The sequence below is a fragment of the Achromobacter mucicolens genome, assembly GCF_902859725.1.
In the GTDB taxonomy this organism is placed as follows: Bacteria; Pseudomonadota; Gammaproteobacteria; order Burkholderiales; family Burkholderiaceae_B; genus Achromobacter; species Achromobacter mucicolens.
This window is the reverse complement of the sequence record NZ_CADIJP010000013.1, coordinates 114,806-171,108: the sequence shown is the minus strand read 5'-3', so window position 1 is coordinate 171,108 and position 56,303 is coordinate 114,806. Positions and strand designations below refer to the sequence as shown.

54 protein-coding genes and 1 tRNA gene (2 of these 55 running past the window's edge) are annotated in these 56,303 nt (G+C 67.4%); 21 read left to right on the top strand and 34 right to left on the bottom strand.

The window, feature by feature from the left end; translation table 11 throughout:
* The 4 genes from HV786_RS18040 to apaG form a co-directional block, all read right to left on the bottom strand.
* On the bottom strand, positions 1–214 hold the beginning of the coding sequence (locus HV786_RS18040; RefSeq protein WP_128827106.1) for a DsbC family protein. The gene continues 575 nt to the left of window position 1, outside the view; 214 of the gene's 789 nt are visible here — the first part of the coding sequence; it begins with the start codon at positions 212–214; the stop codon falls past the left edge of the window.
* A 153-nt stretch (positions 215–367) separates the two neighbouring features.
* Positions 368–1,537: a UbiH/UbiF family hydroxylase gene (locus HV786_RS18035; RefSeq protein WP_175211444.1), complete on the bottom strand. Its 1,170-nt coding sequence runs from the start codon at positions 1,535–1,537 to the stop codon at positions 368–370.
* Positions 1,534–2,841 carry a murein transglycosylase A gene (mltA, locus tag HV786_RS18030; protein ID WP_062840100.1) on the bottom strand — a complete coding sequence of 436 codons (1,308 nt, stop codon included), beginning with the start codon at positions 2,839–2,841 and terminating at the stop codon, positions 1,534–1,536. The genes HV786_RS18035 and mltA overlap by 4 nt, the downstream gene beginning before the upstream one ends.
* A gap of 40 nt (positions 2,842–2,881) precedes the next feature.
* Entirely contained in the window at positions 2,882–3,256 is a 375-nt protein-coding gene (apaG, locus tag HV786_RS18025) for a Co2+/Mg2+ efflux protein ApaG (RefSeq protein ID WP_056319266.1), read from the bottom strand.
* Positions 3,257–3,383: 127 nt separating this feature from the next.
* On the opposite strand from apaG, the gene rpe reads away from it, so the two are divergent.
* From rpe to trpC, 6 genes are all read left to right on the top strand, one after another.
* The gene (gene rpe / locus HV786_RS18020; protein ID WP_056319268.1) at positions 3,384–4,112 is read left to right on the top strand and encodes a ribulose-phosphate 3-epimerase; all 729 of its coding nucleotides are present in this window, start codon (positions 3,384–3,386) and stop codon (positions 4,110–4,112) included.
* Between the two features lie 10 nt (positions 4,113–4,122).
* Positions 4,123–4,830 carry a phosphoglycolate phosphatase gene (locus HV786_RS18015; protein ID WP_128827107.1) on the top strand — a complete coding sequence of 236 codons (708 nt, stop codon included), beginning with the start codon at positions 4,123–4,125 and terminating at the stop codon, positions 4,828–4,830.
* 284 nt (positions 4,831–5,114) lie between these two features.
* A complete protein-coding gene (gene trpE / locus HV786_RS18010) occupies positions 5,115–6,635 on the top strand; it encodes an anthranilate synthase component I (protein ID WP_128827108.1) in 1,521 nt (506 codons plus the stop codon).
* A 56-nt stretch (positions 6,636–6,691) separates the two neighbouring features.
* Positions 6,692–7,258 (top strand): aminodeoxychorismate/anthranilate synthase component II, encoded by a 567-nt coding sequence (locus HV786_RS18005; RefSeq protein WP_062840098.1) that lies wholly within the window; start codon positions 6,692–6,694, stop codon positions 7,256–7,258.
* A 12-nt stretch (positions 7,259–7,270) separates the two neighbouring features.
* Positions 7,271–8,302, top strand: a complete 1,032-nt coding sequence (trpD, locus tag HV786_RS18000; protein ID WP_056319277.1) for an anthranilate phosphoribosyltransferase — start codon at positions 7,271–7,273, stop codon at positions 8,300–8,302.
* A complete protein-coding gene (trpC, locus tag HV786_RS17995; protein WP_128827109.1) occupies positions 8,299–9,087 on the top strand; it encodes an indole-3-glycerol phosphate synthase TrpC in 789 nt (262 codons plus the stop codon). The genes trpD and trpC overlap by 4 nt, the downstream gene beginning before the upstream one ends.
* Positions 9,088–9,107: 20 nt before the next feature.
* Here the strand turns inward: trpC and HV786_RS17990 are convergent, their stop codons facing one another.
* Entirely contained in the window at positions 9,108–11,024 is a 1,917-nt protein-coding gene (locus HV786_RS17990; RefSeq protein ID WP_175211442.1) for a sigma-54-dependent Fis family transcriptional regulator, read from the bottom strand.
* Between the two features lie 207 nt (positions 11,025–11,231).
* Here HV786_RS17990 and adh point away from each other — a divergent pair, with 207 nt between their 5' ends.
* Positions 11,232–12,761 carry an aldehyde dehydrogenase gene (gene adh / locus HV786_RS17985; RefSeq protein ID WP_108696232.1) on the top strand — a complete coding sequence of 510 codons (1,530 nt, stop codon included), beginning with the start codon at positions 11,232–11,234 and terminating at the stop codon, positions 12,759–12,761.
* A 92-nt stretch (positions 12,762–12,853) separates the two neighbouring features.
* Complete coding sequence (locus tag HV786_RS17980; protein WP_128827110.1) at positions 12,854–13,231, top strand: DUF779 domain-containing protein; 378 nt, start codon at positions 12,854–12,856, stop codon at positions 13,229–13,231.
* Here the strand turns inward: HV786_RS17980 and HV786_RS17975 are convergent.
* From HV786_RS17975 to HV786_RS17965, 3 genes are all read right to left on the bottom strand, one after another.
* Positions 13,228–13,401: a hypothetical protein gene (locus tag HV786_RS17975; RefSeq protein ID WP_175211440.1), complete on the bottom strand. Its 174-nt coding sequence runs from the start codon at positions 13,399–13,401 to the stop codon at positions 13,228–13,230. The genes HV786_RS17980 and HV786_RS17975 overlap by 4 nt on opposite strands.
* Before the next feature lie 71 nt (positions 13,402–13,472).
* Entirely contained in the window at positions 13,473–14,123 is a 651-nt protein-coding gene (locus tag HV786_RS17970) for a 2-hydroxychromene-2-carboxylate isomerase (RefSeq protein WP_128827111.1), read from the bottom strand.
* Positions 14,123–14,398 (bottom strand): DUF2917 domain-containing protein, encoded by a 276-nt coding sequence (locus tag HV786_RS17965; RefSeq protein ID WP_056319478.1) that lies wholly within the window; start codon positions 14,396–14,398, stop codon positions 14,123–14,125. The genes HV786_RS17970 and HV786_RS17965 overlap by 1 nt, the downstream gene beginning before the upstream one ends.
* Before the next feature lie 170 nt (positions 14,399–14,568).
* Between HV786_RS17965 and HV786_RS17960 the strand changes: the two genes are divergently transcribed.
* Positions 14,569–15,486 carry a LysR substrate-binding domain-containing protein gene (locus HV786_RS17960; protein ID WP_175211439.1) on the top strand — a complete coding sequence of 306 codons (918 nt, stop codon included), beginning with the start codon at positions 14,569–14,571 and terminating at the stop codon, positions 15,484–15,486.
* 82 nt (positions 15,487–15,568) lie between these two features.
* Here the strand turns inward: HV786_RS17960 and selD are convergent, their stop codons facing one another.
* Positions 15,569–16,630, bottom strand: a complete 1,062-nt coding sequence (selD, locus tag HV786_RS17955) for a selenide, water dikinase SelD (protein WP_128827112.1) — start codon at positions 16,628–16,630, stop codon at positions 15,569–15,571.
* 137 nt (positions 16,631–16,767) lie between these two features.
* Between selD and HV786_RS17950 the strand changes: the two genes are divergently transcribed.
* Positions 16,768–17,877, top strand: coding sequence for a transglutaminase-like domain-containing protein (locus HV786_RS17950; RefSeq protein ID WP_175211437.1), 1,110 nt, complete (start codon positions 16,768–16,770; stop codon positions 17,875–17,877).
* A 26-nt stretch (positions 17,878–17,903) separates the two neighbouring features.
* Positions 17,904–18,443, top strand: coding sequence for a TlpA family protein disulfide reductase (locus tag HV786_RS17945; RefSeq protein ID WP_128827113.1), 540 nt, complete (start codon positions 17,904–17,906; stop codon positions 18,441–18,443).
* A gap of 373 nt (positions 18,444–18,816) precedes the next feature.
* Here the strand turns inward: HV786_RS17945 and HV786_RS17940 are convergent.
* From HV786_RS17940 to fdnG, 7 genes are all read right to left on the bottom strand, one after another.
* Positions 18,817–18,912, bottom strand: a tRNA-Sec gene (locus HV786_RS17940).
* 12 nt (positions 18,913–18,924) lie between these two features.
* The gene (gene selB / locus HV786_RS17935; protein ID WP_175211435.1) at positions 18,925–20,889 is read right to left on the bottom strand and encodes a selenocysteine-specific translation elongation factor; all 1,965 of its coding nucleotides are present in this window, start codon (positions 20,887–20,889) and stop codon (positions 18,925–18,927) included.
* Positions 20,886–22,316 carry an L-seryl-tRNA(Sec) selenium transferase gene (gene selA / locus HV786_RS17930; RefSeq protein ID WP_175211433.1) on the bottom strand — a complete coding sequence of 477 codons (1,431 nt, stop codon included), beginning with the start codon at positions 22,314–22,316 and terminating at the stop codon, positions 20,886–20,888. The genes selB and selA overlap by 4 nt, the downstream gene beginning before the upstream one ends.
* Before the next feature lie 24 nt (positions 22,317–22,340).
* Positions 22,341–23,273: a formate dehydrogenase accessory protein FdhE gene (gene fdhE / locus HV786_RS17925; protein ID WP_063953043.1), complete on the bottom strand. Its 933-nt coding sequence runs from the start codon at positions 23,271–23,273 to the stop codon at positions 22,341–22,343.
* Positions 23,274–23,357: 84 nt separating this feature from the next.
* Positions 23,358–23,990, bottom strand: a complete 633-nt coding sequence (locus HV786_RS17920) for a formate dehydrogenase subunit gamma (protein ID WP_062840087.1) — start codon at positions 23,988–23,990, stop codon at positions 23,358–23,360.
* Positions 23,983–24,882: a formate dehydrogenase subunit beta gene (fdxH, locus tag HV786_RS17915; RefSeq protein WP_056319313.1), complete on the bottom strand. Its 900-nt coding sequence runs from the start codon at positions 24,880–24,882 to the stop codon at positions 23,983–23,985. Before fdxH ends, HV786_RS17920 begins: the two co-directional genes overlap by 8 nt.
* Positions 24,883–24,892: 10 nt before the next feature.
* Positions 24,893–27,961 (bottom strand): formate dehydrogenase-N subunit alpha, encoded by a 3,069-nt coding sequence (gene fdnG / locus HV786_RS17910; RefSeq protein ID WP_175211431.1) that lies wholly within the window; start codon positions 27,959–27,961, stop codon positions 24,893–24,895.
* A 233-nt stretch (positions 27,962–28,194) separates the two neighbouring features.
* Between fdnG and HV786_RS17905 the strand changes: the two genes are divergently transcribed.
* Together HV786_RS17905 and HV786_RS17900 are read left to right on the top strand one after the other, a co-directional pair.
* Complete coding sequence (locus tag HV786_RS17905; RefSeq protein WP_175211429.1) at positions 28,195–29,781, top strand: DUF1254 domain-containing protein; 1,587 nt, start codon at positions 28,195–28,197, stop codon at positions 29,779–29,781.
* 77 nt (positions 29,782–29,858) lie between these two features.
* Entirely contained in the window at positions 29,859–30,365 is a 507-nt protein-coding gene (locus HV786_RS17900; protein WP_128828645.1) for an acyl-CoA thioesterase, read from the top strand.
* 82 nt (positions 30,366–30,447) lie between these two features.
* On the opposite strand, the gene HV786_RS17895 is transcribed toward HV786_RS17900, so the two are convergent.
* The 5 genes from HV786_RS17895 to HV786_RS17875 form a co-directional block, all read right to left on the bottom strand.
* The gene (locus HV786_RS17895) at positions 30,448–31,455 is read right to left on the bottom strand and encodes a sterol desaturase family protein (protein WP_128828646.1); all 1,008 of its coding nucleotides are present in this window, start codon (positions 31,453–31,455) and stop codon (positions 30,448–30,450) included.
* Between the two features lie 2 nt (positions 31,456–31,457).
* Positions 31,458–32,258, bottom strand: coding sequence for a polysaccharide deacetylase family protein (locus HV786_RS17890; protein WP_175211427.1), 801 nt, complete (start codon positions 32,256–32,258; stop codon positions 31,458–31,460).
* Positions 32,242–33,222, bottom strand: coding sequence for a YVTN family beta-propeller repeat protein (locus tag HV786_RS17885; RefSeq protein ID WP_175211425.1), 981 nt, complete (start codon positions 33,220–33,222; stop codon positions 32,242–32,244). The genes HV786_RS17890 and HV786_RS17885 overlap by 17 nt, the downstream gene beginning before the upstream one ends.
* 197 nt (positions 33,223–33,419) lie before the next feature.
* A complete protein-coding gene (locus tag HV786_RS17880) occupies positions 33,420–34,268 on the bottom strand; it encodes a DUF2950 family protein (RefSeq protein ID WP_254599492.1) in 849 nt (282 codons plus the stop codon).
* A 23-nt stretch (positions 34,269–34,291) separates the two neighbouring features.
* Positions 34,292–35,773: a DUF3300 domain-containing protein gene (locus HV786_RS17875; protein ID WP_175211421.1), complete on the bottom strand. Its 1,482-nt coding sequence runs from the start codon at positions 35,771–35,773 to the stop codon at positions 34,292–34,294.
* A 229-nt stretch (positions 35,774–36,002) separates the two neighbouring features.
* On the opposite strand from HV786_RS17875, the gene HV786_RS17870 reads away from it, so the two are divergent.
* On the top strand, positions 36,003–36,440 hold the full coding sequence (locus HV786_RS17870) for a universal stress protein (RefSeq protein WP_128827116.1): 438 nt from the start codon (positions 36,003–36,005) through the stop codon (positions 36,438–36,440).
* Between the two features lie 8 nt (positions 36,441–36,448).
* On the opposite strand, the gene HV786_RS17865 is transcribed toward HV786_RS17870, so the two are convergent.
* From HV786_RS17865 to HV786_RS17850, 4 genes are all read right to left on the bottom strand, one after another.
* Positions 36,449–37,453, bottom strand: a complete 1,005-nt coding sequence (locus tag HV786_RS17865) for a 2Fe-2S iron-sulfur cluster-binding protein (RefSeq protein ID WP_128827117.1) — start codon at positions 37,451–37,453, stop codon at positions 36,449–36,451.
* An 11-nt stretch (positions 37,454–37,464) separates the two neighbouring features.
* Complete coding sequence (locus HV786_RS17860; protein ID WP_128827118.1) at positions 37,465–37,944, bottom strand: GlcG/HbpS family heme-binding protein; 480 nt, start codon at positions 37,942–37,944, stop codon at positions 37,465–37,467.
* A gap of 29 nt (positions 37,945–37,973) precedes the next feature.
* The gene (locus HV786_RS17855; protein ID WP_128827119.1) at positions 37,974–39,434 is read right to left on the bottom strand and encodes an aldehyde dehydrogenase family protein; all 1,461 of its coding nucleotides are present in this window, start codon (positions 39,432–39,434) and stop codon (positions 37,974–37,976) included.
* A gap of 168 nt (positions 39,435–39,602) precedes the next feature.
* On the bottom strand, positions 39,603–41,135 hold the full coding sequence (locus tag HV786_RS17850) for a hypothetical protein (RefSeq protein ID WP_175211420.1): 1,533 nt from the start codon (positions 41,133–41,135) through the stop codon (positions 39,603–39,605).
* Between the two features lie 229 nt (positions 41,136–41,364).
* Between HV786_RS17850 and HV786_RS17845 the strand changes: the two genes are divergently transcribed.
* Positions 41,365–42,108: a sulfite exporter TauE/SafE family protein gene (locus tag HV786_RS17845; RefSeq protein WP_128827120.1), complete on the top strand. Its 744-nt coding sequence runs from the start codon at positions 41,365–41,367 to the stop codon at positions 42,106–42,108.
* Between the two features lie 79 nt (positions 42,109–42,187).
* Positions 42,188–42,910, top strand: coding sequence for a GntR family transcriptional regulator (locus HV786_RS17840; protein ID WP_056319346.1), 723 nt, complete (start codon positions 42,188–42,190; stop codon positions 42,908–42,910).
* A gap of 36 nt (positions 42,911–42,946) precedes the next feature.
* Here the strand turns inward: HV786_RS17840 and HV786_RS17835 are convergent, their stop codons facing one another.
* The 4 genes from HV786_RS17835 to HV786_RS17820 all read right to left on the bottom strand — a co-directional run bounded on the left by HV786_RS17835 (position 42,947) and on the right by HV786_RS17820 (position 44,724).
* Positions 42,947–43,291 carry a 2Fe-2S iron-sulfur cluster-binding protein gene (locus tag HV786_RS17835; protein ID WP_128827121.1) on the bottom strand — a complete coding sequence of 115 codons (345 nt, stop codon included), beginning with the start codon at positions 43,289–43,291 and terminating at the stop codon, positions 42,947–42,949.
* 4 nt (positions 43,292–43,295) lie between these two features.
* Positions 43,296–43,631: a ferredoxin gene (locus HV786_RS17830; protein WP_128827122.1), complete on the bottom strand. Its 336-nt coding sequence runs from the start codon at positions 43,629–43,631 to the stop codon at positions 43,296–43,298.
* Positions 43,628–43,927, bottom strand: a complete 300-nt coding sequence (locus HV786_RS17825) for a 2Fe-2S iron-sulfur cluster-binding protein (protein WP_056319481.1) — start codon at positions 43,925–43,927, stop codon at positions 43,628–43,630. Before HV786_RS17825 ends, HV786_RS17830 begins: the two co-directional genes overlap by 4 nt.
* A 65-nt stretch (positions 43,928–43,992) precedes the next feature.
* On the bottom strand, positions 43,993–44,724 hold the full coding sequence (locus tag HV786_RS17820) for an iron-containing redox enzyme family protein (protein WP_128827123.1): 732 nt from the start codon (positions 44,722–44,724) through the stop codon (positions 43,993–43,995).
* A gap of 226 nt (positions 44,725–44,950) precedes the next feature.
* Between HV786_RS17820 and HV786_RS17815 the strand changes: the two genes are divergently transcribed.
* Positions 44,951–45,166 carry a hypothetical protein gene (locus HV786_RS17815; protein WP_063953026.1) on the top strand — a complete coding sequence of 72 codons (216 nt, stop codon included), beginning with the start codon at positions 44,951–44,953 and terminating at the stop codon, positions 45,164–45,166.
* 48 nt (positions 45,167–45,214) lie between these two features.
* Here the strand turns inward: HV786_RS17815 and HV786_RS17810 are convergent, their stop codons facing one another.
* The gene (locus HV786_RS17810) at positions 45,215–45,646 is read right to left on the bottom strand and encodes a ribosomal maturation YjgA family protein (protein WP_062840073.1); all 432 of its coding nucleotides are present in this window, start codon (positions 45,644–45,646) and stop codon (positions 45,215–45,217) included.
* Between the two features lie 152 nt (positions 45,647–45,798).
* Between HV786_RS17810 and HV786_RS17805 the strand changes: the two genes are divergently transcribed.
* On the top strand, positions 45,799–47,490 hold the full coding sequence (locus HV786_RS17805; RefSeq protein WP_128827124.1) for an MFS transporter: 1,692 nt from the start codon (positions 45,799–45,801) through the stop codon (positions 47,488–47,490).
* Between the two features lie 16 nt (positions 47,491–47,506).
* Positions 47,507–49,585, top strand: coding sequence for a site-specific recombinase (locus HV786_RS17800; protein ID WP_175211418.1), 2,079 nt, complete (start codon positions 47,507–47,509; stop codon positions 49,583–49,585).
* A 10-nt stretch (positions 49,586–49,595) separates the two neighbouring features.
* Here HV786_RS17800 and HV786_RS17795 read toward each other — a convergent pair whose 3' ends face one another.
* The 4 genes from HV786_RS17795 to HV786_RS17780 are packed head-to-tail and all read right to left on the bottom strand — an operon-like array spanning position 49,596 to position 54,204.
* Positions 49,596–50,579, bottom strand: a complete 984-nt coding sequence (locus HV786_RS17795; RefSeq protein WP_128827125.1) for a Csu type fimbrial protein — start codon at positions 50,577–50,579, stop codon at positions 49,596–49,598.
* On the bottom strand, positions 50,576–52,921 hold the full coding sequence (locus HV786_RS17790; RefSeq protein ID WP_252869949.1) for a fimbria/pilus outer membrane usher protein: 2,346 nt from the start codon (positions 52,919–52,921) through the stop codon (positions 50,576–50,578). Before HV786_RS17790 ends, HV786_RS17795 begins: the two co-directional genes overlap by 4 nt.
* Before the next feature lie 47 nt (positions 52,922–52,968).
* Entirely contained in the window at positions 52,969–53,688 is a 720-nt protein-coding gene (locus HV786_RS17785; RefSeq protein ID WP_128827126.1) for a fimbrial biogenesis chaperone, read from the bottom strand.
* Positions 53,689–53,700: 12 nt separating this feature from the next.
* Positions 53,701–54,204 (bottom strand): Csu type fimbrial protein, encoded by a 504-nt coding sequence (locus HV786_RS17780; RefSeq protein ID WP_108696286.1) that lies wholly within the window; start codon positions 54,202–54,204, stop codon positions 53,701–53,703.
* A 438-nt stretch (positions 54,205–54,642) separates the two neighbouring features.
* On the opposite strand from HV786_RS17780, the gene HV786_RS17775 reads away from it, so the two are divergent.
* Complete coding sequence (locus tag HV786_RS17775; protein ID WP_175211416.1) at positions 54,643–56,052, top strand: MFS transporter; 1,410 nt, start codon at positions 54,643–54,645, stop codon at positions 56,050–56,052.
* Between the two features lie 181 nt (positions 56,053–56,233).
* A protein-coding gene (locus HV786_RS17770) for a methyl-accepting chemotaxis protein (protein WP_128827127.1) crosses the window boundary here: on the top strand, positions 56,234–56,303 show its beginning. It continues 1,553 nt past the right edge of the window; only the first 70 of its 1,623 coding nucleotides appear in the window; it begins with the start codon at positions 56,234–56,236; its stop codon lies beyond the right edge, outside the window.

Genomic DNA, 56,303 nt, shown 5'->3' with positions numbered 1-56,303 from the left:
CATTCATGCCCGAGAAACGCTGCTGAAAGCGTTCCTTGACGGCGGCCGACTGCGGATCGAGTTCGGTGGTGGAAACGCTTTTCTCGCCCTTGGCCGCCTGTCCCACGGCCTGCGTGGAAACGGACTTTGCGCCCTGCGCTTGGGCCGTGGCGGACAAACCGATGCCCGCGGCGAGGAAACAGGCCGCCAACGTGGCGGGAATGCGGAATTTCATCGGTACTCCTGGTCTTGTCAGTCGTGTGTTTTGCCGGAAAGCGTAACCGATCCGGGCGGGACAGCCGCGGCAGGCGGCGGATGTGCGTATCCCTATCAGACGGCCGCCGGCCGCCGCAGGTTCCGCCCGGCGCCGCCGTCGGGCCTGGCCGGCCTAGTTGGCGGACGCCCCCGCGATCAGGCGGCGCTTGATCAGCGGCGCGCGCTCGACCCAATGCATGCCGGCGTTGCGCAGCCAGACAAGCGGCGTCGCCTTCGATCCGAAAAGCTTGTGCAACCCGTCCGTGGCCAGCCGCATGGCCAGCACCGGCTCGGCGCGCGCCCGCTGGTAGCGGTGCAGCACGCGCAGGTCGCCGGCCTGGCGGTAGGGCTCACGCCCCGCGACGATGCGGGCCAACGCCTCGACATCGCCCAGCCCCAGGTTCAGGCCCTGCCCGGCCAGCGGGTGCAGGCGGTGCGCCGCGTCTCCGGCCAACGCGATGCCGGGCGCCACCATCTGGGCGCGCTCCAGCGTCAGCGGAAAACCGTGCAGCTTGCTGCGGACCTTCAGGCGGCCGAGCCGCCCTTCGGCGGCCTCGGCCAGCAAGGCTTCCAGGCGGGCGGTTTGCGCTTCCTGCGGCAGTTCCAGCAATTGCTGCGCCAATTCGCTGCGCATGGACCAGACCATGGACACCTGCGGACCGTCCGCGGTATCGGGCAGCGGCAGCAGCGCCAGCACGCCGTCGTCGCGGAACCATTGGAACGCGGTGCCCTGGTGCGGCAGTTCGGCGTCCAGATGCACGACGAGTCCGGTGTCGTTGTAGGACTGGGCTTCGTGCTTCAGCCCGGCCGCCTCGCGCAGCGGCGAAGCCGCGCCGTCGGCGCCGACGAAGAGCTCGGCCTGAATGCGCGCGCCGCTTTCGGTGTCGACCGCGCCGTTCTGGTAGCCGGTGCAGCGGTCTTCCAGCCAGGCGATGCCGAACATGCGCACGGCCTGGATCAGGACGCGCTCGATCTCGCCGGATTCGACGATCCAGGCCAGCTGCGGCAGCGCCGCCTGCCAGGCGTTCAGATTCACCTGGCCGTCCGCGTCGCCGTGGATCTCCATGGCCTGCACGGGCATCAGGCGGGACGCGGGCATGGCGTCCCACACACCGATGTCGGCCAGAAAGCGCTGGCTGGCGGGCGAGATGGCGTAGACGCGCGGGTGATAGTGGTTGGGATCGGCCGGCGGCACGGCGGCGCGCGGCGCCAGCACGGCCACGCGCTGGCCGCGGCGGGCCAGCGCCAGGGCGGTGGACAGGCCGACGATGCCGGCCCCGCAAACTACGATCTGATGGCTCATCGTGCGGAGGGCTCCCCGGCCTGTTTGGGCCACAGCAGCCACATCTGGCCGCGTTGCTTCATGCGGCCGGCCTGCTGTCCGGCTTCTTCGCCGTAACCCCAGTAGAAGTCGGCGCGCGCCGCGCCACGGATGGCGGTGCCGGTGTCCTGGGCGAATACCAGGCGCTGCAGGGGCCGGTCCGACGCGGGATAGGTGGTGGACAGGAACAGCGGCGTGCCCAGCGGCACGAAGGTGGCGTCCACCGCCACCGAGCGCCGCGGCGCCAGCGGAATGGCGTAGGCGCCCTTGGGGCCTTGCTCGGGGTCGATCACCGCCTCTTCGCGGAAGAACACCACCGCCGGGTTGGCGTTGAGCATTTCAGGCACGCGCTTGGGATTGCGCTGTGCCCAGGCCCGGATGTTCTGCATCGACGCCTGGTCGGCGGTGAGTTCGCCGCGGTCGATCAGCCAGCGGCCGATGGACACATAGGGCTGGCCGTTGTGGTCGGCATAGGCGACGCGGATGGTCTTGCCGGCATCCGGGCCGTCCGTCAGCTGCACGCGGCCGGAGCCCTGGACCTGCAGGAAGAAGTTGTCCACGGGGTCGTCAACCCACACCACGACGGGCGGGCGGCGGCCGGACGACGATTCGATGGCAGCGCGCGTGTCGTAGGGCACGACGCGCTTGCCGTCGAGCTTGCCGCGCACGCGCTTGCCCGCCAGGTCCGGGTAGACCGACCCCAGGTCGATCGTCAGCAGGTCGGCGGGCACCGCATACAGCGGCCACTGGTAGACGCCGCCCTGGCGGCGCGATCCGCGCACCAGCGGCTCGTAGTAACCCGTCACCGTATTGGTGGCGGGCTTGCCGTCGGCGGCGTTCAGGCGCCAGGGTTGCAGGTAGGTCTGCAGAAAGCGGCGCACGCCTTCGCCGTCGCCGGCAGCGGGCGCGCGGGCCGGATCGATGGCGGCGGCGCAGACCGGCTGCCAGGCGCGCGGCGTGGCGCGCGCGGGCGCGGCCAGGTTGCCGCTGGTGGGCCGCATCAGGCCCTTGCAGTTGCGCAGAAAAAGGGGCCAGAACTGGGTCAGGTCGTCGGCGCTCCAGCCGGGCAGCTCGGACCAGTTGGCCGGTTTGAGCTTGCCGGCCAGCGCGCGCGGCGGGGAATCGGGCAGCGAGGCCAGCGGCGGCACCACGAGCGGGCCGTCGGTCACCGCCGGGACGCGCGCGCCGGGAGTGGCGGGCTGGCCGGATTCAGGGGGGATATCCGAGGGGGTGGAACATGCCGCCAGAAGGACCGACAGCACGGACAGGCTAAGAATGCGCTTCATGAGCAAATGGAAAGACGTGCAACGGATGGCCGGACCATGCTCAGTGCAAGGTGCGCGGCATGGCCAGGACGAATTCGGAGATCGGCACTTCGAACGGGATACCGTTCTCGCCGACGCAGTGGTAGATGCCGCGCATCGTGCCCACCGGCGTGGGCAAGGGACAGCCGCTGGTGTACTCGAAGGTCTCGCCCGGAGCCAGGAGGGGCTGCTGCCCCACGATGCCCAGGCCGCGCACTTCCTGCACGCGCTGGTTGCCGTCGGTGATGATCCAGTGGCGGCTGATCACCTGCGCGGGGTGTTCGCCGGTATTGGTGATGCGGACGGTGTAGGCAAACACGAATTGCTGTTCGCCGGGGTCGGACTGTTCGGGCACGAAGCGCGGAGAGACAGAGACGCTCAGGTCGTAAGGTTTCACAGTCCTTCCCTGTGTGGCTGCACGCGGGCGGCGCAACGTCGGCGCCCACGCTTGAAAGACGGAATTTCAGACGCGCCAGACCGGGGCATACCCGCTGCGGCGCCTCAAACTGCAATAATGGCACATTATGCCCTCCCCGACCCCGAACATCATGTCCAAGCAAACGGCCTGCACCCGCATTACTCCCAGCATCCTGTCGGCTGACTTCGCCCGGCTGGGCGAAGAAGTCCGCAACGTCGTCGCCGCCGGCGCCGACTGGATCCACGTGGACGTGATGGACAACCACTATGTCCCCAACCTGACCATCGGCCCGATGGTCTGTGCGGCCATCCGCCCCCATGTCCAGGTGCCGATCGACGTGCACCTCATGGTCGAACCGGTGGACGCGCTGGTGCCGCAATTTGCCAAGGCCGGCGCCGACTACATCAGCTTTCACCCCGACGCGAGCGCCCACGTGGACCGCACGCTGTCGCTGATCCGCGAAAGCGGCTGCAAGGCGGGCCTGGTCTTCAACCCGGCCACGCCGCTGTCCTACATGGACTACGTGATGGACAAGATCGACCTGGTCCTGATCATGTCGGTGAACCCGGGCTTTGGCGGCCAGAGCTTCATTCCGGCGGCGCTGACCAAGCTGCGCGAGGCCCGCGCCCGCATCGACGCCTGGATGCAGGCCGGCGGCCAGGAGATCGTTCTGCAGGTGGACGGCGGCGTCAAGATCGACAACATCGCCGAGATCCGCGCCGCGGGCGCCGACACCTTCGTGGCGGGCTCGGCCATCTTCGGCAAGCCGGATTACGCCGGCATCATCAAGGCCATGCGCGAGCAGATCGCCATCGGCGAAACCACCGCCGTCTAAGGAAATCGACATGACCGCTTTTCGCGCCGCGCTGCTGGACCTGGACGGCACCCTGCTCGACTCCATTCCCGATCTGGCCTTCGCCGCCAACGCCATGCGCGTCGAACTTGGCATGATCGCACTGCGCGAGGACGTGGTGGCCACGTTCGTCGGCAAGGGCGTGGACAACCTGGTGCGGCGCAGCCTGGCCGGTTCGCTCGATGCCGCCGACCCGTCGCCCGACGAATTCCAGCGCGCCCGCGAGGCCTTCTACCGCCATTACCACCTGGTCAACGGCGAGCGCGCGCAGGTCTACCCGGGCGTGATCGAAGGGCTGAAACTCATGCGCGATCAGGGCCTGAAGCTGGCCGTGGTCACCAACAAGCCCACTGAGTTCACCTTGCCGCTCCTGCAGCGCACGGGGCTGGCGGGCTTTTTCGAGGCCGTGGTGTGCGGCGACACCTGCGAGCGCCGCAAGCCCGACCCCGACCAGATCCACCATGCGTGCGACCTGATGGGTGTGGGTGTGAACGAAGCCGTGACGATCGGCGATTCGATCAACGACGCGCAGGCGGGCCGCAGCGCGGGCACGCAGGTGCTGGTGGTGCCGTACGGCTATAACGAAGGACGTGACGTGCGCGAGTTGGATGTCGATGGTATAGTTGACACGCTTGTTGACGCCGCCCAGTGGGTCGCGCTCTGGAATCAGAACCAGAACGCAGCGAAGGTCTCGGCCTGAACTCCCCGCCTGAAGCGCGTCGCAACCCCAGCACGAATTCACTACCGCGTACTCATACCGAACCGCTAAATGAACGTTTCCATCCAGAACCAAATGCTCGGCGCCTCGTGGCGTTGGTGGCGTTTGTCTTCCGGGTGGCGATGATTCCCTTCCCGGCCCTAGACGCGACCTTGCCGCCTAGCGCCGACACTGTGTAAACAGAGCCCAACCCGGAACCAGTCAACTGGACCGGGTTTTTTGTTGCGTGCCCGGTCCGAAAGCAGACACCGCTTACGAGACCCGACATGACCGAAATCGAATTCAAGGCCCTTGCGGCACAAGGCTACAACCGCATTCCGCTGGTGGCCGAGACCTACGCCGACCTGGACACGCCGCTCGGCATCTACCTGAAGCTGGCGCACTCCGGCCCTCTGGCCGGCCGCATGACCTGCCTGATGGAATCCGTGGTGGGCGGCGAGCGCTTTGGCCGCTATTCGTTCATCGGCCTGCCGGCGCGCACCGTGATCCGCGCCAGCGGCACGCGCACGGAAGTGCTGCACGACGGCAAGGTCGCCGAAACCCACGACGGCGACCCGCTGGCTTTCATCGAGCAATACCAGAGCCGCTTCAAGGTCGCGCTGCGCCCCGGCATGCCGCGCTTTTGCGGCGGCCTGGCCGGTTACTTCGGCTACGACACCGTGCGTCACATCGAGCCCTGCCTGGGCCCCGCGGTCAAGCCGTTTCCGGCGGGCATGGAAGGCGGCACGCCCGACCTGATGCTGATGCACGTGGACGAACTGGTCATCGTCGACAACCTGGCCGGGCGCATCTACCTGATGGTCTACGCCGACCCGAGCCAGCCCGAGGCCTACAGCCGCGCGCAGCAGCGCCTGACCGACCTGCGCGCGCGCCTGCGACGCCCCGTGGAAATTCCGTATAGCCACGCCAGCATGCAGACCGAGGAACGGCGCGATTTCAAGAAAGAGGACTACCTGGCGGCCGTCCTGCGCGCCAAGGAACATATCGCCGCCGGCGACCTGATGCAGGTCCAGATCGGCCAGGTCATCGCCAAGCCCTTCCGCGACTCCCCGCTTTCCCTCTACCGCGCCCTGCGGTCGCTCAACCCCTCCCCCTACATGTACTTCTGGAACTTCGGCGACTTCCAGGTCGTGGGCGCGTCGCCCGAGATCCTGGTGCGCCAGGAGCGCACGGTGGAAAACGGCGAGCCGAAGTCGCAGATCACGATTCGTCCGCTGGCGGGCACGCGCAAGCGCGGCGGCACGCCCGAGGAAGACGCGGCGCTGGCGGCCGAACTGCGCGCCGACCCGAAGGAGATCGCCGAACACGTCATGCTGATCGACCTGGCGCGCAACGACGTGGGCCGCGTCGCGCAGGTGGGGTCGGTGAAGGTCAGCGACACGATGGTGATCGAGCGTTACTCGCACGTGATGCACCTGGTGTCCAACGTGACCGGCACCCTGAACCCCGGCATGAGCAGCATGGACGTGCTGCGCGCCTCGTTCCCGGCCGGCACGCTGACCGGCGCGCCGAAGGTCGAGGCCATGAAGATCATCGACGAACTGGAACCCGTGCGCCGCGGCATCTACGGCGGCGCGGCCGGCTACCTGAGCTATGGCGGCGAGATGGACGTGGCGATTGCCATCCGCACCGGCGTCATCAAGGACGGCACGCTGTACGTGCAGGCCGCCGCCGGCATCGTGGCCGATTCGAATCCCGAAGCCGAATGGGCCGAGACCGAAGCCAAGGCCCGCGCCGTGCTGCGCGCCGCCGAGCAGGTGCAGCACGGCCTGGACGAACCCATCTGAGCCCCCCGGCCGAACCGACACCGCCCGGGCCACCTAACGGCCCCGAGGAGAAAAAAATGCTGTTGATGATCGACAACTACGATTCCTTTACCTACAACCTGGTGCAGTACTTTGGCGAACTGGGGGTGGACGTGCGCGTGGCGCGCAACGACCAGATCACGCTGGAAGAGGTTGCCGCGCTGAACCCCGACCAGATCTGCGTGTCGCCCGGCCCCTGTTCGCCGGCCGAAGCGGGTATCTCGGTGCCGCTGATCCAGGCCTATGCCGGCAAGAAGCCCATTCTGGGCGTATGCCTGGGCCACCAGGCCATCGGCGCGGCCTTCGGCGGCAACATCGTGCGCGCGCAGCAGATCATGCACGGCAAGACGATTCAGCTTTCGCACACGGGCACCGACATCTTCCAGGGTCTGCCGACGCCGTACACTGTCATCCGCTACAACTCGCTGACCATTGACCCGGCCACGCTGCCGGACTGCCTGGCTGTCACCGCCACGGCGCCGGACGGCGACATCATGGGCGTGCGGCACAAGACGCTGCCGCTGTACGGGGTACAGTTCCACCCCGAATCCGTACTGAGCGAGCACGGCCACGCCCTGCTGCGCAATTTCCTGAACCTCGCCTAAGAAGGACGCACCGTGACGATTTCCCCCACCGAAGCGCTGACGCGCTGCATCGAACACCGCGAAATTTTCCACGACGAAATGCTGCACCTGATGCGCATGCTGATGCGCGGCGAGATGTCGCCGCAGATCGCCAGTGCGCTCCTGATGGGCCTGCGCGTCAAGAAGGAAACCATTGGCGAGATCACCGCGGCGGCGCAGGTCATGCGCGAATTCGCCACGCCCGTGGTCACGCCCAATCCGAACGACCTGCTGGACATGTGCGGCACGGGTGGCGACGGCAGCCACACGTTCAACATTTCCACGACCGCGATGTTCGTCGCGGCCGCGGCCGGCGTGCCGATTGCCAAGCACGGCAACCGCAGCGCCTCGTCGTCCAGCGGCAGCGCCGACGTGCTGGAAGCCCTGGGCGCCAACCTGGTGCTGACCCCGGAACAGGTGGCCGAATGCATCCAGCAGACCGGCATCGGTTTCATGTTTGCGCCCGCGCACCACGGCGCAATGAAGAACGTGGCCGCCGTCCGCAAGGAACTGGGCGTGCGCACGATCTTCAACATCCTGGGCCCGCTGACCAACCCGGCCGGCGCCGCCAACCAGCTGATGGGCGTGTTCCACCCCGACCTCGTGGGCATCCAGGTCCGCGTGCTGGAACGCCTGGGCTCGCGTCACGTGCTGGTCGTGCACGGCAAGGACGGCATGGACGAGGCCTCGCTGGGCGGAGCCACGATGGTCGGCGAACTGAAAGATGGCGTGGTCCGTGAATACGAGATCCACCCCGAGGACTACGGGCTATCCATGATGTCCAACCGGAGCATCAAGGTGTCCAATCGCGAGCAGTCGCGCGAGCTTGTCATAGAGGCGCTGGAAAATGTCGAGGGCGCGGCCCGCGACATCGTGGCCCTGAACGCCGGGCTCGCCATCTATGCCGGCAACAAAGCCGATTCCATTCCCGAAGCCTTAGCGCTAGCATTTGAACTAATTTCCACCGGCGCGGCGCGAGCCAAGCTGGAAGAATTCTGCGCATACACCCGGACATTCCAGAAATGAACGATATTCTTGCGAAGATCCTCGCCGTCAAGGCCGAGGAAGTCGCCGCCGCCCGCCAGATGCGCAGCGAAGCCGAAGTCCTGCGCGAAGCGCAGGCGCGCCAGGACGTGCGCGGTTTCGCCCAAGCCATCGAAGACAAGATTTCGCAGGGCAAGGCCGGCGTCATCGCTGAAATCAAGAAAGCCTCGCCCTCCAAGGGCGTCATCCGCGAGGGCTTCGCGCCCGCCGAGATCGCGGCCACCTACGCCGTGCACGGCGCGGCCTGCCTGTCCGTGCTGACGGACGTGCAGTTCTTCCAGGGTTCGCACGACCACCTGCGCCAGGCGCGCGCCGCGTGCGCGCTGCCGGTGCTGCGCAAGGACTTCGTGATCGACCCCTACCAGATCGTCGCCGCGCGCGCGATGGGCGCCGACTGCGTGCTGCTGATCGTGGCCGCGCTCACGCCCGCCCAATTGCGCGACTACGAAACGCTGGCCATCGAACTGGGCATGGACGTGCTGGTCGAAGTGCACGACGCCCAGGAACTGGACGTTGCGCTCACGCTCAAGACGCCGCTCCTGGGCATCAACAACCGCAACCTGCGCACGTTCGAGACCAGCCTGCAGACCACGCTGGACCTCTTGCCGCGCATCCCCGCCGGCAAGCGCGTGGTGACCGAAAGCGGCATCCTCAAGCCGGAAGACGTGAAGCTGATGCGCGAGCACAAGGTCGATGCCTTTTTGGTGGGCGAAGCGTTCATGCGCGCCAAGGACCCGGGCGCCGAGCTGGCGCGTCTGATCGGGTAAAGGCAGGGCGCGGGCAGCGGTTATTTCGGCCGCGCCAATCCCAATGCGGCGGCGCGCCGGTACACCGTGCTGCGGTGCACACCCAGCGCGCGCGCCGCGCGGCTGACGCTGCCGCCGTGCGCCTCGAGCGCGCTGCGGATGGCGGCATCGGTCATGGCGTGCAGGTCGGCGGCCGCACCGGCCGGCGCGGGCGTTGACGTTGCGGCGCCCGGCGCGTGTATCTCCCGCATCGCGACGCTCGCTGCACCGCGCAATTCCGCCGGCAGCATGTCGGCATCCACCCTGCCCGCCGGCCCGGCCAGCACATGCAGGGTGCGCAGCACCGACGCCAGCTGACGGTAATTGCCCGGCCACGAATACGCCGCGAGGACGGCTTCGATGGCGGGGGGCAGCGCCGGACCGGCACCCTGCGCCGCCCACAGGTCGCGCAGCAATTCCAGGCGGTCGGCCCGCGCGCGCAAGGGCTCCAGCGTGACGGTGTATTCGGCGATGCGAAAGTACAGGTCGGGCCGCACCGGGGCGTCCGGTCCTTCATGGGCAAGCGGCCGATGCGTCGCGCACACCAGCGTGAAATCCACCGGGATGGACCGCGCCGCGCCCAAGGGCGAGACCTCGCGCGTCTGCAGCACACGCAACAGGCGCGATTGCAACAGGAGCGGCATGTCGCCGATCTCGTCCAGGAACAGCACGCCGCCGTGCGCCTGCCGCAACAGGCCCTTGCTGCCCTGGCGGCGCGCACCGGTGAAGGCGCCTTCTTCGTAGCCGAAGAGTTCCGATTCGATCAGGCTCTCGGGCAGCGCGGCGCAGTTCACCGCCACGAATGGGCCGGCCGCGCGTTGGCCACGCGCGTGGATTTGCCGCGCGAACACTTCCTTGCCCACCCCGGTTTCGCCCTGCAGCAGAATCGACACGCCCGCGTCCGCCAGGTGCACGGCGCGCGCCAGGGCGCCTAGCGTGGCGGCGTCAAAGCTGGGCGCGGGCGTCCTGGCGGCGGCGCCGGGCGCACGCAGCGCTTGGGTGGCGGGGGGTTGCGGCGGGCGCGTGCGCGGCATGCGCAGGCGCGCGTGATAGACCGCGCCAGTCCGCGTGTGCACGCGGCCCGCGGCATCCGGGCCACGTCCGATATCGCCGTCGAACACGTCCGCGTAGCGGTACACGCCCAGCGCGGTGGCCGCCAGCCCCAGCGCATGCAGCGCACGGCGGTTGGCGCCGACCAGCAGGTCGCCCTGGAATGCGAGCAGCGCCTCGCCGGGCTGACCGAGCCCCGCGAGGTCGGCATGCAGGCGCAGCACCGTGCATTGTTCATAGGCGCCTTCGAACAGCTGATGCTCGATGCGGTCCACCGCCACGCGCACCAGCGCCAGCACATCCGGACGCACCTCGCGGGCCTGGCTGGACAGATCCAGCACGCCCACGGTGCGGCCTTCGCTGTCCGTGATGGGCACGGCCGCGCAGGTCAGGATGCGATTGGGTTCGAAATAGTGTTCCGCGCCATGCACGGCAATGGGACGGCCTTCGACGAGCGCGGTGCCGATGGCGTTGGTGCCGGCGGCGGCCTCGTCCCAGGGCGCGCCCGGCATCAAGGCCACGCGCGAGGCGCGATGCGCAAAGCCCGTGTCGCCGTCCGAGTCCAGCACCAGGCCCTGCGCGTCCGACAGGATGACCAGGTTGCCGCTGCCGCCCGCCTGGCGGCGCAGATAGGCGATAGCGGGTTCGGACATGCGGCGCAGCGCTTCGTTTCTCTGCTGCGCTTCGCGCAGTTCGCCCTGCGTCATGAGTTCGGCGCGGCGCACGCCGCGCATGTCAAAGCCCAGGTCGGCGCAGCGGCGCCAGGAACGCAGGATCGGTTCGGCAACCATGCCGCCCGGCACCGCGCCCTGCTGGTTAAAAAGCAGCCGTGCCTGCGTCAGCGTCTGCCGACGGGAGTAAGAGGCCATGTATGTCTCCTGGGAGCGGCGTTCTGCGACGCCTGTGCTGCGACACCTGTTTCGCGACAACGTCGCAGATTGCGACACTGAAGGCGGAAAAACTACTTTCGCACGCGTGGGGCGGGCTGTCCAGCCGGGATGCCCCGACTGGCATGCGTTTTGCTTGATGCAAGACAGGCAGCCCACTGCCGCCATCCCAACGATACGGAGACAAGCATGGACATCGCGACCCGCGTTACCCCGCAGACCTATGGCACCCGCCTGGACCTCAGGACGCAGTACGACAATTTCATCGACGGCAAATGGCAGTCGCCCGCGGATGGCGAATACTTCGACAACGTCACCCCGGTCACGGGCCAGACGCTGACCCGCCACGCGCGCTCGAAAGAGCGCGACATCGAACTGGCGCTGGATGCCGCGCACCGCGCCGCGCCCAAATGGGGTGCGACCCCGGCCGCCGAGCGCGCCCGCATGCTCATGAAGATCGCGGACGTGATGGAAGCCAATCTGGAACGCCTGGCCACGGCGGAAACCTGGGACAACGGCAAGCCCATCCGCGAGGCCCGCGCGGCCGACATTCCCCTGGCCATCGACCACTTCCGCTACTTTGCCTCGTGCATCCGCAGCCAGGAAGGCGGGCTGTCCGAGATCGATCAAGACACGGTGGCGTACCACTTCAACGAACCGCTGGGCGTGGTCGGACAGATCATCCCGTGGAACTTCCCCATCCTGATGGCCGCATGGAAGCTTGCACCCGCGCTGGCGGCGGGCAATTGCGTGGTGTTGAAACCCGCCGAACAGACGCCGCTGGGCATCCTGCTGCTGATGGAGCTGATCGGCGACATCCTGCCTCCGGGCGTCGTGAACGTGGTGACCGGCTTCGGGCTGGAAGCCGGCAAGCCGCTTGCCTCGAGCAAGCGCATCGCCAAGATCGCCTTCACCGGCGAAACCACCACCGGTCGGCTCATCATGCAGTACGCGTCGCAGAACATCATTCCGGTCACGCTGGAACTGGGCGGCAAGTCGCCCAACATCTTCTTTGCCGACGTGGCCGCGCAGGACGACGACTTCCTGGACAAGGCGATCGAGGGCTTTGTCATGTTCGCGCTGAACCAGGGCGAAGTGTGCACGTGCCCCAGCCGCGCGCTGATCCAGGAATCGCTCTACGACAAGTTCATGGAACGCGCACTGAAACGCGTGGCCGAGATCAAGCAGGGCAACCCGCTGGACGCCGACACCATGATCGGCGCGCAGGCCTCCACCGAACAGCTCGAGAAGATCCTTTCGTACCTGGACATCGGCAAGCAGGAAGGCGCGGACGTGCTGGCCGGGGGCTCGCGGGCGCAGATGCAGGGCGCGCTGGAAAGCGGCTATTACGTGCAGCCCACTGTGTTCAAGGGCCACAACAAGATGCGCGTTTTCCAGGAAGAAATCTTCGGGCCGGTCGTGGCAGTCACCACATTCAAGGACGCGGACGACGCGCTGGCGCTGGCGAACGACACGCTCTATGGCCTGGGCGCCGGCGTGTGGTCGCGCGAGGCCAACACGTGCTACCGCATGGGCCGCGCGATCAAGGCGGGCCGGGTGTGGACAAACTGCTATCACGCCTATCCGGCGCACGCGGCATTTGGCGGCTACAAGCAATCGGGCATCGGACGCGAGAACCACAAGATGATGCTCAACCATTACCAGCAGACGAAGAACCTGCTGGTGAGCTATTCGCCCAAGAAGCTGGGGTTCTTCTGATCCGCCAAGCTTGATTCGCCAACCCCGGGCCGCTTGCCGCGGCCTGTCCTGCGCGCCGGGCCTGCCCCGGCGCGCCTGCAAGGAATCCAGCCATGGCAGAGCACACGCCACGCGTGGTGGCGACCGACGAGGCGCGCCACCTGATCGACACCCTGCGGGCCAAGCACGGCCCGCTGATGTTCCACCAGTCCGGCGGCTGCTGCGACGGCAGCTCGCCCATGTGCTATCCGCAAGGCGAATTCATGGTCGGCGGCTCGGACGTCCTGTTGGGCGACCTGGAAGGCTGCCCGTTCTGGATCGGCGAGGACCAGTTCGCGTACTGGGAGCACACGCAGCTGGTCATCGATGCCGTGCCGGGACGTGGCGGCGCCTTTTCGCTGGACAGCGCCGAGGGCAAGCGCTTTCTGTTGCGGTCACGGCTCTATTCCGATGAAGAGTGGGCGAACATCGGACCGGTGACCAAGGGCTAGCGCAGCTTGCCGCGGCCGCTGCCGCTGGGCAGGGTGTCGTCCTGCACCGCGGCCCGGTCGGCCTGTTTCCACTGAAAGGACACACGCCGGATGCGGGCGGCGCGAAATTGCGTGAACGAGCGGCCGCCCGGCATGGGCGCGCCGCGATAGGCGCTGCTTGCGTTTTTCATTGCTGATGAAGCGTTGACGAGAAATCTTGCGGTACGTGGTTGACGGCGGTGGCGGGCACACAGAGCCCGCACTAGCGAGGCGGCCGCGGCGACCAGGCGCTGGCGGGCGCGGTGCGGCGGGTCCATTCCAGCGCGTCTTCCAGTCGGTCGTTGCCCCAGAACATTTCGCCCTCCACGAAGAACGTGGGCGCCCCGAACAGTCCCAGGTTGCGCGCGCGGTCCACGCGCTTGCGCAGCGCCTCCTTGGCGCCCTCGGTCTTGGCGCGGGCGATGAGCGCGTCGGCATCCAGCGACAGGCCGGTGAGCAGGTCGTGAACCACGTCCTCGGCCTGGATATCCAGGTCGTGCTGGAAGTTCGCCCGGAACACCGCCACGCAGAAATCGCGGCCCCACGGCTCGTCCTCGCCCAAGAGCGCGATGCGCGCGGGCAGCACGCTCATGCGCGGGAACATGCGCGGGCGGTTGTAGACCACGCCGTACTTGTCGGCCAGCCGCGCAATGTCGCGCATCATGTACGCGCCCTTGCCGGGGAACAACCGGAACGGCGTGTCGTTCCAGCCCTGCGCCTGAAAGATCGGCCCCAAGAGGAAGGGGCGCAGATCGACCTGCACGCCCGCTTCCTGGGCCAGCGCGTCGATGCGCTCGATCGCCAGATAGCTGTAGGGGCTGGCGAAATCGAACCACATTTCGATCCGGGGCGTATCGGGCAAGGACGCAGTCATCACAGGAACTCCAGTTGGCCTGCATGGCAAGGCGAAGCGGCGGCACACTGCACCTGCCGCCCCCCCAGGGAAAGTAGCGCGACCTGCGCATCCGGCAGGCCGCTGATGACGACGTCGCGGTCGCTATCCACGGTCAGGGTCTGGCCCGCTTGAAGCACGCTGTCGTCGAAGCGGCGGTATTCGGATATCCACAAGGCGCCGGCGTGACACACGATGCGAACGCCCGAGGCGCGCTTGAGCAGCATAGTCGAGCCGCCGGCCAAACGGAATGACATTCCCGCAGTGCAACATAACTGGATCATGGCGAACCTCCTGGCCGCGGCAGCGGCTATCGCGGCGGGCAACCGCGATTTTGTCCCGGTCACCCAACGTCTGAGTCATATTGGACGCCCCGGCGTACTATTGCTCAAGCGACATTTCCGCCCGATACGCATGAGTTTTACGAATGCCATACCCCTTAGCGAAACTGCCTCCGCTTGATCTCGTGCGCGGCTTCGTCGCCGTTGGCCGGCGCATGAGCATCACGCTCGCCGCCCAAGACCTGCACGTCACGCAGTCGGCCGTCAGCCGCCAGATCCGCGCGCTGGAAGCGCACCTGGGCGTGCCGCTGCTGGTGCGGGGGTTTCGCAGCGTCACCTTCACCGCCGAGGGCGCGCAGCTCTTTCGCATGGCGGACGTCTGGCTGAGCCAGCTGGGCGACCTGACCGAGCAACTGCGCGCGCCCGAGCGGCGCACGCCCGTCACGGTCACCACCACCATCGGCGTGGCCTCGTTGTGGCTGCTGCCCCGGCTGGGCGACTTTCAGGCGGCGCATCCGGACATCGATGTGCGCGTGGCCGCTGACAACCGGCTGATCGATATCGACCGCGAAGCCGTCGACATCGCCATCCGCTACAGCGAGCGCAACACGGTGCCCGACGGCGCCCTGTGGCTCTTTGGGGAATCGGTGGTGCCCGTGGCGCATCCTTCGCTCAAGGCCCGCGAACTGGACGCACGCGAACTGGCGCGCCACGTCCTCCTGGAGTTCGACGATCCCACGCGTCCGTGGCTGCAATGGTCGGAATGGCTGAGCGCGCGCGGGCTGGGGCGCGTGCGCGCCAAGGGCATGCTGCGCTTCAATCAATACGATCAGATCGTGCACGCGGCGCTGGCGGGACACGGCATCGCGCTGGGACGGCTGGCGTTGATCGCGCCCATGCTGGCGGACCGGCGGCTGGAGGTTGTGGGCAGCCCGACGGCCTGCGCCACCGAACACGCCTACTGGCTGGTGCGCAACGCACGCCGCAGCACGCCCGACGCGGACCTCGTCACGCAATGGCTGGTGGAACAGGCAGCCGCGACCGCGCGCGATCTACCAGATTGAAATCACGCGCCGCCAGGGCCGCGCGTTGCAGCAAACCAAGCGGGCGCGGCCGCGCGTGGGAGGCGGCCGCGCGATTCGCCGTTCAGTCCACCACGACCTGCGGTTCGCCAGCGGTCATCTCGCCGATCACGGCAGCCTGATCGAAGCCCTGCTCATGGAAGATCTTGAGCACCGCATCGGCCGCGTCCGGTGCGCACGACACCAGCAGCCCACCCGAGGTCTGCGGATCGGTCAGCAACGCCCGCTGCGTGTCCGAAACCCCTGCCCCCAGACGCACCGATTCGCCATACGAAGCCCAGTTCCGGCCCGAGGCGCCCGTGATCACGCCGTCGGCGGCAAATTCCTGCACGCCCGGCAGCCACGGCAGCGCCGCCAGCCGCACGTGGGCCGTCAGCTTGGCGCCGCGCGCCATCTCCAGCGCATGGCCCAACAACCCAAAACCCGTCACGTCGGTGATCGCATGCACACCGTCCAGCGCGGCGAGCGCCGGGCCGGGGCGATTGAGCCGCGTCGTCGTGTCGATCATCACGCGATAGCCGTCCACGTCGAGCCGGTTTTTCTTCAACGCCGCCGACAGGATGCCCACGCCCAGGCCCTTGCCCAGGATCAGCACATCGCCCGCGCGCGCGTCGGCGTTGCGCTTGATCTTGTCCGGGTGCACCAATCCCATCGCGGCCAGGCCATAGATGGGTTCGACCGAATCGATGCTGTGCCCCCCGGCCACCGGAATGCCAGCATCCGCGCACACCGATTCGCCGCCCTTCAGGATTTCAGCGATGACGCTGTGCGGCAGCACGTTGATCGGCATGCCCACGATCGCCAGCGCCATGATCGGCGTGCCGCCCATCGCGTACACATCCGACAGCGCATTGGTGGCGGCGATGCGGCCAAAGTCGAAGGGATCGTCCACGATCGGCATGAAGAAGTCCGTCGTGGCGATAAGCGCCTGCGCATCGTTCAACCGATACACTGCCGCATCGTCGGCGGTTTCGGTACCCACCAGCAGGTTCGGATAACTGGCCGCGGGACCGAACCGCGCCAGCAGCGCCGACAGCACGCCCGGCGCGATCTTGCAGCCACAGCCGCCGCCATGCGACAACGAGGTCAGGCGCGGCACGTTCGAGGACGCAACATCCTGGGTCATCTCTATCTCCGTGGAAACAATCGAAAAAGGATAGCACCGCCCCCGCGATTGGCCCTATGATCGATCGCATGCAGCAACGGACGGCCGCCCGGCCACGGGCGCACCGATAGCCAATCTTCACCGTGCGTGGGGGCTTCATGGATCGCCGACACTTTCTCCGTTTCTCGGGCGCCGCGTGCGCCACCACTGCCGCCACCGCCGTGCTGCCGCACGCCGCGCGCGCCCAGCAGACTCCGGTCGCCACCGCGTGGCGCACCTACGAACTGACCACCGCCGTCAGCATCACCGACCCCGCCGCCCACACCCGAATCTGGCTGCCCGTGCCCTATGCCACCGACACGTCCTACCAGCGCGGCGTGCAGAACACCTGGCAGGCCAGCGGCGGCGGCGTCGCCACGCTGACCCGCGCGCCCGGCTACGACGTCCAGATGCTCGCCGTCCAATGGCCCGACGCGCAGTCGCCCCGCACCATCACGCTGACCAGCCGCTTCCAGACCCGCAACCGCCGCGTCGACCTGACCCAGCCCCCTCGCGCCGACGCCGCGCGCGAAAATGCAGCCGCGCTGCGCGAATACCTGCAACCGACCGCCCTGCTGCCCACCGACGGCATCGTCAAGACCACCGCCGACCGCATCACCCAGGGCCATCAGGGCGACCTGGCGCGCGCCCGCGCCATCTACGACTGGGTGGTCGAAAACACCTGCCGCACTGCGTCCACGCGCGGCTGCGGCACCGGCGACGTGCGCTACATGCTCACCGCCAACGACCTGAACGGCAAATGCGCCGACATCAACGCGCTCTTCGTCGCGCTGGCCCGCGCCGCCGGCATCCCCGCCCGCGACGCCTACGGCCTGCGCGTGGACAACTCGCAACTCGGCTACAAGAGCCTCGGCAAGGCCGGCGACGTCACCCGCGCCCAGCACTGTCGCGCCGAGTTCTACGCCGCCGGCTACGGCTGGATTCCCGTCGACCCGGCCGACGTGCGCAAGGTCATGCTGGAGGAACCGCCCGGCGAACTCCCGCTTACCGACGCCAAGGTCCGCGCCGCGCGCGTCATGCTGTTCGGGGCATGGGAAATGAACTGGGTGGCCTACAACCACGGCCACGACGTCGTCCTGCCCGGCACCGCGCACGGCCCCATCCCGTTCCTCATGTATCCCAACGGCGAAACCGCCGCCGGACGCCTGGACAGCCTCGATCCCGACAGCTTCAGCTACCGCATCACCGCCAGACCCATCGCCATCTGACCGCCACTTCCTTGCGGGAGTCCGCCTTGATCAGCCGCCGCCGTCTCCTGCAAACCAGCCTGTCGCTGGCGGCCCTGCCCGCCTGGGCCCGCGCCGCCAGTGACTCCGCCTTGAAGACCGCCACCGGTCCCGATTGGGCACCGTGGACCGCCCCCACCCCGCCGCTCGTCCTGCCGGACCTGTCGGGCCGCGAACAGAAGCTCTCTTCCTGGCGCGGCAACGTGGTCATCGTCAGCTTCTGGGCCACCTGGTGCGACCCCTGCCGCGACGAGATTCCCGTCATGTCCACCATGGCCAAACGCCACCGCGAAGAAGGCCTGCGCCTCATCGCCGTCAACGTCGGGGAATCCCCGGCAAAAATCACCGCCTTCCTGAAAAAATGGCCCGTCGCCGGCGCGGTCCTGCACGACCGCAACAGCACAGCCTCCAAAAAATGGGACGCGGCCGGCCTGCCCGCCAACTACCTCGTCGACCGCGGCGGCACGATCCGCTACTGGCACCTGGGCGAACTAGACTGGACCTCGCACAGCGTAAGTGGCGTGGTGACGCGCATGCTGCGCAGTTGATGGAGAGTGATGGAGTGTGGGAAGGTGTCAGACACCTGTGAGAACAAGCGAGCGCAGCGACCTCCCGATCACTCACCGACCCAGCACGTGGTGGCGCGGGGTCCGTGTTGCGGGCCGTTTAGATGGCGCCCGGCGGAATCCGAAGGGAGCCGAAGGCGGACGAGGATGAGCACGGGAGAGTCCGGAGCGAAGGCTCCGGACCGCCATCGGAGGCCCGCAACGCGGACCCCGCGACGCCGCGGGCGTCAGAAGAACCACCCCGACGCGGGCAAGAACAAACACGGCAGGTGAATATCCGGGAGTATCAGACACCCGGAGCGGGAAACGTTGGAACCTGCATGCGCAGAAGAACACCAACGCCCCACAAAAAAACTGGCGGAAGGCAGCAGGAGTCGAACCTACCTGGGAACGTCTGACGCCCCCAACCGGGTTTGAAGCCCGGCCGTGCCGCCGGGCACGAATGCCTTCCGTGGCGGACCGCCTATGATACCGGCTCGGCGCGCTGCTGCATGGCTGCATAGGCGCTTTCGCCCCGCAGCATATGCGTATCCCGCACGCGCCGCGTATAGCCTACCCGATTGAAGAACTCCAGGATCTGGATCGCCCGCTTGCGCCCCAGCCCTGTCGCGTCCCGGAACACCGCCGCATTCAGTCCTTGCGGCTGCCCCGCCAGGTCCGCCGCCAGCGCCGCCAGCTTGCGCACCTGCTCGCGGTGATAGAAAAGATCCTTCACCACCTGCGCCACTTCCCCGCGCCGCAACAGCTTGCGCAGCAACTGGCGCACCGTGTCCTCGGATACGTTCTGCATCCGGGCCAGATCGCGCACCCACGGCGGATCGAATGCGCCCTCATCCAGCAGCGGCAACAGCCGCGCCGCCAGCGCCGATTCGGCCTGTCCCAGCGTCGCCGTATGCGATGGCAGATGCAGCCACGGACCATTGCGCGCGATGCGGCCATCGCGTTGCAAGGCATCGAGCAGCGACGTCCACAGCGTTTCAGGCGCCGCCGGCATCGCCATCCGACGCAGCCGGGCGCTGTCCGGACCGGGTTCGTCCGGCGCGCTTTGGTGAAAGGCCGCCAGCGCCTGTTCGGCGCGCTCGCAGAGCGTCGCCCATTGCGGCGCCAGGATCAGCGTGCGCGGCCCCTGCGCATTGCGCGGCTCGATCCACAGCGCGCCCTCGGGCGTCGGAATCTGGCTCACCGGCCGGCCCGTCAGGCGTTGCAGCGCCGTCTCGTCCAGGCCCAGTGGCGCGTGCGCCAGCACCGGTTGCAGACCGCCGCCGTCCAGCATCTGGGAAAGCGCCTGCAACCCCGCCAACCGCGACGCCGCGTGGCGTTTCCTGTCCGGCGCGTTCGGATCCAGCACCCGCCCGCCGCCCACCGTGCGCGTCGCCTGCGCATTGCGCACGATGTAGCGGTCGCCCGGCATTGCGCAGACCGGCTCGTCGAACACCAGTTGCACCCACCCCGACTGCCCGGCCGACAGCGACTCCGCGCTGATCGGCACCACATGCGCCATATGGCGCGCCGCGCCGATATGCACGTGCAGCGGCGCCCAGGCCCGCACCGGCGCATCCGCCGACGGCAGCAGCGTCAGCGCCACATCCACGTGCCTGGACGGCAGGAAGCAGCGCGCATCCGCGATCCAGTCGCCTCGCGCGATCGCGCCCTTGTCGATATTGGCCAGGTTCAGCGCGCACCGCTGCCCCGCCGAGCCCGTCTCGCTGGGCTGGTTCTGCGCGTGGATGCTCCGCACCCGCACGCGCGTGCCGGCTGGCATGAGCCGCAGATCCACGGTGTCGTCGTCCACGCGAACCTGACCGGCATGCGCCGTACCCGTCACCACCGTGCCGTGGCCGGACAGGGTGAACACCCGGTCCACCGCCAGCCGGAAAAGACCGCTGGCCTCGCGCCGCGCCACCGCCTGGGCCTGCGCATGCAGATAATCTTTCAGCGCCGCCACGCCCGGGTCGGTAGCATCCGCCGCCGGGTTCGCCTGGACCGCGCTCGTGCCGAACACCGGCGCGCCTTGCAGGAACGTGCCTTGCACCAACGCTTCGATCTCGCCGCGCACGCGGTCCAGTTGCGCTGCGTCCGCGCGATCCGTCTTGGTCAGCGCCACCGCGCCGCGCCCCACGCCCAGCATCGACAGAATCGCCAGATGCTCGCGCGTCTGCGGCATGACGCCATCGTCCGCCGCCACCACCAGCAGCCCGAAATCGATGCCGCTGGCGCCGGCCGCCATCGTATGCACGAGCTTTTCGTGGCCCGGCACGTCGATGAAACCCAGCACCTCGCCGTTGGCGAGCGGCGTGTAGGCGTAGCCCAGTTCAATGGAAATGCCGCGCGCCTTCTCTTCCTTTAACCGGTCCGTGTCCACGCCCGTCAGCGCCCGTACAAGCGTCGTCTTGCCGTGGTCGATATGCCCCGCGGTGCCGACGATCATGCCAGCGGCTCCGCCAGTTGCGCCGTGAAGGCCGCTTCGTCGCGGTCTTCCAGGCAGCGCAGGTCCAGCCACAACGCGTCATCCGCGATGCGGCCGATGACGGGCACCGGCAGCCGCCGCAGCAGCGTCTCAAGCCGGTCCAGATGCCGCCCGGGACGGCCGCTGCCGGCGTAGCGCACCGCCAGTCCGTAACTGGGAAGCTGGTCGATCGGCAGCGCACCGCTGCCGATCTGGCTGAACATCGGCACGGCTTCCACCGCATAGCTGGGCCCCGCCGCATGCGCCAGCACGCCGCGCAGCCGTTCGGCCTGCGGCTGGATGTCGCGCATGGGGCGGGTCAGAAGACGCAGCGTCGTCAGCCGCTGCGCCAGGAACTCGGGCGCGCGGTACAGCTGCAACACTGGTTCCAGCGCGGCCAGCGTGAGCTTGCTCACGCGCAGCGCGCGCTTGAGCGGGTTTTTCTTGATCTTGCGGATCAGGTCGGCGCGGCCTACCAAGAGGCCCGCCTGCGGCCCGCCCAGCAGCTTGTCGCCACTGAACGTAACCAGATCGGCGCCCGCCGCGATGGTCTCGCGCACGGTGTCTTCCTTGGGCAATCCGAACTGCGTCAGGTCCACCAGCGTGCCGCTGCCCAGGTCCACCGTGGCGGGCAGCCCGCGCGCGTGCGCCAGCGCGGCCACGTCGGCCACGTCCACGCTTTTCGTGAAGCCGGTCACCGCGTAGTTGCTGCAATGCACCTTCATCAGCATCGCGGTCCGCGGGCCGATGGCGTTCTCGTAGTCGGCCGCGTGCGTGCGGTTGGTGGTGCCCACTTCGACCAGCTTGGCGCCCGCGCGCTTCATGATGTCCGGGATGCGAAACGCGCCGCCGATCTCGACCAGTTCGCCGCGCGACACCACCACTTCACGGCGGTCCGCCAGCGCGTTGAGCATCAGCAGCACCGCGGCCGCATTGTTGTTGACCACCGTGGCCGCCTCGGCCCCGGTCAGCTCGCACAGCAGGTCGTCGATGAGGTCGTCGCGATCGCCGCGCCCGCCCGTGTCCAGGTCGAACTCCAGGTTGGCCGGCGTGGTCAGCGCGCGCAGCACCGAGGCCACCGCTTCGTCGGGCAGCAGCGCGCGGCCCAGGTTGGTGTGCAGCACGGTGCCGGTCAGGTTGTAGACCGCGCGCAAGCGCGGGCGCGCGGCCTCGTCCAGCGCCGCCGACGTGCGAGCCGCCACGGCGGCAGCCTCAAGCTCGTGGCGCGGCACGCCGCCGACCAGCGCGCGCTTACGCAACGCCTCCAGGTCGCGGCGCAAGGCGGCCACCACCTGCGTGCGGCCGTGGGTTGCCAGCGCCGGACGCAGCGCCTCGGCGTTCAACAGGCGGTCCAGCGAAGGGATGTCGGATGCCGCGGCCAGGCCGGCCCCGGACAGTTGATCTGCCATGCGAGACTCCGTCATCGAGAGGCGCTAGTCCTGCGCGCCATGCCACAGCAGCGGATTGCCGCTGGACCGCGAATACCCCGCCTCGCCCACCAGCACGTCCAGCATCAGGCTGGCAAGGTCGTCGGCCACCGGCTCCACGTACAGGTCCTTGTCCTGATAGAAGATCTTGCGATACGTGTGGCAGTTATCGCAGGTTTCGGCCTTGATGGCGGGCGTGCGGCCCTCGATGGCCTGGTAGGCGACCTTCTCGACGTCCTCGCAATGCGAGCACTTCACGCGCACCATGTGCCATTGCGTGGCGCACAGGCTGCAGCACAGGTAGCGGTAGCCCTCGTACTGGCCGCCCACGCGGACGATGCTGGCCACGGGCAGGCTGGCGCAGACCGGACAGACCCCAAACGGGCTGGCGACAGGCAGCTGCTTGGGATCGAAGCGGTTGGCAAGGTCCGTCCAGTAGACCTGCAACGCGGCCATGACGAAGGGCGCGGCGGCGCTATCCACGCCCTCGTCCTGTTCGGACAACACGGCCTGGGCCAGGTCTTCGAGCGATTCGGGATCGTCATCCAGCGCGCGGCGCAGCGCGGCGCAGACGTCGATGGCCTCGGCAGGCACGCCGGGCGCGCGCGACACGTCGTCCAGCAATTGGCCCAGGATGCGGCGCCACAGCGGGTCGCGGGGCCAGCCCACGGCCTGCAACGGCGGCATGCCGTGCGTCTGCGCGAGCGAAATGCGGTCTTCGGTGGCGGGCGGCGCGGCGCAGTCCTGCAGCGCGCGGTGCTGGGCATCGACCAGATGCGCCATCAGCAACAGGTAGTCGCCCACCGGATTGCCCTCGGCCAACTGGCGCAGTCGCGCGGCCCGCGCGGCAAAGACGGTTTGCCGCTCCGGCAGGGTGATGCGGGGAATGGCGTTATGGTCTAGCGCTTCGATCTCGCCGCGCGGAAGGATTCGCTGCAATTCTCGTCTCCAGAAAAACAAACACGGCTGCCAGCCTGCGAAGAGGATAACAGCCGTGCGATCACGACATGCCGGGCCAAAAAACTATTTCTTCACCTGCTCCCGAAACCAGGCGCGATGGTGTTTCCACGCCCAGCCGGCGGTGACATAGCCGCGCAGCATTGCCGTGAGCGACCCCTTTACCCAGATCGCCGCGTAAATATGCACAATGATCGCGCAAATCAGCACCAGCGCACAAACCGCGTGCAGCACCGATGCGGCGCGGACCACCCAGATCGGGAAGTAGAACGCGAAATATTCGCGCCAGATCACGATGCCGCTGACCATCAGCCCCAGCATGCACAGGATCAGCACGAAGAACAGCAGCTTCTGGCCGGCGTTGTACTTGCCGACCTCGGGCAGCTTTTCCTCGCGGTTCTCGACCACATCGTTGAGCTGCCTGAGCCATTGGCGGTCCGCGCGGGTCAGCAGGTTGTGGCGCCACATGTGTCCAGCGAACACGGCAAAGCACACGAACATCACCACCCCGATGAACGGATGCAGGATGCGCGTCCAGGGCCCGCCCCCGAACAGGTTGGTCAGCCAGTACATCGACGGATGAAAAAGCGCCAGCCCGGACAGCGCGAGCAGGATGAACGTGAGCGCGATGATCCAGTGGTTGGTGCGCTCGCCCGGCGTGTAGCGCTTGATGCGGCGATAGTGGTGTTCTTCACTCATGGCGCACCTCCTCTTCGGCTCGACGTTCGTCTTCCTCGGTCACTTCGTTGCGGCCGACCCGCGCATAGTGGAAGAAGCCCGCCAGCGCGGTCAGCGCCATCGTGGCCAGGCCAAGCGGCTTGGCCAGCCCCTTCCAGAGCGACACCATCGGACTGATCTGCGGATCGGCGGGCAAGCCGTGGTACAGCCCCGGCTGGTCTGCATGATGCAGCACGTACATGACGTGCGTGCCGCCCACGCCTGGCGGATCGTAGACGCCGGCCTGCGCGAAGCCCCGCGATTTCAGGTCCTCGACGCGTTCGGCCGCATGCTGGTGCATGTCGTCCTTGGTGCCGAAGACGATGGCGCCGGTGGGACAGGCCTTGACGCATGCGGGCTCCATGCCGACGGCCACGCGATCGGAACACAGCGTGCACTTGTACGCCTTGTGATCCTTCTTGGAGATGCGCGGCACGTTGAACGGACAGCCGGTGATGCAGTAGCCGCAGCCGATGCAGTTTTCCTCGTGGAAATCCACGATGCCGTTGTTGTACTGAATGATGGCGCCCGGCGAGGGACAGGCTTTCAGGCAGCCCGGATCCTCGCAGTGCATGCAGCCGTCCTTGCGGATCAGCCATTCCAGGTCGCCAGCGGGGTTCTCGAATTCCGAGAAGCGCATGACGGTCCAGGAATGCTCGGTGAGGTCAGCCGGATTGTCGTAGACGCCCACGTTGACACCGATCTCGTCGCGCAGGTCGTTCCACTCCATGCAGGCGCTCTGGCACGCCTTGCAGCCGATGCACTTGGAGACGTCGATCAGCTTGGCGACCGAGCCCGTGACGGGTTCACGGATGCCCGGCGGCGGCGTGGTGGTGGCGGAGCGCCGCTTGATGTCCAGGGATTGCATTGACATGTCGGTTCTCCTATACCTTTTCGACCTTCACCAGGAACGACTTGAACTCCGGTGTCTGGGAGTTGCCGTCGCCCACGAATGGCGTCAGGGTGTTGGTGAGGAAGCCCGGCCTGGCGACGCCGACGAAACCCCAGTGGATCGGAATCCCGACCTGGTGCACCGTCTTGCCCTCGATGACAAGCGGACGGATGCGCTTGGTGACGAGCGCCACCGCCTTGATGTAGCCGCGGTTGGACGACACCTTCACGCGAGAGCCGTTGGGAATGCCCAGCTCCTTGGCCAGCGCCTCGCCGATCTCCACGAACTGCTCGGGCTGGAGAATCGCGTTGATGCGCACGTTCTTGGTCCAGTAGTGGAAGTGTTCCGTCAGCCGGTACGTGGTGGCCACATACGGGAAGTTCTCCACCGTGCCCATCGCCGCCAGGTCATCCTTGAAGATGCGCGCGGCCGGGTTGCTGGTGACGCCCTTGGCCTTCGGATGCAGCGGGTTGTAGCCCAGCGGGTTTTCGAAGGGCTCGTAGTGTTCCGGGAACGGCCCTTCGGCCAGGCCTGCCCGCGCAAAGAAGCGCGCCACGCCTTCCGGGTTCATGATGAACGGCCCCATGCCGCCCGCGGGGTTCTCGTCGCCCTTGAAGTCGGGGATGTCGGCGCCCACCCAGGCGCGGCCGTTCCAGGACACGACGCTGCGCCGCGGATCGAACGGCTTGCCTTGCAGGTCACAGGAGGCGCGGTTGTACAGGATTCGGCGGTTGGCCGGCCACGACCAGGCCCAGTTCAGGGTCTGGCCGATGCCGGTGGGATCGCTGTTGTCGCGGCGGGCCATGAGGTTGCCGCTGGGGCTCCAGGCGCCCGCGAAGATCCAGCAGCCGCTGGCGGTGGAGCCGTCGTCGCGCAGCTCGGCAAAGCCTGCAAGCTGCTCGCCGCCCTTACGCATGATCTTCGCCGGATCCTTGGGATCCGCAAGGTCGACGAGCGCGCGGCCCGTGTATTCCTTGGCCAGTTCCTCGGCCGTCGGGTTCTGCGGATTGGAATACGGCCACGACAGATTGACGATGGGATCGGGATACTTGCCGCCCTCGTCCTGGTACAGCTTGCGCAGGCGCGTAAAGATGAGCGCCATGATCTCGATGTCGCTCTTGGCCTCGCCCGGGGGTTCGGCGCCCTTCCAGTGCCATTGCAGCCAGCGGCCGGAGTTGACCAGCGCGCCGTCTTCCTCGGCAAAACAGGTGGTGGGCAGCCGGAAGACCTCGGTCTGGATCTTGGACGGATCCACGTCGTTGGCCTCGCCGGCGTTGCGCCAGAACTCGGACGTTTCCGTGACCAGCGGGTCCATGATGACCAGGAACTTGAGCTTGGCAAAGCCATCGTTCAGCTTGGCCTTGTTGGGCGCCGCGGCCAGCGGGTTGAAGCCCTGGGCGATGTAGCCGTTCATCTTGCCCTGGACCATCAGCTCGTAGACTTGCAGCATGTCGTACAGCTTGTCCAGCTTGGGCAGGTAGTCGAACGCCCAGTTGTTCTCGGCGGTGGCCGCGCCGCCCCACCAGGCCTTCATGAGGCTGACGTGGAACTTGGAATAGTTCTGCCAGTAGCTCAGCTGGTTGGGACGCAGCGGCTTGAGCGTGCGCGTGTCGATGTACTTGGCGTAGTCCTGCTCGGGCTCGTTGGGCAGCGTCATGTAGCCCGGCAGCAGGTTCGACATCAGGCCCAGGTCGGTCAGGCCCTGGATGTTCGAGTGCCCCCGCAGCGCATTCATGCCGCCGCCGGCGATGCCGATGTTGCCCAGCAGCAGCTGCACCATCGCGCCGGTGCGGATGATCTGCGAGCCGATGGAGTGCTGCGTCCAGCCCAGCGCGTACAGGATCGTGGCGGCCCGGTTGGTGGTGGCCGTGGACGCGAGCATGTCGCACACCGTCAGGAACTTGTCCTTGGGCGTGCCGCAGACCCGCTCGACCATTTCGGGCGTGTAGCGTGAGTAGTGCTTCTTGAGCAGCTGGTACACCGAACGCGGATGCTGCAGCGTGGGATCGGTCTTGACGTAACCGTCATCGCCGCGCTCGTAGTCCCAGCTTTGCTTGTCGTAGGTGCGCTTTTCGGCGTTGTAGCCCGAGTACAGGCCCGCGTCGAACGCGAAGTCCTCGCGCACGATGAACGAAAAGTCGGTGTAGTTGCGCACGTACTCGTGCTGGATCTTGTCGTTATCCAACAGGTACTTGATGACGCCACCCAGGAAGATGATGTCGGTGCCGGTACGTATGGGCGCGTAGAAGTCCGCCACGGATGCCGAACGCGTAAAGCGCGGATCCACGACGATCAACTTGGCCTTGTTGTGGGCCTTGGCTTCAGTGACCCATTTGAACCCGCAAGGGTGGGCCTCGGCGGCATTGCCGCCCATGATCAAAACTATGTCCGCGTTCTTGATGTCGACCCAATGGTTCGTCATCGCTCCACGGCCAAACGTCGGGGCAAGACCTGCCACCGTCGGGCCATGTCAGACACGGGCTTGATTGTCGAACGCCAGCATCCCCATGCTGCGCACAGTCTTGTGCGTGATGTAACCGACCTCGTTGCTGCTTGCCGAGGCGGCCAGCATGCCGGTGGTCAGCCACCGGTTTACCGTCTTGCCGTCCGCGGTCTTCTCGACGAAGTTCGCGTCGCGGTCGGCCTTCATGAGCTTGGTGATGCGGGTCAGGGCTTCGTCCCACGACATCCGGACCCATTTGTCCGAGCCGGGCGCCCGGTATTCCGGGTATTTCAGGCGATTCGGGCTATGGATGAAGTCGATCAGGGCCGCGCCCTTCGGACAGAGGGTGCCGCGATTGACGGGATGGTCGGGGTCGCCTTCGATGTGCATGATGCTGGCGCGGGCGTTCTTCGAGCCATCGCCCAGGCCGTACATCAGCAAACCGCAGGCGACCGAACAGTAGGGACAGGTGTTGCGCGTTTCGGTCATGCGCGCAAGCTTGAACTGGCGCACCTCGGCCATGGCCGTGCCGGGGGCAGCCCCCAGCATGGCCAGGCTGGAGCCCGCCAGCGTCGCACCGGTCACCTTGAAGAACTGGCGGCGATTCATGTTGACCATGAAGCACTCCTCTCCTGGTGAATGAAGGAAGCGAAAACGACTAGGACAAAAAGCCCTACAACTTCCAAGGGAATGTGAGGAAGTATAGGCCTTCAATAAGGGGTACGCCATGCCTGCTGGGGCGTCAGACCGCCGCTCTGGTCTGAATTTGACGGCAAAAGGCGCTTACTTCGCGGATTTTGTCGCAGTGCAGCACTGCTACGATGCCCGGCATTGCATGACTTGGAGCGCCGATGCGACGCCTTGCCCCCGTGGCCCGAACCCTTGCCCTGTCGCTGGCCATCGCGCCCTGCCTGCTGGCGCCGCAGGCGTCCGTCCACGCGGCGCCCGCATCCCAGTCGCCCGCCGCCGCCGCCACCGAGGCGGCGCAGCAGGCGGCGATGGAGGGCTATCTGTATTTCTATCCGCTGGTCGTCATGGACCTGACGCGCCGCCAGTTCACCCATCCGTCGCAAGGGTCGCAAGGCGCTGCGTCCAACACCTTTGCGCACGTGCGCGCCCTGCCCCGAGCGGGCGAGGCCACGCCGTGGTCGAACTTCGATGTGCTGCGCAGCACGGCGTGGCTGGACCTGACCGAGGGACCCGTCGTGCTGTCCGCGCCCGACACGGCGGGCCGGCGCTACACCCTGACGCTGCTGGACATGTGGACCGACGTCTTCGCGACGCTGGGCACGCGCACCACCGGCACGGCGAAGGGCAACACCGCCATCGTGCCGCCCGGCTGGACCGGCACGCTGCCCTCCGGCATGGCCCGTATCGACGCGCCCACCGTTCACGTCTGGGCGAAGGTGCTGATCGACACGCGCGGTGGCCCCGACCAGGCGACGGTCAACGCCTTGCAGGACGGCCTCGCCGTGACGCCGCTGGCGCAATGGAACCTGCCCGCGCAGGCGCCGCGCCCGAAGCCGGACCCGTCCCTCGACCTGAAGATCCCGGCAAGCGAACAGGTGGACGCCATGCCGACCGACGCGTTCTTTACCTATGCGGCCGAGTTGCTGCGCAAGCATCCGCCGCACGCGACGGACCAGCCGGTCCTCGTGCTGCTGCGGCGGGTGGGGCTGGCGCCGGGCCGTCCGTTCGACTTCGACAAGCTCGACCATTCCGCCAAGCAGGGCATGCGCCGCGGCGTGCGCGCGGCGCGCGACCGCATGGCGGCGGCGGCAGGCCACTCGCTGCGCGCCACGAACGGCTGGCTGCAGGAAACCGCCAGCATCGGCGTGTACGGCAACGACTGGTTGCGCCGCGCGCTGGCCGCGCAGGCCCAGCCGGGCAGTGGATTGCCCGAGGACCTGACCGTGCAAGTGCTAGCCACCGACAGCGAAGGCGCGCTGCTGGACGGCGCCCACGCATATACGCTGCACATCGGCAGCGACCAGTTGCCCGACACGGGCGCGTTCTGGTCGCTGGCAGCCTACGACGGCCAGGGCATGCCCGTGCCCAACCCGGTCAACCGTCACGCGCTCGGCAGCCGCGATCCGCTGCGCTACAACGCGGACGGCTCGCTGGACCTGATTTTCAGCAACACCGCGCCGGCGCCCGAGGACCAGTCCAACTGGCTGCCGATCCCCGCGGCCGGTCCGGTCGGCATGCTGCTGCGCGTCTACACCCCGGGTCCGGCGGTGCGCGATGGGCTGTGGACGCCCCCGGCCGTGAGCCGGATCGCAGCGGAAGTTGAGGAAGTTGCGGCCGGCGACCCGGCGGCCGGCGAACCGGGGGCCGGCCATCCGGGGGCCGGCCATCCGCCGCCGAGCGAACCAGGGGCCGGCCATCCGGCGGCAGCCGCAGAGACGCCGCCCGCGCTGCCCCCCAAGAAACCCTGATCCGCCGCGGAAATACGGCGCGATGTCATGCGCCTGCCGCTACCATTAGCCTTTTATTCATGAATGAGCCGCCCGCCATGGACGACGCCTTTAGCCACCAATTGTCGATGACCATCCTGATGACGCCAGACATGGCGAATTTCTCGGGAAACGTACACGGCGGAACCATCCTCAAGTATCTGGACCAGGTGGCCTACGCCTGTGCCAGCCGGTACGCCGGCCAATACGTCGTGACGCTGTCCGTGGACCAGGTGGTGTTCCGGGAACCGATCCACGTGGGCGAGCTGGTGACTTTTCTGGCAGCCGTGAACTACACGGGCCGCACGTCGATGGAGATCGGCATCAAGGTCGTGACCGAGGACATCCGCAAGAAGCTGGTGCGTCACACCAACAGCTGCTATTTCACGATGGTTGCGGTGGACGACAAGGGCGCCCCGACCGCGGTGCCGCCGCTTGAACCCCGCACGCTTGAGGAGAAGCAGCGCTTCAAGGCGGCCGGCCTGCGCCGCGAACTGCGTCAGGAAATGGAACGCCGCCACGGCGAGATCAAGCGCGAAACCACGCACGACACGCCGGGCGCCTGATTGCCGCGTGGCGGCCCGGCAGCAGTTATCCGGCCGCTATCCGATTCGCCCCCGCCGCTGGACAGCCAGCCGCGGGGTTTTTTCATGCGCGTTCGGCGCCAGCGGGCGGCACGGGCGGTGCAGCGGCCGGTTCGCGGTCGCGGCCGATCATGCGCTTGATGCCCAGCCATTGCTGCGACCAGAAACTCCGGCCGTAATCGCGTCCGCCCAGTTCGGCCTGCTGGTCGTGGATGCCCGTGGGGCCGTACCCGACGCCAAAGCGCGCGGTGCGAAACACGACGTCCCAGATCGGAAACAGCGCGGCAAAGTTGTAGCCGCCGGCCGGCCCCGGCGAGGAGGCGTCGTAGGCGATGGAATGATGATGGCGATGAAAGCGCGGGCTGACCAGAAGGCGTTCGCCCAGCGCGCCGAAATGCATGCGCAGGTTGGCGTGCGAAAAACTTTGCGCAAGCTGGGTAATCGCCACCACCATCACGAACTGCGCGGGCGGCACGCCCACCAGCTGCGACACGAACACGATGAGCACGTCGCGCAGCATGTCGTCCAGCAGGTGGTTGCGGTCGTCGCTCCAGATGGTCATCTGGCGCTGGCTGTGATGCACGGCATGCAGCGCCCACAGCCAGCCGAAGCGGTGCTGGGCGCGATGGTAGAAGTAATCCACCGCATCGAACAGCAGCAGGTAGATGATGAGGCTGACCCACGCCTTGTCCGTCACGCCGGGCCAGTACTGATCCAGCTGAAAGGGCGCGAAGCCCCACACGTGCAGCTGCCCGAAGACGCTGTCCCAGAAGGGATCGATGGTGAAGAACAGCACGAGCCGGAACGCGCCCAGCCGGTGGATCAGCGTGTACAGCACGTCGATGCCGATCTGGCGGCGGTCGGTGACCGGTTCCACGGGACGCAGGCGCTGCAGGGGCCCGAAGACCAGCACCAGCACCGCGACCTGAATCAGGCCCACCAGCAGCCACATGGTGGCGTCGTAGCCGTCTTCGATGAAGTTGCTCAGGCCCAGGTGGAACAGCGCGGGCTGAATCGCCGTCTCGAAGAGCCATTGCTGGCATTCCCCGAAGAGTTGGCTAAGCGTATCCATGATCAGTGATGCGTGGCGATCCAGTCGCGATAGGCCGGATGGGTGTTCAAGGTAGCGAAACAATAGCCCTTGCGCTGCAAACCTTCAATCAGCGGTTCCAGCACGGCGGGCGCCCAGGGGTCCTGACGCGACCAGATGCCCAGGTGGGCCAGCAGGATGTCGCCGGGCTTGATGGTGCGAAGCGCCTGGTCCAGCAGCTTGGCGTTGGGGTACTTGTCGCTGGGCAGCTCGTCGCCCAGGAAGCCGGCCGGCGACCAGCCCACGTGCTCGAAGCCGCAGACCTTGGCCGCCTTGAGCAGCGCGGGCGAGGTCTTGCCGCCGGGTGCGCGGTACAGCGGCAGCATGGCCTTGCCCGTCATCTGGCGGAACCGCTCGGCGGGACGGCGGATCTCGGCGCAGTACTGCTCGGCCGTCCACTCGGCGCGCTTGCCCGCGTCGGGCCCGGCGCTGGGTTTGACGCGGAACTTGCCGCCCGGCAGGTCGCCCTGCCAATAGACGTGGTCGTAGGTGTGCGAGCCGAAGGCATGGCCTTCGGCCGCGCGTGCCTTCCACCAGGGCGCCCAGACGTCGTCCAGACTGGCGCCGTCGGTCAGTGTGCGTTCGTTTGCCAGAAAGAAGGTGACCTTGACCTGATGGCGGGCCAGCACGTCGGCCACCAGCGGGGCAACGCCCATGTGACCGGTGTCGAACGTCAGGTACACGGGCTTGTCGCAGGTGGCCTGCGGCGCCGCGCCGGCCGCCGCGGTCGTCAGCGCCAGGCACAGGGCCGCGAAGCGGGCCGTTCCCTTAGCGGGTCGGCGCATGGTTCAACGTCCAGACGCCGTGGGGCGACTTGCCCACGGGCACTTGATTGACGACCTTCTTCTGTTCCAGATCCACCACCGTGAGCTTGCGCGCCCAGCGCGAGGTGACCAGCAGCGTCTTGCCGTCGGCCAGCACGTCCATGCAGTCCGGGCCGCCCGGCACCGGGAAGGTGTCCACGACCGTCAGCGTCTGCATGTCGATGCGGCTGATGGAGTTGGCGGTGCGGTTGCTGACGAACAGGTGGCGGTGGTCGCCCTGCGCCCGGAAGGCGTGCGCGCCCGGTGCGGTCTGGATGCGCTTGACCAGCTTGGCCGGGCCGTTGCTGACGTCATAGGCTTCCACGTACGAGTCGCCGGTCAGCGCCACCAGCAGCGTCTTCTGGTCGGGCGTCAGGAACACGTCGGCGGGCGTCTTGCCGACGGACACCGTCCACTTGGGGGTCTGCGTGGCCAGGTCGATGGCGATGAGCTGATCGCTGTCCTGCAGCGTGACGTAGGCCGTCGTGCTGTGCTTGTCGATCATGATGTGGCTGGGCGTCTTGCCCGCCTGGATGCGCTTGACCAGCGTCAGGTCAAAGCCTTTTTCCAGCGGCTTCCAGGCATAGATGTCGATGTGGTCCAGGCGGTTGGCCGCCGTGACGAACCACTTCATGTCCGGCGAGAACTGCAACTGGTAGGGATCGACGATGCCGGTCAGCGTGCGCTGCACGTCGCCCGTCTTGGGATCCATCAACGTGATGGTGTCGCCAGTGGCGTTGGCCACCATGAGCGACTTTTCATCGGGCGTCAGATACAGGTGATGCGGCTCTTTGCCCGTGGGCACGCGGCGCAGTTCCTTGTAGGTGGCCGGATCGATGATGCTGACGTTGGCGTCCAGGGAGTTCAGGACAAAGATCGGGGCCGAAGCCGCCGCGGCGCTAAGCGCCATCCCCACGCCGAAAACGGCGTAGCGGAGGAAAGACATGGGGTTCAATTTGGAGATCCGGCAAAGGGAAATCGGGCAGTCACCCGGTGCTCGCCATTGTAGGCACAGCCGCCTGACAAAAGGGCCACAGGGAGGCTTGTGAATGCGGCGCAGCAAGGGCTTGAGGGGCAAACCCGCACTCCTGTTGCGACCCCGCAACAGGCCCCCGAACTGGGCGTCATATGGCCCCTAAAAACCTATCTGACGGGCGCGGCCTGGCCGTTCGCGTCGACCCAGTTTCCGGTGCGGATGTCGGCCTCCCGCAAGGCCGCCGCGCGCGCCGCCGACGACGGTCCCAGATCGCTTTCCAGGACGCCGCCTTCCGGACCGACGACGAACGTGCCGATCCCCGTCTGCCCGTACCGCGCGGGCCACGCGACGATGCGATATGCGTTGTCCGGCCCGCCCGGCAGCACTTTGTAGCGATAGCCGAAATAGGCGTCGTCCACGGGCACGTCGGGGCCCATCGCCAGCGCGTCCGGTCCGAACGCCTGCTGGGGCGCGCCCGGCACGTCCGGCCAGTAAAGACCGTCGCGTTCGCCCGCGCGGCTGACCAGCCGCATGGCATACCGGCCCTGACCCACTCCCTGCGCATAGCGCGTCTGCGCGGCCTGCAATTCCTGCAGGGTTTCGATGGCGGTCAGCTCGTTGCGGTCGATGGCGCGGCGCTGGATCTCCGCCTTGCCCGCCACCGGGTCGAAGCGCCATCCCTGGCCGGCGCGCACCAGCGGCACCGGCAGCGTCCAGCCCGACTCGCCCACCGTCACCCACGCCCGGCCGCCGTCCGCGACGATGTCGTGCTTACGCACCCACGCCGCCAGGTAGCGATAGATATTCTCCTGGTCGACGCCGCCCGGCACGAGCTGCCGGTGGTTCGGGCCCAGCACTTTTCTCAGGGCATCGACGTCGTTCAGGGCCAGCGAATCGGTGAACGCCTGCGCGGCGGCCTGGGCGCTGGGATACACGGCCTGCGACATGGCGGGCGCCGCTGCGCCGAGCGCGAGGGCCAAGGCAAGACACAGCGCGCGCAAACGGGCGATCGTCATAGGTAGTCCCTTGTCCATGATGCTTATCTCCGGCCGCCGCCACCGCCACGGCCGCCCCCACCGCCGCGCGGGGAGCCTGCGCCGCCGCCGCGATTGGGCGCGCTGGCGCCGGTGCTGCGTTGGCCGCCGCCGCCACGGCTCATCTCGCCGCGCTGGTTCTGCTGCCGCATGCGGTCGCCGTCGCCCGCCCCGGAGAGGGCGTTCTGGCTATTCGATGACCGCGCCCGGTCGCGCGCCGCCGCTTCGTCGGCGCGCTGGCGCTGTGCCGCCGCCTGGCGGTCCTGCGTGGAGGCGCCGCCGGTCGATACGCTGGCGCCTCGGTCCTGCGGGCGGTTCTGGGTCGATACGCTGGCGCCGCGATCCTGCGGCCGGTTCTGGGTCGACACGCTGGAACTGCGATCCCGCGCGCCCTGCCCCGCTTGCGGCCCCTGCCCCCGGCCCGCCGCGCCGTCGCCCCGCGCCGCGCCCTGGCCGCGCGAACCATCGGCCCCGGCATGCCCCGCAATGGGCTGTCCGGTGCGGCCTTCGAAGGACTGCGCCGCCCGCTGCCGCGCGTCGTCGCGAGACCCTGCGGCGGGCGCCGTGCCCGTCGTCCGGGCCCCTGTGCCGCCCGACTGGGCCCGGCTCTGCAGCCCCGCCTGCCGCTGGCTGTCAAACCGCTGGCGGCTGGCCGAGTCCGCATACGGCGCGTTGCCCCGGTTGGCGGCGTTGTGCTGCCAGGTGGCCCGGTTGCTGTTCACGTTGTTGCGGTCGATGCGATTGTTGACGTTGATGTTGTTGTAGCGGTCCACGTCGATATCGACGTCGCCGTGCCCCCAGTTGGCGTCGCCCCACAACGAATTGATCGCCGCCACGCCCACGCCGAAGCCGATGCCCGCCACGAGCGCGCTCCCGAACACCGAGCCGGGCGGCGGCGGATAGTAATAAGGAGGGTATGACGGATAAGCCCACGTGCCGTAGACCACCGTGGGGTTGTAACTGGGCACGTAGACCACCTGCGGATCGGCCGGTTCGATCACCACCACGGTCTTCTCGTTGGCCGTGGTGGTCTTGACCGTCTGCTGCGGCGTGCTTTTCAGATTGCCTGCCTTTTGCGCCTGCGTGCGCAGCCGCTGGACGGCGTCCATCACGGCCTCGGGTTGCGCCAGGAAAGCGTCGCCCACGGACTTCACCCAGCCGGGCTCGCGGCCCATCATGTCCATGACCGAGGGAAAGGCGACCAGCGACTTGACGCTGGGATCCCAGGTTTCGGCGTCCACGGCGCGCACGGCGTCGTCGCCGGACTGATCGGTGTGCGCGGCCGACCATTTGGCGGCGGCCGCGATGTCGTCCGGGTACGTGGACCCCATGAGAATCTGCGACAGCAGCGCATCCGGGTAAAGCGCCACGGGCGCCATGAGCTGATCGAGCTGCGCGTTGCTGAGCTTGGTCTGCGCCAAGGCGGGAAAACAGAGGGACAGCCCCAGGCACATCAGGCCGATGAACCACTTTTGCAGTCGCCGCATTTCCGTTCTCCGCACACAGCAAGACGCCACAAGCCAGGAGGGAACCGCCGGATATCGCCCGGTCAATATATGCCTAACGCCGGCGGTTTGGAAGCGCTGCGGGAAGATGAACGGTGTCAGACACCGGTGCGCACGCGGCTCGTCCTTTTGCACGCTGGTTTGCGTTCGCCCAGGGGCCTATACTGGATTCGCCGTTGCTGGACATTCCTTTTCCTAAAGGAGAGGCAACATGTACAGGCACTTGCTCATCGCCGTGGACGGTTCGCTGCTGTCCGAATCGGCATTCAAGCGCGCGCTCGTTTTCGCCAAGGAAATGGGCGCCACCATCACCCTGCTGCGCGCCATCCCGGAGGACCATCTGCTGGTCTACCAGGCCGAGATGCTGGGCACAACCGAAGGGCACCACACCGACCAGGCGCGCCGCAATGCGCAGGCGTATCTGGACGGACTTGAGACCGAGGCGCGGCACGCGCTCGTGCCTTGCGAAGCGATCGTCATCGTGAACGACCATCCGCACGAGGCCATTGTCGAGACCGCGCAGAAGACCGGGTGCGACCTGATCGTGATGGGCTCGCACGGGCGGCACGGAATGACGGGCTTTCTGCTGGGCAGCGAAACGCAGCGCGTGCTGGCGCGCACGCGGCTGCCGGTGCTGGTGTATCGCTAACCCGGCGATCAGACGGCGGCCAACGCGTGCTGGAAGGTGAAGCTGTCGGCGTACAGGTGATCCAGGCTGGCGCCCCGTTCGGCCAGCAGGCTTTTGGCCTGGCGGATCATTTCGGGCGCGCCGCACAGATAGAAGGCATGCTCGGACAGGTCGGCGTGGTCGGCCAGGACCGCCTCCTGCACATAGCCGCGACGCCCCTGCCAATCCGCCCCCGCGCGCGACAGCACGGGCACGAAGTTGAATTCGTACAGGCGGGACGCCCAGCTTTGGATCTCGTCGCGCAGGTACAGGTCGGCTTCAGTGCGCATGCCCCAATACAGCGTCACGGGCGGGCAGTCCTCGTTGTCCAGCAGCGATTCGAGGATGGCCTTGATCGGTGCAATGCCGGTTCCCGTGGCCATCATGATGAGCGGGCGCCAATCTTCCTCGTGGTAGCTGAAGACGCCCAGCGGCGCCTCGATTTCCACGGACGCGCCCGCCACCGCCTGCCCCAGCCACTGGTCCGTGTAGCGGCCGCCGGGAATGCGCCGCACATGAAAGTCGACCAGGTTGCCCGCAGGCGCCGAGGCCATGGAGAAACTGCGCGTCTCGCCGTCGGGCAGCACCACGTTCATGTACTGGCCGGGCACGTAGTCCAGCGCCTCTGGCAGCGCCAGCGTCAGGTGGATGACGTCGTCGCAGAAGCGATGGATGCGGTGGATCGTGGCGCAGATGCGGCGGGGATCGGGAAACACCTGCCGGCTGCTGGCCACGCTGATGCACAGGTCGCCGGCCGGACGCGCCTGGCAGGCCAGGGCAAAACCCTGTTCGGCCTCTTCGGGGGTCAGCGCCATGGGGAATTCGTCGTAGCGCACCGCGCCCGATTCCAGCTTGATGCGGCAGGTGCCGCAGCCGCCGAACGTGCATTCGTGCGGCAGCTTCACCGATGACCGCTCCGCGGCCTGCAGCACGGTTTCGCCTTCTTCGACCTCAAAGGCGGTTTCGGTTTCCAGGATGTGCACGCGGTATGCCATGGCGCCCTCGCCTATTTCTTGATGTCCGCTTCGACCAGCACCTTCATGCCGCGCGGCTCCAGCAGTTCGCGCAGTGCGGCCAGCGCCGCCAGGCCGGCTTTCGTGTCCTGCTCGCCGTTGCCGCCGCTCAGGCCCACGCCGCCGATCACCTCGCCGTTCACGACGATGGGGAAACCGCCGACGAACACCGCGAACTTGCCGTCAAAGCTCCACTGGATGCCGAAGGCTTCGTTGCCGGGCAGCGCCGGGCCATTCGGCGGAGTGTTGAACAGGTGGGTCGAGCGCTTGTGGCCGGCGGCGGTGAAGGCCTTGTTCCAGGCGATCTGCGGACCGGTGATGCGCGCGCCGTCCATGCGCTCCAGCGCGATCGGATGGCCGCCATCGTCCACGATGCAGATCGATTCCAGGACGCCGATCTCCTGCGACTTGGCGATGGCGGCGCGCACCATGACGCGCGCTTCTTCGAGTTCCAGGCGATAGATCTGTTTCATGTGCAAAACCTCTGGTGGGGGATGGGCCGTCAGCCGGCGCGGTAGACGGTCTTGATCTGGGTGTAGAACTCCAGGCCCACGCGACCCGACTCGCGGAACGTGGACGTGCTGGAATGCTTCAGGCCGCCGAACGGCGCGTTGATCAGGTTGCCGGTGGTGGTGCGGTTGATCTTGACGGTGCCCGCCTGGATGTCGCGCGCAAAGCGGTGCGCGTAGCGCGCGTCGGTGGTGGCGATGGCGGCCGACAGGCCGTATTCCGTGTCATTGGCTTGGGCGATGGCGTCTTCATAGCCGTCGACCTCGATCAGCGCGATCACTGGCCCGAAGATTTCCTCGCGGGCGATGCGCATCTGCTGGGTCACGCCGGCAAAGAGCGCGGGCGTCACGTAGTACCCGCGGTCAAAGCCGGGACCGGTCAGGCGGTCGCCGCCATGGAGGTGCGTGGCCTCTTCCTTGCCCAGCTCGATGTAGCCGAGCACGTTGTCCAGCTGCCGGGCGGTGGCCAGCGGGCCCAGGTCGAAGTTGCCTTCCAGCCCGTTGCCGATGGTCAGCGTGCGGATCTTGGCCAGCAGCTTTTCCGTGTAGGCCTGGCTGACCTTGCGATCGACCAGCACGCGGCTGGTGCCCGTGCAGGCCTGGCCGCTCAGTGAGAAGCCGCCCTTGACCGCCAGGTCCACGGCCCGGTCCAGGTCGGCATCGGCTAGCACGATCAACGGATTCTTGCCGCCCAGTTCCATCTGCGTACGGGTGGTCAGCCCCGCGGTCCGGTGAATCTGCTCGCCGGCGGCTGTCGAGCCGGTGAACGAAATGGCGCGCACCTGGGGCGCCCCCGTGATGGCTCCGCCCACCGCGCCCGCCGGGCCGGTCAGGAAGTTCAGCACCCCGGCGGGCAGACCGGCGCGCACGAACGCTTCGGTCAGGCGATAGCCCGACATCGGCGCGTCGGAAGACGGCTTGAACACCACCGTGTTGCCCATGATGAGCGCGGGCGCAATCTTGCGCGCCGGGATCGAGATGGGGAAATTCCACGGCGAGATCACGGTCACCACGCCCAGCGGCTCGCGCTGGCTGTAGACGATCATGTCCGGGTCGTCGTTGACGAAGGTCTCGCCCGTGAAGGACTGGCCCTCGACGGCGTAGAAGCGGATCGTCTGCGCCGAACGCAGCACCTCGTCTTTGGCCAGGTTCACGCCCTTGCCCTCTTCGCGGGTCAGTTCGCGCGCAATGGAATCGGCGTTGTCTTCCAGATGCTGCGCCGCCCGGAACAGGATGGCCGCGCGCTTGGAGATCGGCGTGTCGCGCCACGCGGCGAAGGCGGCCTCGGCGGCCTGCACGGCCTGCCGGGCGTCATCGGCGCCGGACACCTGAAAGTGGCCCACCACGTCGTCGATGTCGGCCGGATTGCGGTTGGGCGCGGTCTTGCCCGTGCCGCTGGGCGTCCACTGGCCGCCGATGTAGTTCAAAAAGGCTTGCTGCGAGAGATCGTCCACGGGAGCGCTTCCTTGAGTTGGGTCCGGCGTGGCCGGGCGTGAGGCGTTCGGGCTAATTTCAGAACATTGTATACTTTAATCACTATGCGGCGATCAGTGGAAACCCCACCCGATCCGGCAGCAAAAAGGCTCCCTCGCGGGAGCCTTTTCCCATGCGCGCGCTGAACATCAACGCCAGATCAGCACCGCGCAGGTGGTCGAAACGAACAGCGCAAGCAGCACCGGCAGCAACAGCGCGCGAACGAGCGACAGCACGTTGACCCGCGCGAACCCCGCCACGGCGATCAACGACGACCAGGCAATCAGCGTGCCGCCGCCCGTCCACACCGCGCCCATCTGCCCCACCGCCGCCAACGTGGCGGGGTCCACGCCCACCACCGGGCCCAGCGCGCCGGACAGCGTGCCGGTGAGCGGCAGCCCGGCAAAGCCGGAGCCGTCGATGCCGGTGATCATGCCGACAAGGAGCACGCCGAAGGCGACCAGGAAGTGGTTCTCGGGGATCAGGTGCTGGGCCGCCGAAATGACTTCGAACAACAAGCCGGGGGCCTGCGCCGCAGGCACGCCCAGGATCTGCGCCGCTGTCTCATTGGCGCCCACGAAGAAGAAGCCGGCAATCGGCAGCACCGAGCCCATTGCTTTGAAGGCGAACACGAAGCCGTCGGTCACGTGCTCCGGACAGACGTCCAGCATCTTGCGCGGGCCCTCGGCCGCCAGGGTCACCAGCATCATGACCACGAAGGCCACACCGCCCACCAGCGCCGCCGCATCGCCGCCGCGCAGCGCGGGCAGCGACGGAAAGAGGCGGGGCAGCACCATCACCCCAATCACGGCCAGGAACGCCAGCGGCGTCACCACGGCAAACACCTTGGACCAGCGCACGCGGCGGCGCTCTTCTTCACTCAGCACCGGGCCGCTGGGCAAGGCCGGATCGGCGCCCATGGTGCCGCGCGCGAGTTCCGCCTTGTCGAACGAGCCGGCCTGTTCGATCTTCGCCAGGCTGCCGTCCTGCGCGCGGGCCTGCCAGGCCGACAACAGGGCCGGATCGGCCGGCACGATCTGGCGGCGCACCAACAGGTAGGCCGCCACCAGCGCGATCCCGCCGGTGATCAGCGACAGCACGAGCGCGCGGTCTGCCACCACCGCCGCGCTGACGGCCGCCCCCGCCGCCTTGGCGCTGATGCTGGGCGCCACGCCGATCACGTAGTCGGAGGACAGGGCCATGCCCTGGCCCGCGATGGCGATGGCCATGGCGCCGGCCAGCGGCGGCAACCCGGCGGCAATGGCCGCGGGCAGCAGGATGGCGGAGACCAGCGGCACGGCGGGCGTGGGCCAGAAGAACAGCGAGATCACGTAGGTACAGAGGGCGATGATCACGAAGGACGAATGCCCGCCCCGCATGACCCGCCGGAACGGCTGCACCATGCGCACGTCCGCCTGAAGCGTCTTGAGCGCGTTGAGCAGCGCCGTCATGAACGTGATGACCAGAAAGATATTGAAGAGCTCCTTGGCGGCGACAAAGCTGGCCGAAAAGATGCCGATCAGCCCGCTGATCGGATTGCCCGTGATCGCCAGCACCACCAGAAACGTGCCGATGACCGATGGCACCACGACATTGGCGCGCAGGATCATCGTCAGGATGATGGCGGCCACGCTGATCAGGTAAATCCAATGAGCCGCAGTGAGCACGACGTCGGATTGCATGCGCTATTCCCCTTGTATGCGTGGCTGTTGGGTCGCCACACTCGGTATACTATATTTCGTTGGAGACCATACCAATCGAAATATGCACCGCCTAGGGAAAGCGATAGTGCGGTTTTCGGACACCTTTTGGACGAAAAATCAAGGGATTACCCTTAATTTTCTGGTTTTGTCTGGCGGTGTTCGATTTCCTAGATAGACTATCGTATACATAAATTACAAAGTCCGACGCATGCTGTCTTCCCTGTCGTTCCCGGATCCGTGGCACTACGCCGCCATGGCGGCCGTGGTGTTTGGCGCCGCCGTGGCGCAGGGCGTGGGCGGGGTGGGATTTGCGATGTTCGCCGCGCCGGTTGCGGCGATGTTCTTTCCGCAGCTCGCGCCCGGACCGCTTCTGACGCTGGGCGGCTTCATCTCGCTGTTGACCGCCCTGCGCGAGCGCGCCGCCATCGATTGGCCCGCCGTCTCGTACGCGTTGGCGGGGCGGGCCGTCGGCACCTTGATCGCCATCTATGCCATGGCGCGCTTCGCCCCGCAGCCGCTGGGCGTGCTCTTTGCCTGCATGATCCTCGCCGCCGTGGCGCTGAGCGTGGCGGGCCTGCGGTTTTCCGCCACGCCCGGACGGGTGTCGGGCGCGGGCGTCGCCTCCGGCATCATGGGCACGATGACTTCGGTGGGCGCGCCGCCCATTGCCATCGTGCTGCAGCATGCCGCCCCGCCGCGGCTGCGCGCCACGCTGGGGATGGTGCTTTTTCTGGGATCCATTTTTTCGCTGGCCATGCTGGCGCTGGCCAAGCGCTACACGGGTTATCACGCGGGCCTGGCGCTTAGCCTGGCGCCATTTCTGCTGGCCGGTTTTGCGGTCTCCAACCGGCTGCGCACCCTGCTGCCACCGCGCGCCGTCCGCGGCGTGCTGCTCGCGGCCTGCGCCATGGGCGCGGTGGGGGTGCTGGTCAAGACATTCTGGGTGCACTGATGCGGCACGCCACCGGCGACGGCCGGCGACACCCGGTAATACAATGGAGACTGTATCCATTACGCCAAACCTGCTCGCCATGACAACCTCCCCCGTCAGTCCGCAAGCCGCAGAGACGCAGCACTCCTCCCCGCTGAAGATCGGCGAGCAGCATCCGCAGTTGTTTGCCGTCATCCGGGACAAGCTGCGCGAACGCATCCTGAGCGGCGAATTCACGCCCGGCGACCGCCTGGTCGAAGGCCGCCTGTCCGAGGAAATGGGCGTGTCCCGCATCCCGGTGCGCGAGGCGCTGCGCGCGCTTGCCGCCGAAGGCCTGGTCACGATCGAGCCGCGCCGCGGCGCGTCCGTGTCGGTGCTGTCGGACGCCGTGGCCTACGACATGGTGGAAGTGCGCGCCACGCTGGAAGGCTTGAACGCCAAGCTGGCCGCGCAGCGCCGCGACGAGAAAACGGTCGAGCGCCTGCAGGCCTTCCTGCGCGAGGGCACCGAGGCCGCGCGCGAAGAGAAGCTGGACAAGTTCCTGGCGCTGAACTCGCAGTTTCATGAAATGCTGGCCACGATCGGCGGCAACGTGGTGCTGACCGACCTGATGCGCTCGCTGCGCGACCGCACCGCGCTGCTGTTCGCGCCCAGCAACATGCGCCGGGCCAAACAGAACTGGGACGACCATTCGCAGATCCTGAACGCCGTCATCGCCGGCAATGGCGATCTGGCAGCGCTCTTGGCCAGCCAGCATGTGCACAACGCCGCCAAGGCCTACGCCGAGGCACAGCAGCCGCCGCAGCAGGCCTCCGTGGCCTGATTGCCGAGCGCCGGCGCCCCCAGGCGCCGGCCTCATTCATGCCGGGGACGCTTCTACCGGGCCGGGCGCCGCGCCCACCACGATGCCCTTGCCGTTCTGCACCACCCACGACACCTTGACGTCGCCATTCACGAAGGTCTGGCAGGCCATGCGGTAGCCGGCCTCGAAGTCCTCGGGCCGCAGGTGCTTGCGCTCTTTGGGCTTGATGGCGTCCGTGTTTTCCAGCCCTTCCTCGATCCGGCACTTGCAGGTGCCGCACAGGCCGCCCCCGCACTTGAACGGGATGCCGCCCTTTTCCTTGAGCGACACGCGCAGAAGGTTGCTGTTCTCCGGCGCGGTCGCGACCTTGCCGCCGTTGGATATGAACGTGATCTGAACCATGTTGTCAGTGCTCCGTGACGCGCACGCCGGACCGCAGCGTCAGCGTCGACGCCATGCTGCCAAAACGCGTCAGGTGCGCGAGCTCCTTGCGGGCCGCGTCCACCGACGAGAACTTCTCCAGAAACTTGGACGGCACGTGGTTGACCACGTAGGGCGGCGTTTCCTCGGTGACGACCAGCTTGATCTCGCGGTCCAGGCGGGCGATGCTGAAGACGGCCAGCGCGCGCCCGTAGAACACGTAGTCATAGGTCTCGATGATGTCCGCGCCCTCGCCCGCCTCGGTGCGGAAGATGCCGGGCTTGGAGGTCAGGATCACATAGGTCGAATCCTGCGCCATCATGCCTCCACGTCCTGGGTCAACTCGATGTCGCTGTTCAACCAGAGCTGGCACGCCAGCCGGTAGCCTTGCTCGACGCGTTCGCCCAGCTGCTTCTTTTCCTTCCAGTTCACCGGCGGCAGATGTTCGGCCCCGGCGATGATGCGGCAGGCGCACTTGGCGCACTTGCCCATGCCGCATTCGTAGCGCAGATGCGGAAACGGAAACTGCTTGATGCCGGCCCGCACCACCAGGTTGGTGTTGTCCTTCACCACGTCGGTGTAGGTCTGGCCGCCTTTATGAAACACAACGGTAGGCATGAGGTCTTCGTCCAGGTTCTGCGGTGCGGCGCCCGCCCGGGCGTGCCGGGCGGGCCGGAGCACGATCAGGCGGCAAGGCCCAGTTCGGGCAGCTTGATCTGGTCCTGCACGTAGTCGGTATAGAGCGCCGTGGTGTAGAGCAACCGCATCTGCGCCCCGATCTCGCAGATCTTCAGGCAGCGCTGCTGCAGGTCCACCGTGTTGGCGTGCTCCAGCACGATCTGGTAGCCGCGTTCGCCGTGGATTTCGTCGGAGACGATGTGCAGGTCGAAGAATTCGACTTCCTCGTCCGTGAAGCCGTACTTCTCGCGCAGGGTCGGCGTCTGCTTGCGGTAGATGGACGGCACCTGCGATTCCAGTCCCACCACCAGGCCAGCCACCGCCACGATCGGATCCTCGCGCATGGCCACGGCATAACACCAGCTCTGCAGCGCGCGGGTCGTGGGCGACATGTTGTCCGGATTGGTGACCCGTTCGCGCGTGGTGCCGCAGGCTTCGGCAAAGCGGATCAGCAGATCGGTGTGGCGGTCGCCGCCGATTTCCTCTTCATACATGTTGGCCAAGAGGAAATCCTTGGCCTCGGTGTAGGTGTCCGGCGTGCGGGCGTACAGGTAGCCCAGGTAGTCGGCGAACGGGCCGACGTAGTGATAATGGTTTTCTGCCCAGCGCGAAAGGTGCTCGCGGCTCAGCTTGCCTTCGGCCCAGGCGATCGAAAAGGGCGACGCGTTTGCGCTCTTGCCCTTGATTGCGTTTTCCAGCGCCGTGCGGAATTCATCTCGGTTCATCAGTTCTGCCATGACTCGCTCCAGGTCCAGTGGGAGAAATTCCAGGCCTGTCGAAGCCCGGGCATGATGAACATTGTATACCGTCTACTGTTTTGGGCTGCTAGGGCAATCCCGAAGTCAACCCCTTAATCGGGGACAGTTTCAGACATATCAAGGACTTGTGCCGCCCCGGGCCCGCTGGACCCCAAGGCACGAACGACGTACAATGAATACAATTTCAACGCAATACGGAAATACCATGAATACCCGCCATCCCCTGGGAGACGCCCCGATCGGCCAGCAGCTGCTCACCCATTACGCCCGCCGCGATGCCGTGCGCCACGCGACGCCGCTGTTTCCTTCTTCCTGGTCGGAGTTGCTGGCGCCGTTTCGCAATGCCCGCCTGCAACCGCTGCGCGCAGCCGCGCCCGCCGTGCGCGCGCAACGCGACGACACGGTCTGCCAAGCCGGTTAAGAATCAAGTTGTGCCCGCGGGGCCGGCGTCCAGCCGGCCCCGCCCCGTTTAGCGCCTTGCGCGCAGGCTGGCCTGCATCCGGGCGTTTTGCAGCGCGGCGCGCCGCTCCCGTCGGGCAAGGCCGCCGGCAAGTGCCAGCACCACCACAAAGCCCACGGTATAGGCCAGCACGTCCCACCAATCCGGCACACTGCCGAACACGACGCGCAGCACCGGCTGCTCGATGCGCCATCCGAATTGGCGGCCTAGGTATTGCGCGAACTCCACCGCATACCCGGTGAATAGCGCCGCCAGGGCGAGCGGCAGCACGCGCGCGCGGATAAAGCTGCGGTACAGCAGGTAGGCCCAGCCCACCGCCACCACGTCGCCCACGAACCCCCGCAGGAAGGGATAAGGCGCGCCGAAAGTGGCGATCAGCGCCAGCACGGCGGTCACGGCAAGCAGGGCGGCGAACGCGCGCCCATTGAAAGTCAGGGTCATTGAATCAGCAAACGTAAATAGTGAAACAGGGGCAGCCGGGAGGTTACCGGAAACGGGCATGCCGCCTCCCCCGACGCATGGCTTGGGCGTACCATTGAGCGACCCTGACCCAGCCCAGAACGGACGCGATCCTCGCGTCCGGCCACGCTCCCATGCTGCAGCCCGTTTCGGCTTCGACCGATCTGCCAGCGGCCCCTCCGGCCGCGCCCGCGCCTGTCCTGCAGGTCAGCACGCTTTCCCCTTTTGCCTTTCCCGCCTTTCGCGTCATCTGGATCGCCAATCTGTTTGCCAACCTGGGCACCTGGGCGCAATCCGTCGCGGCCGCGTGGGTGATCACGACGGAGCAGAGCAGCCCGCTGATGGTCGCCATGATCCAGGTGGCGGCCGCGTTCCCGCTGGTTGCGCTGTCGATCCTGACGGGGGTGCTGGCCGACAACCACGACCGCCGCAAGGTCATGCTTGCCGGCATGCTGCTGGAGCTGGCGGGCGGCGTCTTCATCACCATCCTGGCCTTTGCGGGGCTGCTGCACCCGATCACGCTGATCGCGTCGGTGTTCTGCATTGCCATCGGCAGCGCCATCGTGACGCCGGCCTGGCAGGCGGCCGTGGGCGAACAGGTGCCGCGCGAGCACGTCGGCAGCGCCGTGCTGCTGAACAGCGTGAACTTCAACGTGGCGCGGGCGGTGGGCCCCGCCATCGGCGGCCTGCTGCTGGGCGCGATGGGCGCATCCTGGGTCTTTCTTTTGAACTGTTTTTGCTACGGCAGCCTGATCTGGGCGATCTGGCGCTGGAAGCGCGACCTGCCCGTGCGGCGCCTGCCGCCCGAGGGGCTGTTCGAAGGCGTGGTGGCGGCGGTGCGCTATACGCAGCATTCGACCGTGACGCGCGTGGTCATGCTGCGCTCGTTCGCCTTTGGCCTGTCGGCCAGCGCGCTCTGGGCGCTGCTGCCCCTCTTGGCGCACGAACATGAAAGCGGCAGCGCGCTGCTGTATGGCTACATGCTCGGTGCGCTGGGCGTGGGCGCCATCCTGGGCAGCGTGGTGGTGCGCCGGGCCCGCGCGGCCTGGGGATCCAGCGGCCTGATCAGCGTGGCCGCCGCCCTGCTGGCCGCCTGCCTCCTGGCGCTGGGCCTGACCAACACCTTGTGGATCGCGTTTCCCGCGCTGCTGCTGTCGGGCGGCTGCTGGATCGGCGTGCTGGCCACCTACAACACGACCGTGCAACTCCTGGTGCCCGACTGGGTCAAGGCCCGCGCGCTGGCGCTGTACCAGACCGCGATCTTCGGCGGCCTGGCGGCGGGATCGTTCATGTGGGGCCACTTCGCGGGCACGATGGGCGTGTCGGGCGCGCTGTCCACCGCCGGCATCGTGCTCGGCGTCACCGTGGCCTTGCTGTACCGGTCGCGCCTGCCCGAACCGGTGGATGCCCGGTCGCTGACCCGCGCAGACGACGCGGAACCGGCCATGGCCGCCGCCGGCTTCAACACGCAGCGCGGCGCGGTGCTCGTCGCGGTGGAATACCTGATCAACGCGGACAAGCTGGCGCCGCTGCTGCATGCCGCCCAGCCGCTGCGCCTGTTGCGGCTGCGCAATGGCGCGCAGCAATGGCAGCTGTTTCGCGACCTGGAGCGCGAGGGCGTCTGGCGCGAGGTCTTCCTGGTGGAAAGCTGGATGCAGTACCTGCGGATGATCGACCGCATGACGCTGGCCGACAAGATGGTGCTGGACGAGGTGCGCGCCTTGCACGCGGGCGACAAGCCGCCGACGGTGTCGCGCAACGTCAGCTACCTGGCCATGAATGCGGCGCAAGGATTCTCGTTGCGCCGCGACCCCCATTCACGATGACCCGCGAGGCTCGATCATGCTGACTTCTTTGTGGCGCAATTGGCGGGCTTCGCGCGGCGGGGCGCAGCTCGACGTCATCCTGGCCAATGCCGATCCGCAGTCGCCGCTGGCCGAACGCAATCTGTGGCTCATCGACCTGGGCCGCTGGCTGAACCGTCCGGGCGGCGCGCCGGCGCGGCAGGACGGGGGGGATCCCCGCCACGCGCGGCTGCGCTACCTGCTGCAGGTGCTGGAAAACAATCCCGCCGTGGCCGCGCGCACGGCAGCCACGTTGCGGTCGGTGCTGGTGGACAACGATCCCACCACACTGCTGTGCGACACCGGCGTCGCATCGCAGCCGGGCTTCTGGGGCGAATTGTGGCGCCGCATCGTGGACTGGATTTTGCCCCCGCCCGCCAACCGCGGCGACATGGACGGGTTGTTCACCCTGCTGTTTCGCCGCGCCGGCGACGCGCAATGGATCGAGTCGCTGGACGACGCGACACTGGCCCGCCTGCGCGCGCTGATGCACCGGGACGAAGGCGCCCCGGCGCGCGTAGCGGATGCGCCCGCCGCCCCCACGCCCGACGCGCTTGCCCGGCGCCTGGCGCACGCGCTGACCAGCAGCATGCAGGTGCTCATCAGCCAGGTCCGCGCCGCCGGTCTCAGCCAGGACATCCGCTCGCGCCTGCCGGGCCGCGTGGAAGACACCCCGTTCTTTGCGCTGTCGGATGCGGCCGCCGATCTCTTTGCCAGCACGCCGGACACGCCGCGCGAGGCCGTGGGCCAGCGCCTTAATGTGCTGCGCGCATTGCTGGATGAATGCCGCGCGGCGGGAGATGCGGTCTACGAAGAACTCAAGCGCAATGGCGTGGCGGTGGACGTGGTCTACCAGATCGAGTGCATGAAGCTGCGCCTGGCGCGCATCGAGCTGCTGCTGAGCGTCTGGATCGACCCCACGCAGCGCCATCGCTACGCGCACCTGATGGCCGAACTGATCCGTTGCACGCTGGCGCGCAGCAGCATCCGCCATCTGGCGGCGTCATCGCTCGCCCAGCTGGCACGCCGCGTGATGGACCGCAGCGCGGAAACCGGCGAACACTACATCGCCCGCGACACGCTGGAATACATGGATATGCTCAAGGCCTCCATGGGCGGCGGCTTTGTCGTCGCGTTCACCGTCTACGTCAAGTTCATCATCACGTCGGCGCATCTGGAGAAGTGGCTGGAAGGCCTGTTGAACGCGTTGAACTACGCGGGCAGCTTTCTGGTGATCCAGTTCGCGCATTTCACGCTGGCGACCAAACAGCCGGCCATGACGGGACCGGCGCTGGCCCGCCGGCTGGACGCGGCCTACACGCCCGACGGCCGCGACGCCTTCGTCGACGACACGCTGGCGATGGTGCGTTCGAACGCGGCCGCGATTGCGGGCAACCTGGCCGTGGTGTTTCCGTTGGCCTGGGCAATCCAATGGCTGGCCATGCGGATGCTGGAACAGCCGCTCATCGACGCCGACAAGGCGCAAGACACGCTTCATTCACTGTCGTTCTGGGGACCGACGCCGCTTTACGCCGCGGTGACCGGCGCGCTGATCTGGCTGTCCAGCCTGATCGCCGGCTGGGCCGATAACTGGTTTGCGCTGCACCGCGTGCACGACGTGATGGCGTATGGCCGTCGCACCCGGCAGCTGCTTGGCGCGCGGGGCGCGGTGCGCTGGGCCGGCTTCTGGCAGCGCAACGTGTCCCTGATCGCCGCCAACGTCTCGCTAGGGCTGATGCTGGGCCTGCTGCCCGTCTTCGTCAGTGCGCTGGGATCGACACTGGAGGTGCGCCACGTGTCGCTCAGCGCCGGCCAGATCGCCGCCGCGCTCGCCACGCTGGGCTGGGATGTGGTGCACACGCAGGTGTTCTGGATGGCTGTAGCCGGCACGGTGGCGACCGGCGCCCTGAACGTCATCGTCAGCTTTGCGCTGGCCTTCAACGTGGCGATGGCCTCGCGCGACATGCGCCGCGACGATCGCACCTCCCTCACGGCCGGCGTGCGCCGCCGCATCCTGCGGCGGCCCGCGGCGCTGTTCTGGCCGGTCAAGCCGCGCCCGGCGCCGGTGGAGTCCTGACACCGCCGGATCAGAACGTGACCGTGGCGGTGATGACGTCACGGTACGTGCCCGGGCGCGGCGTTGCCTGCGCGGGCACCCGGCCGTACACCGTGAAGGTCTGGTTGGCGCCCGTGCCGACGCCTGCGCGCGGCGCGCCGCCCGAGGCATCGCCCCACACCGTTGCGTAGGCCGCGTCCTGGTAAAGCTGGTAGTTGACGGTGTCGGCAGCGCTCGTGTGCTTCATCTTGCGGGCCAGCACGTTGCCGGCGACGGAGCCGCCGTTCAATGCCACGGAGAACGCGTTGGCGTTGGTGCACCGGACGGTGATCTGGCTGTTGGCCGTGACCGCCGCATTCAGGACACCGCGCGCGGGGAACGCCATGTCCGTCGCGTTGATCGTGCAGTTCTTCTGCACGGTCGACCGGACCACCAGCGGAATCGTGATGCGCTGGGAGGGCGCCGCCAGCGGGCAGTTCGACAGGCCGGAAAGCAGGCCGAAGAGCACATCCAGCGTGCCGGTGGTGGTGTAGGTCTCGCTGTAAAGCGTGTTGGCGTTGCCCACGGTTCTCACCGTGGACTGCCCGCCCGGCAGCTTGCCGTAAAACCGGAACGTGGTGGACACGTTGCCGCCGCCCAGCACCGGACCGGTAAGCGTCTGCGATGTCGGCTGCCCCGCCGTGGCCGCGCCCCACACCTGCGTGCGCGCCGCATCGGTGTACAGGTTGTAGTTCATCCGGTTCGTGCCCGCGCCCAGGGCGCGTGCCGCCACCGACGGGCTGGTGTTGCCCACGCCCAGGCTGAAGCACAACCGCGCGCCAATCGCGAGCAATGAAAAATTGCAGGTCACGGCGATCTGTCCGTCCGCCACCGTGTCGGTCGGCAGGAGCGGGTTGACGATGCCGAAGTCCAGGGTCGCCGTCGTGCCCGCCGACAGCGCGCAGGTGTTTGCCCGCGCGGCGCCCGCGTATCCCATGCACAGCCCGGCGGCCGCAAGCAACAAGGCGATCTTCATGGCTGGCCTCGCGCCAAGGGCGTGCATACGACGGGTCCCAGCGTGGGCAGGGGGTCGTCGTCGGCATGCGTGTAATCGAACTCGGCTTCGCACGATACGCCGCCGCCCCGCACGCGCACCCGGTTCGTGGCCGCCACGTCCTCCACGAAGGTCAGGCCGTCGTAGCCCACCACCGAACGCTTGCCGCTTTCGATGTGGGCGACCTCCGCCCCCACGGGCACGAACGCCCCGTCCGGCAGGGTCAGGATCACCGAGGCCGCCTCGTACTTCTCGACCTTGAAGGTGGTCAGCACGCCCGCGCCGGATTGCGGCACGACGACGGCGCGCGTCGAATCCAGCCGCACATCCACGGGCAGGTCCTCCGGGTCGATGGAAATGCGATTGGTCTGATATGCGTTCAGGTCCGGCACCAGCAGGTGCCCGCTGCCATTGGTGCGGCCCAGCTTGCGGTTTTCGTGCAGCACCGCGACGTCCGGCGTGCCCTCGGTGGAGACCAGCGCGAAGCTGTCGTTGATGCGGCGCGACGGGATCACGGCGCCGTCCATCAGCACCAGCGAACCCGAGGCCTGCGCGGACGCCTGCGTCCTGCCGCCGTAGTCCTGCACCAGCCCGCTCACCAGCCCGTACTGGCCCAAGTACTGGATCTGGCCCTGGTTGAGCTGCATGCCGCCGCTACGGCCGTTCTGCACCGCCCAGCCCCAGCCGCCTTCATAAGGCACACTGCTTTGGGCGTTGACGCTGTAGGTGTCCTGGCCGCCCTGCCGTCCGACCGACACGCCTGCCTGCGTGCGCTCGCCCAGCATCAGCGACAGGCCCAGGAACACGCCTTCCGAATTCGCTTGGGAAAAATCCTTGTATGCGCTCAGCGTCAGGACCACGCGGCTATTCAGGTTGGCGGTGTACGAGGCCGAGCCCAGCTTGGCCATCGGCACGTCCGGCATGCGGTAGCCGATATAGCTGAGCGCGACGCTCTGCGAACGGCCCAGCGGCATCGACACCGTCACGCGTTCGGTCTGGCGAGGCACCGGCGCGTCCTCACGCGATCCCAGGTCGCCGTAGTTGCCGACGAGGCGCGTGGCCTGCGTGTCCACGCTGAATTCCGGCCGCACATACTGATAGCCCAGACTCACCTGTCCGCCGCTGAAGTCACCCGCGCTGCCCGACAGCGAGCCGCTCAAGACGCCCAGTTGTCCCAGCTTCGCCATGGCGCCGGCGCCCGCGTTGTACAACCCCGGGCCGGCTTCGGTGTGCGCTTCCAGCGTCAGGTCGTTGCTGTAGCCGTAACGGCCCGACGCAGTCAGCACGGGCTTGCTGTCGTAATCGAACGAGCGCACGCTGAACTGGCGGCGCACGAAGCCCGCCTCGACCGACCAGCTGGACAGTCCCGCGGCCAGCATGCGCGGATCGATATACAGCGGCACCGAGGTGCTGACGGTGCGGCCCAGCGCGTCTCGCGTGATCAGCGTGGCCTGGCCCGCGCCGGTGATGCCCGGTATCTGATTGACCACGAACGGCCCGGGCGGCACGTTGCCCGAGTACTGCTGCACGCCGTTGACGAACAACGACACCGATGACGGCACGACCGACGAGGCGCTCAGCGACGACACCGGAAAGGTGACCAGGTCCGGGCGCAACGCGAAATTGCGGCCCCATTGAACGCCGGCCACCCGCACCGACCGCGACCAGTTCAGCGACGAGGTGATCGTGTCGCCCAGGCGCAGCGTACGCAGCGTTTCCTGGTCCGAGCGCGTCCAGAACGTGTCGTAGCGCACATACTCGTCGCCGCGCCCGCCCAGGTAGGCCGTGCCCGAATTGCTGAAGACGCCGTTCGCATCGAAGTAGCGCTGTTCGGTGTACAGCGACAGCCGGTAGTCGTAGTCGGTCTGCGAATAGGCGTCGTAGTTCACCACCAGGCCGCGCCCGGCCGTCGCCAGCGGGGTCGCCGGCAGGCCGCGGGTATTCACCTCGTAAGGCACGCGCAGGGTATCGGGCAGCACCAGGTCCACCGACTGCGCCGCCGGGTTGTACACATAGCGCAACCCCGCCACGGCATCCAGGCTGACCTCGCGCGCGTCCGTAATGCCGATTGCGGACAGGTCCACGCCAAGCGAGCGCAGCGCCGCGCCGCTGACGGACAGCCGCCCGTGCGTATCGTGAAAACGCAGCAGCTGGGATGTATTGACGCCGTTGATGCTGACCTCCAGGTACACGTCGCGCTCGGCCATGCTGCCGAACGAAACCAGTTGATCGGGCGTATCCGCCGCCAGGGCCGGCGCACCCAGCAGCAAGAGTGCGAAACCCAAGGCGCGTTGCCCGCGGTGACGGGTAGCGCGCAATGCCATAGACTGCCCTTCTGTGGTTGCCGGCGGGCCGGCACGCGGTCACGCTTTCAGCGCGGGTTGAAGGTGACCATGTCGCCGTTGACCAGCGCCCGGATCTTGACGGGCCCGTCGGCGCCCTGCCTGGCCGGGATGTTCCATTGGCGCGCGCGGTTGGCCAGCGCGTAACCCAGCAGCCCCTCCAGCTGCGCCACGGATTTGCCCGCCCGGTTCAGGATCTGCAGCTCGGCCACCTGGGCATAGCGGCTGCCGCTGTTGGACAGCCGCACCACCCATTCGCCGCCCGCACGTTCCACCCGCCACGCCAGCTCCGGTTCGGGCGACGGCGTCGTGCCCGCCACGAACACCGGCACCGAATAGCGCAGCCGCAGCACCACGCCATTCACCGCGGCCGAGGACGGGTCGGGGATCTCATCGATGATCAGGCGAAAGCCCTGCTGCCGTGCCGGCGCATCCTTGGACACGCGCACCAGCCGCACCAATTGTTCGCCGCCCGGCGGCACCTGGATGATCGGCGGACTGGCCTGAATGTCGGAGGTGGGCGACAGCACGTCGTCGCCATCGGCCTGTTCCCAGCCGTAAATGCGCACCTGCCCGTAGATCGGCGTGGCGCCGGGATTGCGCAACATGATGCCGCCCGCGCCCTGGGTGGGTGCAAGCTCGACCAGCACCGGCGAAATCTGCAGGGCAGCCGCTCCCGCCGCGCCGCCCCAGCCAGTCAGACAGGCCGCCAGACAGGCTGCAAGAACCGCCCGAAAGAACTTCCGCATCGGGCGGCTCCCTTAGAAGTAGACCGTCGCGGTGACTGTGGAAGAGTAGGTGCCGGGCGCCGGCGTGGTCTGCGCGGGCACGACGCCGTTGACCTGGATGGGTGTGGCCGCGCCAGTCCCGGTGCCGCCCACGCGGGCCGCCACATCGGCATCGCCCCACACCACGGTCGTGCTGCCCGGCTTGTAGAGCTGGTAAGCCACGGTGGCGGTATTGGCGCCGGTGCCGCTCAGGAACCGCTGCGCTTCCGTGGACCCCGTGCCCGTGCCGGCATTAAGGCCGACGGTATACGGCGTGGTATTGCTGCACGTAACGGAGAGATTGGTGTTGCCGGTAACCGCGGTATTCAGCACGCCTTGGCTGCCGAAATTCAGATCGGTCGCGGAAATGACGCAGTTGGCGGTAATGGTGAGCGTGACGTTGAAATTGGCGGTGGCGGTCTGAGCGAGCGCCATGCCGGGCGCCGCGCCACCTATGCACAGACACAATGTCGCTGCGCGCAAGGTCGAGCGTTTCATGAAAAATGCCTCCACGGTATACGGTTGCACCATCAATCCTGCTGCGGATAATCGTACGTCCAAATATCGGAACGCGGAACCAAATGGTTTCGTATTCAGGGGGCATTTCTTACGATTATTAACGAATCGATCGTTAATATCGCAGCGCAATATTCAACGCTACCTCTGAATGCACAGAGAAAATAGGCGTACATATTGTTGTATTTGAATTTCCTATGCAGTTTCATTAGGTGACAATTGCCGGACGATTATCCGATTGGATAATCGTCATGCTTTGGATGATTAATCCGCCGCGCGTCCCATTCCCGACGTCGTACGCTCCGGCCCAGTCGCGATCGTCGTGCCGGCTGAAGATCCGTCGAATTCAAACAGCGCATTAGAATCTGTCCCTACGACTCCAGGCGCTCCGCCCGGACGCCCTCGCAGCGCAGCCCATCCATGCTCTCGTTCTCCCGCAGCACCGTCTATCCGGCCGGCGTCGGCCTGCCCGCCGCCGAACGCCTGGGCGCCCTCGTGGCCGTCATGCTGGCGGTCTGCATGGCCAGTCTGGACACGGCCATCGCCAATACCGCGTTGCCCACCATCGCGCGAGACCTGCAGGCCAGCGAGGCGGGTTCCATCTGGGTCATCAGCGGCTACCAGCTCGCGATGGTGGCCGGCCTGCTGCCGGCGGCCGCGCTGGGCGAGATCCTGGGTCACCGGCGCGTCTACATCGTCGGCCTCGCGGTCTTCACGCTGGCCTCTTTGGCAAGCGGCCTGGCGCCATCGCTGCCCGTGCTGGTGGCCACCCGCATCCTGCAAGGCCTGGGCGCGGCCGGGGTGATGAGCGTGAACGGCGCGCTGCTGCGCTTTATCTACCCCTCGCACATGCTGGGCCGCGGACTGGGCCTGAACGCCATGGTTGTCGGCCTGTCGTTTGCTGGCGGACCGACCGTGGCGTCGGCCATCCTGCTGCTCGGCTCGTGGCACTGGCTATTCCTGGTCAATTTCCCCATCGGCATCCTGGCCGGTGCGCTGGCCCTGCGCGGGCTGCCGGACACCACGCGATCCAATCACGGGTTCGATGGCATGGCCGCGGTGCTGTGCGCCATGACGCTGGGCCTGCTTGTCCTGGCGACGAACGAACTTGCCCACGGCGCGCCGTGGCCGCGCGTGGCGTTGGAAGGCGCCGTCGCGGCGGCCAGCCTGTGGCTGCTGATGCGGCGTCAGGCCGGCCATCCCGCGCCCATCCTGGCCGTGGACCTGCTGCGCCGCCCCCTCTTTGCCCTGTCCGCCGCCACCGCCGTGTGCGCGTTTGCCGCGCAGGCGCTGGCCTTCGTGTCGTTGCCCTTCCTGTTCCAGACGGTGCTGGGCTACAGCCAGGTCCAGACCGGGTTTCTGATCACGCCGTGGCCCGTGGTGGTGGCTTTCATGGCGCCCATCGCGGGCCGGCTTTCGGATAGCTACCCGGCCGGCATGCTGGGTGGCGTGGGACTGGCGATGCTGGCGCTGGGCATGGCGTTGCTGGCGCTGATGCCGGCCGACCCGTCCGTGCTGGACATCTCGTGGCGCATGGCGATCTGCGGCGCCGGCTTTGGCTTTTTCCAGTCGCCCAACCTGCGGGCCATCATGACCTCCGCCCCCGCGTCGCGCGCTGGCGGCGCCAGCGGCATGATCGGAACCGTGCGCCTGCTGGGCCAGGCGTCCGGCGCGGCGATGGTGGCCGCGTGTTTCAACGTGTCCACCACGCACGGCGCCATCGCGGCGCTGTGGCTGGGCGCCCTGTGCGCCGGGCTGGCCTGCATCGCCAGCTTTGCCCGGCTGCAGTTCGACGCAAGCGAACCGGCGCAGACGCCCGCTTCACGCTGACGGCGCCACGCGGGCCATCCGGCGCCCGCGCCTCCTCGAAATCGCAACAATGTTGCCGTTCGTGTCGATATATTCGCCCATCGCGTCGACATATTCGTAAGATGTGCAACATCCGGCTAAATAAGGCCCTGGCCCCGTCGTTGTCCTTAAGCAGGCTTGCTGCACCTTTGGGACGACGCGCATGACACAGCTTCTGAAAGACATCACCATCCGCCGCATGATCCTGGGCACCTTGCTCATGATCAGCCTTT

Coding starts and splice junctions, on each gene's coding strand:
- HV786_RS18035 (WP_175211444.1), bottom strand. CDS start 1,537: ATGAGCCATCAGATCGTAGTTTGCGGGGCCGGCATCGTCGGCCTGTCC.
- mltA (WP_062840100.1), bottom strand. CDS start 2,841: ATGAAGCGCATTCTTAGCCTGTCCGTGCTGTCGGTCCTTCTGGCGGCA.
- rpe (WP_056319268.1), top strand. CDS start 3,384: ATGCCCTCCCCGACCCCGAACATCATGTCCAAGCAAACGGCCTGCACC.
- HV786_RS18015 (WP_128827107.1), top strand. CDS start 4,123: ATGACCGCTTTTCGCGCCGCGCTGCTGGACCTGGACGGCACCCTGCTC.
- trpE (WP_128827108.1), top strand. CDS start 5,115: ATGACCGAAATCGAATTCAAGGCCCTTGCGGCACAAGGCTACAACCGC.
- HV786_RS18005 (WP_062840098.1), top strand. CDS start 6,692: ATGCTGTTGATGATCGACAACTACGATTCCTTTACCTACAACCTGGTG.
- trpC (WP_128827109.1), top strand. CDS start 8,299: ATGAACGATATTCTTGCGAAGATCCTCGCCGTCAAGGCCGAGGAAGTC.
- HV786_RS17990 (WP_175211442.1), bottom strand. CDS start 11,024: ATGGCCTCTTACTCCCGTCGGCAGACGCTGACGCAGGCACGGCTGCTT.
- adh (WP_108696232.1), top strand. CDS start 11,232: ATGGACATCGCGACCCGCGTTACCCCGCAGACCTATGGCACCCGCCTG.
- HV786_RS17980 (WP_128827110.1), top strand. CDS start 12,854: ATGGCAGAGCACACGCCACGCGTGGTGGCGACCGACGAGGCGCGCCAC.
- HV786_RS17975 (WP_175211440.1), bottom strand. CDS start 13,401: ATGAAAAACGCAAGCAGCGCCTATCGCGGCGCGCCCATGCCGGGCGGC.
- HV786_RS17970 (WP_128827111.1), bottom strand. CDS start 14,123: ATGACTGCGTCCTTGCCCGATACGCCCCGGATCGAAATGTGGTTCGAT.
- HV786_RS17965 (WP_056319478.1), bottom strand. CDS start 14,398: ATGTCATTCCGTTTGGCCGGCGGCTCGACTATGCTGCTCAAGCGCGCC.
- HV786_RS17960 (WP_175211439.1), top strand. CDS start 14,569: ATGCCATACCCCTTAGCGAAACTGCCTCCGCTTGATCTCGTGCGCGGC.
- selD (WP_128827112.1), bottom strand. CDS start 16,630: ATGACCCAGGATGTTGCGTCCTCGAACGTGCCGCGCCTGACCTCGTTG.
- HV786_RS17950 (WP_175211437.1), top strand. CDS start 16,768: ATGGATCGCCGACACTTTCTCCGTTTCTCGGGCGCCGCGTGCGCCACC.
- selB (WP_175211435.1), bottom strand. CDS start 20,889: ATGATCGTCGGCACCGCGGGGCATATCGACCACGGCAAGACGACGCTT.
- selA (WP_175211433.1), bottom strand. CDS start 22,316: ATGGCAGATCAACTGTCCGGGGCCGGCCTGGCCGCGGCATCCGACATC.
- HV786_RS17920 (WP_062840087.1), bottom strand. CDS start 23,990: ATGAGTGAAGAACACCACTATCGCCGCATCAAGCGCTACACGCCGGGC.
- fdxH (WP_056319313.1), bottom strand. CDS start 24,882: ATGTCAATGCAATCCCTGGACATCAAGCGGCGCTCCGCCACCACCACG.
- HV786_RS17905 (WP_175211429.1), top strand. CDS start 28,195: ATGCGACGCCTTGCCCCCGTGGCCCGAACCCTTGCCCTGTCGCTGGCC.
- HV786_RS17900 (WP_128828645.1), top strand. CDS start 29,859: ATGGACGACGCCTTTAGCCACCAATTGTCGATGACCATCCTGATGACG.
- HV786_RS17895 (WP_128828646.1), bottom strand. CDS start 31,455: ATGGATACGCTTAGCCAACTCTTCGGGGAATGCCAGCAATGGCTCTTC.
- HV786_RS17890 (WP_175211427.1), bottom strand. CDS start 32,258: ATGCGCCGACCCGCTAAGGGAACGGCCCGCTTCGCGGCCCTGTGCCTG.
- HV786_RS17885 (WP_175211425.1), bottom strand. CDS start 33,222: ATGTCTTTCCTCCGCTACGCCGTTTTCGGCGTGGGGATGGCGCTTAGC.
- HV786_RS17880 (WP_254599492.1), bottom strand. CDS start 34,268: ATGACGATCGCCCGTTTGCGCGCGCTGTGTCTTGCCTTGGCCCTCGCG.
- HV786_RS17875 (WP_175211421.1), bottom strand. CDS start 35,773: ATGCGGCGACTGCAAAAGTGGTTCATCGGCCTGATGTGCCTGGGGCTG.
- HV786_RS17870 (WP_128827116.1), top strand. CDS start 36,003: ATGTACAGGCACTTGCTCATCGCCGTGGACGGTTCGCTGCTGTCCGAA.
- HV786_RS17865 (WP_128827117.1), bottom strand. CDS start 37,453: ATGGCATACCGCGTGCACATCCTGGAAACCGAAACCGCCTTTGAGGTC.
- HV786_RS17860 (WP_128827118.1), bottom strand. CDS start 37,944: ATGAAACAGATCTATCGCCTGGAACTCGAAGAAGCGCGCGTCATGGTG.
- HV786_RS17850 (WP_175211420.1), bottom strand. CDS start 41,135: ATGCAATCCGACGTCGTGCTCACTGCGGCTCATTGGATTTACCTGATC.
- HV786_RS17845 (WP_128827120.1), top strand. CDS start 41,365: ATGCTGTCTTCCCTGTCGTTCCCGGATCCGTGGCACTACGCCGCCATG.
- HV786_RS17840 (WP_056319346.1), top strand. CDS start 42,188: ATGACAACCTCCCCCGTCAGTCCGCAAGCCGCAGAGACGCAGCACTCC.
- HV786_RS17835 (WP_128827121.1), bottom strand. CDS start 43,291: ATGGTTCAGATCACGTTCATATCCAACGGCGGCAAGGTCGCGACCGCG.
- HV786_RS17830 (WP_128827122.1), bottom strand. CDS start 43,631: ATGATGGCGCAGGATTCGACCTATGTGATCCTGACCTCCAAGCCCGGC.
- HV786_RS17825 (WP_056319481.1), bottom strand. CDS start 43,927: ATGCCTACCGTTGTGTTTCATAAAGGCGGCCAGACCTACACCGACGTG.
- HV786_RS17820 (WP_128827123.1), bottom strand. CDS start 44,724: ATGGCAGAACTGATGAACCGAGATGAATTCCGCACGGCGCTGGAAAAC.
- HV786_RS17815 (WP_063953026.1), top strand. CDS start 44,951: ATGAATACCCGCCATCCCCTGGGAGACGCCCCGATCGGCCAGCAGCTG.
- HV786_RS17810 (WP_062840073.1), bottom strand. CDS start 45,646: ATGACCCTGACTTTCAATGGGCGCGCGTTCGCCGCCCTGCTTGCCGTG.
- HV786_RS17805 (WP_128827124.1), top strand. CDS start 45,799: ATGCTGCAGCCCGTTTCGGCTTCGACCGATCTGCCAGCGGCCCCTCCG.
- HV786_RS17800 (WP_175211418.1), top strand. CDS start 47,507: ATGCTGACTTCTTTGTGGCGCAATTGGCGGGCTTCGCGCGGCGGGGCG.
- HV786_RS17795 (WP_128827125.1), bottom strand. CDS start 50,579: ATGAAGATCGCCTTGTTGCTTGCGGCCGCCGGGCTGTGCATGGGATAC.
- HV786_RS17790 (WP_252869949.1), bottom strand. CDS start 52,921: ATGGCATTGCGCGCTACCCGTCACCGCGGGCAACGCGCCTTGGGTTTC.
- HV786_RS17785 (WP_128827126.1), bottom strand. CDS start 53,688: ATGCGGAAGTTCTTTCGGGCGGTTCTTGCAGCCTGTCTGGCGGCCTGT.
- HV786_RS17780 (WP_108696286.1), bottom strand. CDS start 54,204: ATGAAACGCTCGACCTTGCGCGCAGCGACATTGTGTCTGTGCATAGGT.
- HV786_RS17775 (WP_175211416.1), top strand. CDS start 54,643: ATGCTCTCGTTCTCCCGCAGCACCGTCTATCCGGCCGGCGTCGGCCTG.